This window comes from Herbidospora cretacea, from assembly GCF_001570605.1.
In the GTDB taxonomy this organism is placed as follows: Bacteria; Actinomycetota; Actinomycetes; order Streptosporangiales; family Streptosporangiaceae; genus Herbidospora; species Herbidospora cretacea.
In genome coordinates, this window is sequence record NZ_BBXG01000022.1 from 57672 (window position 1) to 112372 (window position 54701).

The 54701-nt window shown below is 71.1% G+C and carries 60 protein-coding genes (2 of these 60 cut by a window edge); 31 read left to right on the plus strand and 29 right to left on the minus strand.

Going from position 1 to position 54701, the window contains the following annotated elements; genetic code table 11:
- Position 1: a 1-nt sliver of a DUF6758 family protein gene (locus tag AW270_RS31660; protein ID WP_082801974.1), read on the minus strand. Its footprint begins 629 nt before the window's first position; a 1-nt sliver of its 630-nt coding sequence is all that appears in the window; the start codon is cut by the window's left edge — 1 of its three bases falls inside, at position 1; its stop codon lies beyond the left edge, outside the window.
- A gap of 72 nt (positions 2-73) precedes the next feature.
- Here AW270_RS31660 and AW270_RS31665 point away from each other — a divergent pair, with 72 nt between their 5' ends.
- Positions 74-436, plus strand: coding sequence for an NUDIX hydrolase (locus AW270_RS31665; RefSeq protein WP_061299797.1), 363 nt, complete (start codon positions 74-76; stop codon positions 434-436).
- A gap of 6 nt (positions 437-442) precedes the next feature.
- Here the strand turns inward: AW270_RS31665 and AW270_RS31670 are convergent, their stop codons facing one another.
- Positions 443-3694 (minus strand): hypothetical protein, encoded by a 3252-nt coding sequence (locus AW270_RS31670; protein ID WP_157522903.1) that lies wholly within the window; start codon positions 3692-3694, stop codon positions 443-445.
- A 105-nt stretch (positions 3695-3799) separates the two neighbouring features.
- Entirely contained in the window at positions 3800-4726 is a 927-nt protein-coding gene (locus AW270_RS31675) for a CPBP family intramembrane glutamic endopeptidase (protein WP_061299799.1), read from the minus strand.
- A 146-nt stretch (positions 4727-4872) separates the two neighbouring features.
- Between AW270_RS31675 and AW270_RS31680 the strand changes: the two genes are divergently transcribed.
- The gene (locus tag AW270_RS31680) at positions 4873-5541 is read left to right on the plus strand and encodes a hypothetical protein (RefSeq protein WP_157522906.1); all 669 of its coding nucleotides are present in this window, start codon (positions 4873-4875) and stop codon (positions 5539-5541) included.
- Positions 5542-5605: 64 nt separating this feature from the next.
- Positions 5606-6163, plus strand: coding sequence for a DUF6529 family protein (locus tag AW270_RS31685; protein WP_061299801.1), 558 nt, complete (start codon positions 5606-5608; stop codon positions 6161-6163).
- 64 nt (positions 6164-6227) lie between these two features.
- On the opposite strand, the gene AW270_RS31690 is transcribed toward AW270_RS31685, so the two are convergent.
- Positions 6228-7163, minus strand: coding sequence for an HpcH/HpaI aldolase/citrate lyase family protein (locus AW270_RS31690; protein WP_061299802.1), 936 nt, complete (start codon positions 7161-7163; stop codon positions 6228-6230).
- Positions 7164-7276: 113 nt separating this feature from the next.
- Here AW270_RS31690 and AW270_RS31695 point away from each other — a divergent pair, with 113 nt between their 5' ends.
- Both AW270_RS31695 and AW270_RS31700 read left to right on the plus strand, forming a co-directional pair.
- Positions 7277-7837, plus strand: coding sequence for a biotin transporter BioY (locus tag AW270_RS31695; RefSeq protein WP_061299803.1), 561 nt, complete (start codon positions 7277-7279; stop codon positions 7835-7837).
- A gap of 32 nt (positions 7838-7869) precedes the next feature.
- Entirely contained in the window at positions 7870-8235 is a 366-nt protein-coding gene (locus tag AW270_RS31700) for a hypothetical protein (RefSeq protein ID WP_061299804.1), read from the plus strand.
- Here AW270_RS31700 and AW270_RS31705 read toward each other — a convergent pair.
- Entirely contained in the window at positions 8219-9169 is a 951-nt protein-coding gene (locus AW270_RS31705; protein WP_061299805.1) for an EamA family transporter, read from the minus strand. The genes AW270_RS31700 and AW270_RS31705 overlap by 17 nt on opposite strands.
- Positions 9170-9250: 81 nt before the next feature.
- Here AW270_RS31705 and AW270_RS31710 point away from each other — a divergent pair, with 81 nt between their 5' ends.
- Positions 9251-10459: a magnesium transporter MgtE N-terminal domain-containing protein gene (locus AW270_RS31710; RefSeq protein ID WP_061299806.1), complete on the plus strand. Its 1209-nt coding sequence runs from the start codon at positions 9251-9253 to the stop codon at positions 10457-10459.
- Positions 10452-10925 (plus strand): DUF1003 domain-containing protein, encoded by a 474-nt coding sequence (locus tag AW270_RS31715; RefSeq protein ID WP_061299807.1) that lies wholly within the window; start codon positions 10452-10454, stop codon positions 10923-10925. Before AW270_RS31710 ends, AW270_RS31715 begins: the two co-directional genes overlap by 8 nt.
- Here the strand turns inward: AW270_RS31715 and AW270_RS31720 are convergent.
- The gene (locus AW270_RS31720; RefSeq protein ID WP_245674954.1) at positions 10884-11261 is read right to left on the minus strand and encodes a MarR family winged helix-turn-helix transcriptional regulator; all 378 of its coding nucleotides are present in this window, start codon (positions 11259-11261) and stop codon (positions 10884-10886) included. The two genes, AW270_RS31715 and AW270_RS31720, sit on opposite strands and share 42 nt — an antisense overlap.
- A gap of 136 nt (positions 11262-11397) precedes the next feature.
- On the opposite strand from AW270_RS31720, the gene AW270_RS31725 reads away from it, so the two are divergent.
- A complete protein-coding gene (locus AW270_RS31725; RefSeq protein WP_061299809.1) occupies positions 11398-12534 on the plus strand; it encodes an Mrp/NBP35 family ATP-binding protein in 1137 nt (378 codons plus the stop codon).
- Positions 12535-12758: 224 nt separating this feature from the next.
- On the opposite strand, the gene AW270_RS31730 is transcribed toward AW270_RS31725, so the two are convergent.
- The 4 genes from AW270_RS31730 to sigE all read right to left on the minus strand — a co-directional run bounded on the left by AW270_RS31730 (position 12759) and on the right by sigE (position 15842).
- Entirely contained in the window at positions 12759-13115 is a 357-nt protein-coding gene (locus AW270_RS31730) for a sec-independent translocase (protein ID WP_061299810.1), read from the minus strand.
- Positions 13116-13189: 74 nt separating this feature from the next.
- Positions 13190-14566 (minus strand): S1C family serine protease, encoded by a 1377-nt coding sequence (locus AW270_RS31735; RefSeq protein WP_061299811.1) that lies wholly within the window; start codon positions 14564-14566, stop codon positions 13190-13192.
- A gap of 116 nt (positions 14567-14682) precedes the next feature.
- Complete coding sequence (locus tag AW270_RS31740) at positions 14683-15216, minus strand: anti-sigma factor family protein (RefSeq protein WP_061299812.1); 534 nt, start codon at positions 15214-15216, stop codon at positions 14683-14685.
- Entirely contained in the window at positions 15213-15842 is a 630-nt protein-coding gene (gene sigE / locus AW270_RS31745) for an RNA polymerase sigma factor SigE (RefSeq protein WP_061299813.1), read from the minus strand. The genes AW270_RS31740 and sigE overlap by 4 nt, the downstream gene beginning before the upstream one ends.
- 127 nt (positions 15843-15969) lie before the next feature.
- On the opposite strand from sigE, the gene AW270_RS31750 reads away from it, so the two are divergent.
- Positions 15970-16599, plus strand: coding sequence for an O-methyltransferase (locus AW270_RS31750; RefSeq protein WP_061299814.1), 630 nt, complete (start codon positions 15970-15972; stop codon positions 16597-16599).
- On the opposite strand, the gene AW270_RS31755 is transcribed toward AW270_RS31750, so the two are convergent.
- Positions 16583-17962: a leucyl aminopeptidase family protein gene (locus AW270_RS31755; protein ID WP_061299815.1), complete on the minus strand. Its 1380-nt coding sequence runs from the start codon at positions 17960-17962 to the stop codon at positions 16583-16585. The two genes, AW270_RS31750 and AW270_RS31755, sit on opposite strands and share 17 nt — an antisense overlap.
- Positions 17963-18083: 121 nt before the next feature.
- Positions 18084-18251 carry a DUF3117 domain-containing protein gene (locus AW270_RS38135; RefSeq protein WP_081898355.1) on the minus strand — a complete coding sequence of 56 codons (168 nt, stop codon included), beginning with the start codon at positions 18249-18251 and terminating at the stop codon, positions 18084-18086.
- 183 nt (positions 18252-18434) lie between these two features.
- On the opposite strand from AW270_RS38135, the gene AW270_RS31760 reads away from it, so the two are divergent.
- Positions 18435-19205, plus strand: a complete 771-nt coding sequence (locus AW270_RS31760) for a PaaX family transcriptional regulator (RefSeq protein ID WP_061299816.1) — start codon at positions 18435-18437, stop codon at positions 19203-19205.
- On the opposite strand, the gene AW270_RS31765 is transcribed toward AW270_RS31760, so the two are convergent.
- Positions 19192-19734, minus strand: a complete 543-nt coding sequence (locus tag AW270_RS31765) for a DNA-3-methyladenine glycosylase I (protein ID WP_061299817.1) — start codon at positions 19732-19734, stop codon at positions 19192-19194. The two genes, AW270_RS31760 and AW270_RS31765, sit on opposite strands and share 14 nt — an antisense overlap.
- On the minus strand, positions 19728-20099 hold the full coding sequence (locus AW270_RS31770; protein WP_061299818.1) for a hypothetical protein: 372 nt from the start codon (positions 20097-20099) through the stop codon (positions 19728-19730). Before AW270_RS31770 ends, AW270_RS31765 begins: the two co-directional genes overlap by 7 nt.
- Positions 20100-20143: 44 nt before the next feature.
- On the opposite strand from AW270_RS31770, the gene AW270_RS31775 reads away from it, so the two are divergent.
- Positions 20144-20374, plus strand: coding sequence for a hypothetical protein (locus AW270_RS31775; RefSeq protein ID WP_061299819.1), 231 nt, complete (start codon positions 20144-20146; stop codon positions 20372-20374).
- Here the strand turns inward: AW270_RS31775 and AW270_RS31780 are convergent.
- The 3 genes from AW270_RS31780 to dapE form a co-directional block, all read right to left on the minus strand.
- A complete protein-coding gene (locus tag AW270_RS31780) occupies positions 20371-20940 on the minus strand; it encodes an LOG family protein (RefSeq protein WP_061299820.1) in 570 nt (189 codons plus the stop codon). The two genes, AW270_RS31775 and AW270_RS31780, sit on opposite strands and share 4 nt — an antisense overlap.
- A complete protein-coding gene (locus tag AW270_RS31785; RefSeq protein ID WP_061299821.1) occupies positions 20940-21710 on the minus strand; it encodes an LOG family protein in 771 nt (256 codons plus the stop codon). The genes AW270_RS31780 and AW270_RS31785 overlap by 1 nt, the downstream gene beginning before the upstream one ends.
- Positions 21711-21950: 240 nt before the next feature.
- On the minus strand, positions 21951-23000 hold the full coding sequence (dapE, locus tag AW270_RS31790; RefSeq protein ID WP_061299822.1) for a succinyl-diaminopimelate desuccinylase: 1050 nt from the start codon (positions 22998-23000) through the stop codon (positions 21951-21953).
- Between the two features lie 47 nt (positions 23001-23047).
- On the opposite strand from dapE, the gene AW270_RS31795 reads away from it, so the two are divergent.
- Positions 23048-23818 (plus strand): hypothetical protein, encoded by a 771-nt coding sequence (locus tag AW270_RS31795; RefSeq protein WP_245674955.1) that lies wholly within the window; start codon positions 23048-23050, stop codon positions 23816-23818.
- Between the two features lie 4 nt (positions 23819-23822).
- On the opposite strand, the gene AW270_RS31800 is transcribed toward AW270_RS31795, so the two are convergent.
- From AW270_RS31800 to fdxA, 3 genes are read right to left on the minus strand one after another with little or no spacing between them, the layout of a single operon-like run.
- Positions 23823-24434, minus strand: a complete 612-nt coding sequence (locus tag AW270_RS31800; protein WP_061299823.1) for a DUF4178 domain-containing protein — start codon at positions 24432-24434, stop codon at positions 23823-23825.
- Positions 24435-24491: 57 nt separating this feature from the next.
- A complete protein-coding gene (dapC, locus tag AW270_RS31805; RefSeq protein ID WP_061299824.1) occupies positions 24492-25577 on the minus strand; it encodes a succinyldiaminopimelate transaminase in 1086 nt (361 codons plus the stop codon).
- 24 nt (positions 25578-25601) lie between these two features.
- Positions 25602-25928 (minus strand): ferredoxin, encoded by a 327-nt coding sequence (gene fdxA, locus AW270_RS31810; RefSeq protein WP_061299825.1) that lies wholly within the window; start codon positions 25926-25928, stop codon positions 25602-25604.
- 97 nt (positions 25929-26025) lie between these two features.
- On the opposite strand from fdxA, the gene AW270_RS31815 reads away from it, so the two are divergent.
- The 10 genes from AW270_RS31815 (at position 26026) to AW270_RS31860 (ending at position 36453) form a co-directional block, all read left to right on the plus strand.
- Positions 26026-26232, plus strand: a complete 207-nt coding sequence (locus tag AW270_RS31815; RefSeq protein ID WP_061299826.1) for a putative acetyltransferase — start codon at positions 26026-26028, stop codon at positions 26230-26232.
- 47 nt (positions 26233-26279) lie between these two features.
- Positions 26280-27359, plus strand: a complete 1080-nt coding sequence (locus AW270_RS31820) for an ABC transporter substrate-binding protein (RefSeq protein ID WP_245674956.1) — start codon at positions 26280-26282, stop codon at positions 27357-27359.
- Positions 27360-27444: 85 nt separating this feature from the next.
- On the plus strand, positions 27445-28197 hold the full coding sequence (locus AW270_RS31825; protein WP_061299827.1) for a class I SAM-dependent methyltransferase: 753 nt from the start codon (positions 27445-27447) through the stop codon (positions 28195-28197).
- Between the two features lie 105 nt (positions 28198-28302).
- A complete protein-coding gene (locus AW270_RS31830) occupies positions 28303-30117 on the plus strand; it encodes a hypothetical protein (protein WP_061299828.1) in 1815 nt (604 codons plus the stop codon).
- A 7-nt stretch (positions 30118-30124) separates the two neighbouring features.
- Positions 30125-32179: a UvrD-helicase domain-containing protein gene (locus tag AW270_RS31835; RefSeq protein WP_061299829.1), complete on the plus strand. Its 2055-nt coding sequence runs from the start codon at positions 30125-30127 to the stop codon at positions 32177-32179.
- Positions 32180-32227: 48 nt separating this feature from the next.
- On the plus strand, positions 32228-34057 hold the full coding sequence (locus tag AW270_RS31840) for a sigma factor-like helix-turn-helix DNA-binding protein (RefSeq protein ID WP_061299830.1): 1830 nt from the start codon (positions 32228-32230) through the stop codon (positions 34055-34057).
- A 47-nt stretch (positions 34058-34104) separates the two neighbouring features.
- The gene (locus AW270_RS31845; RefSeq protein ID WP_082801975.1) at positions 34105-35067 is read left to right on the plus strand and encodes a GH25 family lysozyme; all 963 of its coding nucleotides are present in this window, start codon (positions 34105-34107) and stop codon (positions 35065-35067) included.
- 10 nt (positions 35068-35077) lie between these two features.
- Entirely contained in the window at positions 35078-35776 is a 699-nt protein-coding gene (locus tag AW270_RS31850) for a hypothetical protein (protein ID WP_061299832.1), read from the plus strand.
- Between the two features lie 27 nt (positions 35777-35803).
- Entirely contained in the window at positions 35804-36070 is a 267-nt protein-coding gene (locus tag AW270_RS31855) for a FitA-like ribbon-helix-helix domain-containing protein (protein WP_061299833.1), read from the plus strand.
- Positions 36067-36453, plus strand: a complete 387-nt coding sequence (locus AW270_RS31860) for a type II toxin-antitoxin system VapC family toxin (protein WP_061299834.1) — start codon at positions 36067-36069, stop codon at positions 36451-36453. Before AW270_RS31855 ends, AW270_RS31860 begins: the two co-directional genes overlap by 4 nt.
- On the opposite strand, the gene AW270_RS31865 is transcribed toward AW270_RS31860, so the two are convergent.
- The 4 genes from AW270_RS31865 to mshB are packed head-to-tail and all read right to left on the minus strand — an operon-like array spanning position 36446 to position 38643.
- A complete protein-coding gene (locus tag AW270_RS31865) occupies positions 36446-36874 on the minus strand; it encodes a hypothetical protein (protein WP_061299835.1) in 429 nt (142 codons plus the stop codon). The two genes, AW270_RS31860 and AW270_RS31865, sit on opposite strands and share 8 nt — an antisense overlap.
- Positions 36875-36889: 15 nt before the next feature.
- On the minus strand, positions 36890-37378 hold the full coding sequence (locus AW270_RS31870; RefSeq protein ID WP_157522912.1) for a flavin reductase family protein: 489 nt from the start codon (positions 37376-37378) through the stop codon (positions 36890-36892).
- A 35-nt stretch (positions 37379-37413) separates the two neighbouring features.
- Entirely contained in the window at positions 37414-37845 is a 432-nt protein-coding gene (locus AW270_RS39215) for a DUF6113 family protein (RefSeq protein ID WP_157522915.1), read from the minus strand.
- Positions 37846-37854: 9 nt separating this feature from the next.
- Positions 37855-38643, minus strand: a complete 789-nt coding sequence (gene mshB / locus AW270_RS31875) for an N-acetyl-1-D-myo-inositol-2-amino-2-deoxy-alpha-D-glucopyranoside deacetylase (RefSeq protein WP_061299836.1) — start codon at positions 38641-38643, stop codon at positions 37855-37857.
- Between the two features lie 19 nt (positions 38644-38662).
- Here mshB and AW270_RS31880 point away from each other — a divergent pair, with 19 nt between their 5' ends.
- Positions 38663-40693: a S9 family peptidase gene (locus AW270_RS31880; RefSeq protein WP_061299837.1), complete on the plus strand. Its 2031-nt coding sequence runs from the start codon at positions 38663-38665 to the stop codon at positions 40691-40693.
- Positions 40694-40748: 55 nt separating this feature from the next.
- On the opposite strand, the gene AW270_RS31885 is transcribed toward AW270_RS31880, so the two are convergent.
- Positions 40749-42485, minus strand: coding sequence for an ABC transporter ATP-binding protein (locus tag AW270_RS31885; protein WP_061299838.1), 1737 nt, complete (start codon positions 42483-42485; stop codon positions 40749-40751).
- Positions 42482-44095, minus strand: coding sequence for an ABC transporter transmembrane domain-containing protein (locus AW270_RS31890; protein ID WP_245674957.1), 1614 nt, complete (start codon positions 44093-44095; stop codon positions 42482-42484). Before AW270_RS31890 ends, AW270_RS31885 begins: the two co-directional genes overlap by 4 nt.
- 161 nt (positions 44096-44256) lie before the next feature.
- Here AW270_RS31890 and AW270_RS31895 point away from each other — a divergent pair, with 161 nt between their 5' ends.
- Together AW270_RS31895 and AW270_RS42195 are read left to right on the plus strand one after the other, a co-directional pair.
- Entirely contained in the window at positions 44257-44490 is a 234-nt protein-coding gene (locus AW270_RS31895; RefSeq protein WP_030451855.1) for a hypothetical protein, read from the plus strand.
- A gap of 2 nt (positions 44491-44492) precedes the next feature.
- Complete coding sequence (locus AW270_RS42195) at positions 44493-45077, plus strand: Clp protease N-terminal domain-containing protein (RefSeq protein WP_061299840.1); 585 nt, start codon at positions 44493-44495, stop codon at positions 45075-45077.
- 122 nt (positions 45078-45199) lie between these two features.
- Here AW270_RS42195 and AW270_RS31905 read toward each other — a convergent pair whose 3' ends face one another.
- The 3 genes from AW270_RS31905 to AW270_RS31915 are packed head-to-tail and all read right to left on the minus strand — an operon-like array spanning position 45200 to position 48602.
- A complete protein-coding gene (locus tag AW270_RS31905; RefSeq protein ID WP_061299841.1) occupies positions 45200-45946 on the minus strand; it encodes a succinate dehydrogenase/fumarate reductase iron-sulfur subunit in 747 nt (248 codons plus the stop codon).
- Positions 45943-47868, minus strand: a complete 1926-nt coding sequence (locus tag AW270_RS31910) for a fumarate reductase/succinate dehydrogenase flavoprotein subunit (protein WP_061299842.1) — start codon at positions 47866-47868, stop codon at positions 45943-45945. The genes AW270_RS31905 and AW270_RS31910 overlap by 4 nt, the downstream gene beginning before the upstream one ends.
- Positions 47865-48602: a succinate dehydrogenase cytochrome b subunit gene (locus AW270_RS31915; protein ID WP_369409013.1), complete on the minus strand. Its 738-nt coding sequence runs from the start codon at positions 48600-48602 to the stop codon at positions 47865-47867. The genes AW270_RS31910 and AW270_RS31915 overlap by 4 nt, the downstream gene beginning before the upstream one ends.
- A gap of 153 nt (positions 48603-48755) precedes the next feature.
- Here AW270_RS31915 and AW270_RS31920 point away from each other — a divergent pair, with 153 nt between their 5' ends.
- The 6 genes from AW270_RS31920 to AW270_RS31945 form a co-directional block, all read left to right on the plus strand.
- Positions 48756-49700 (plus strand): LysR family transcriptional regulator, encoded by a 945-nt coding sequence (locus AW270_RS31920; RefSeq protein WP_061299843.1) that lies wholly within the window; start codon positions 48756-48758, stop codon positions 49698-49700.
- 48 nt (positions 49701-49748) lie between these two features.
- A complete protein-coding gene (locus AW270_RS31925) occupies positions 49749-50903 on the plus strand; it encodes a PP2C family protein-serine/threonine phosphatase (protein WP_061299844.1) in 1155 nt (384 codons plus the stop codon).
- Between the two features lies 1 nt (position 50904).
- A complete protein-coding gene (locus tag AW270_RS31930; protein ID WP_061299845.1) occupies positions 50905-52467 on the plus strand; it encodes a sensor histidine kinase in 1563 nt (520 codons plus the stop codon).
- The gene (locus AW270_RS31935) at positions 52460-52912 is read left to right on the plus strand and encodes a response regulator (protein WP_061299846.1); all 453 of its coding nucleotides are present in this window, start codon (positions 52460-52462) and stop codon (positions 52910-52912) included. Before AW270_RS31930 ends, AW270_RS31935 begins: the two co-directional genes overlap by 8 nt.
- Before the next feature lie 222 nt (positions 52913-53134).
- Positions 53135-53920 (plus strand): succinate dehydrogenase subunit SdhC, encoded by a 786-nt coding sequence (gene sdhC / locus AW270_RS31940; RefSeq protein WP_061299847.1) that lies wholly within the window; start codon positions 53135-53137, stop codon positions 53918-53920.
- A gap of 3 nt (positions 53921-53923) precedes the next feature.
- A protein-coding gene (locus tag AW270_RS31945) for a fumarate reductase/succinate dehydrogenase flavoprotein subunit (RefSeq protein WP_061299848.1) crosses the window boundary here: on the plus strand, positions 53924-54701 show its start. 1124 nt of this gene lie beyond the right edge of the window; the window shows 778 of its 1902 coding nt (coding positions 1-778); the start codon lies at positions 53924-53926; the stop codon falls past the right edge of the window.

The window sequence follows — 54701 nt, forward strand, 5'->3', positions numbered from 1 at the left end:
CAGTTACTCACCGTGCTCCGCCGACCGGGACCCGTCAAGGCCCCCCGAGCCTTTTAGCCGTAATCTTGGCGTTATGCGATGTGTGGGGGCCGTCATCCGCGACACCGAGGGTCGCCTCCTGCTCATCCAGCGTGGCCACCCGCCGTCGGAGGGCCTGTGGTCCCTGCCGGGCGGCCGCGTCGAGGAGGACGAGACCGACCACGAGGCCCTGCGCCGCGAGATCCGCGAGGAGACAGGCCTGGAGATCGAGGTCGGCGCCCTGGCCGGCACGGTGATGATCGGCTTCTACGAGATCTTCGACTACCACGCCCACGTGACCGGCGGCGAGCTCACCCCGGGCGACGACGCGTCGGCGGCGACCTGGGCCACCGCCGACGATCTCGTCCGCCTCCCGCTGACGAAGGGCCTCCTCGACTTCCTGGACGGCCTGATCTGACCCCGGCTACGCGTCTCCCGACGACAGCGTGCTGCGCCAGATGGTGATGTTGTCGGTCGTGCTCGTCGTCGAGCGGCCGACCGCGATCACCCGCTGGCCGGAGATCGTCACCGCCTCCAGCCACTGGGCGCCCGGCCCGCCGAGCCCGTCTTCGACCAGCCCGTGGCGGACCCAGACCAGCCCGTCCTCCGACGCCCACACCGAGCTGTCGACCTCGTTCCCGGTCCCGTGGGCCCCCACGGCGACGATCCCGCGCTCGCTGGCCGTCAGGTCGAGGACCACGGCCGGGGCCTCGGCGGGCAGCCAGGCGAACTCCCAGCTGTCGCCGCCGTCTCCGCTCACCGCCGAAAAGGGACGGGCCCCGTCGTCGGTCAGCGCGGTCCCGGTCGCGATCAGCCTGCCGTCGCGGGCGATCACGTGGCGCAGCCCGGCCGACTGGGCGTCGTCGGGCAGCACCCGGTTCTTGGCCTCCCAGGTCAGCCCGTCATTGGAGACCCAGACGACCCCGCTTTCCCGCTCGGACCGGCCGGACCCGCCGATGGCCACGAACCCGTCGTCGGTGGCGGCGACGTCGTGGATGCGGACCTCGGACGCCCCGGCGGGCAGCCGGGGCACGCGGGTGAACTTCTTCAGGTCGCCGGTGAACCAGAGCGCCGGGCCGACGCCCGCGCCGGACTGGTCCTCCCCGGCCAGCACGTATCCCTTCGGCCCGGCCGCGACCGTCTGCGGCGCGAGCGAGACGTGGCCCTCGGGCGTGGCCATCTCCGGACCCTGCCGCCATCCCTTGCCGTCGGAGGACACCACGAGAAGCGGCTTGGTGACGAGCAGATCGGCCATCGTGCTGCCCACCGCGAGCCAGCCCTTGGGGCCGTAGGCGACGTCGGAGAGGGCCTGCCGCCCTGATCCGCCGAGCCACTGGGAGTTGATCGCCCGCCAGTTGGCGCCGTTGTTGCCGCTGGTCCAGATGCCCGCGTCGCCGTTGGCCGAGCCGACCGCGACGAACGCGCCGCCCGCCGCCAGCACGCCGGAGGTGTTGCGGGCCAGCCGGTTCAGGCCGGGCACGCTCTCCAGAGGCACCGCCTCGGCGGACTTGCCCTTCTCCGCCGTCATCAGGACAGGCAGGTTCTCCACGTCACCGGCGCCGCGCTTGTCGCCGCCGGCGACAAGGCGTCCGCTGTCGGTGATGGTCAGCCCGCGCAGCGTGCCCGGGATCGCGCCGAGGTCGGCCCGCTTGCGCCAGTCGCGGCCGTCGTCGCTGGTGAAGAGGGCGTACTCCTCCCACGCCGACTCCACCACGGCGGCCAGCCCCGCGCCGGAGGCGGCCAGCCCGCGCACCCCGCTTCCAGCCGGGCTGAGCGGCCCGATCGTCCCGCAGGCGGTCCAGTTCTGCCCTTCCGGCGAGCAGTGCACCCGCACGCCGGGCCCGGGGAACCGCTGCCCGGTCGGCACCAGCACGAAGCCGTCACCCGACGCCGCCAGCGCGCCCGTCTCGGGCCTGATGTCCTTCAGAGCCGTGGCGGTACGCAGCCACGTCCGCCCGCCGTCGTCCGAACGGAGGATCACCGTGGCGGTCCCCGCGCCGGGTTCGGCCAGGGCGACGACCTTGTCCCCCTTGGCCACGACCGCTTTGACGGTGCGGATCATGTCCGGCGTGCCGATCCGGGGGGTCTCGACCCGGGTCCACGCCTGGCCGTCGGCCGAGGTCCAGGCGACCGCGCCCGCGGTGCCGTCGGGCTGGGCGGTGCTGCCGACCGCGACGAACCCGGTGGCGGTCCGGGCCAGATCGGTCACCCGGTCGGACTCCAGGAACATCCCCAGGCGAGCCGGGTCGACCGCCGCCCACGAACGCCCGTCGGCCGAGGTCCACATGCCGCGTCCGGACGGCCCGGCGGGGTCGGTGCTGACCGCCAGCCACTTCCCGCCGCTTCCGACGACCCGGCCGGGCGAGCCGGGCGCGTCCTCGTACCCGGGGGGACCGTTGACCTCGCCGAGCGTCCAGTCCTTGCCGTCGTTGGCCGAGACGACGAACAGGGGACGCGCGACCGCGCTGGTGGTGTCGGTGCCGACGGCCACGATCGTCGAGCCCGACGACGCGACCGAGGTGAGCACCTGCCGGGACCCGTTGCCCGGCAGCCCGGGGGCCTGGAACGCCGAGTCGCCCGACTGCCCGTCGCCGAGCGCGAGCCGGATGCCCGACGTGGCCGGGGCCGTGGCCCATCTGACCACGAACAGCCCGAACACCGCGGCCGTGATGACCGCGACGATGACCAGCAGCGGCAGCCCGATCCGGGGCCTGCGCCGCTGCGTCCGCACCCCGCGCCGGCCGTGCTTGCCGCCGCGCGGCGGCCCGAGGGTGGCCAGCACGTCAGGCCGCAACGGCCGCCCGCCCGGCGGCTTCCCGATCCGCTCCGGCGGCTTCCGCACGGCGGGAACCGCCGCCGCCACGTCACCGTCCCGCCGCCCCGGCCCGAACTCCGGCTCCGGCACGAACTCGGGTTCGGCCGGGATGGCCGGCTGGACCCGGATGCCGTGCTCACGCGGCGGCCCTGAGGCGACCAGCTTGTCGGGGTAGGGCCGCCGAGCCTGCCGTTCGTCGTCGTCGGGCGGCTGCGGGCTGGAGTAGGGCCGGTGGTGGCGGGGCGGGAAGTCGGAGGGCCGGTTCTGGCGGAGGCCGGGGTCGGGCGGGTAGATGCCTTCGGGGGTCGCGTCCTCGCCCCGGATGCCCGGATCGAGCGGATAGACCGGCTCGACCCCGGGCGGCAGGTCGCCGTCCCGCGCGGCCCCGCCCAGTCCGGCGAGCCCGGTCAGCCGCCCGGTGTCCCTCAGGCCGGCCGGCGCGTCCTCCCGAGGTCCGGCCTCTGTGTCCTGGCCGGGCGGGGCCACCGGGGGCGACGGCAACGGCGAGCCCGCGAGCGGCCAGACGACCTGGTCTTCGGGTTCGCCGGGCCGGGGCCCGATCGGGCCGTGGCGGCGCTCGCCCAGCGCCTCGAAGGGTAACGACCCGATCGCCCGCCGGGGCTGGGTCATGCCGAGGCTGTCGTCGTGTTCCGGCTCTGGGTCGTCGTCAGGCCGGGCCGGGCCGCCGTAGGGGCGTCGGCCGCGTACCGGAGGCTCTTCGGGGGTCGGCGCGGCGAAGGGGGGCAGTGCCCAAGGGGAGGTGCGGCGGCGGGGAGACTCCTCGGGGGTCGTGGCAGGGCCCGGTGGCGAGTGGTGGAGCTTGGGCGGGAGTTCCGGCTGCTCCTCGTCTTCGGGGGGCACGGCCACTTACCTCCTCTATCAGGACCGTTCCACACATGTCTGGGAGGGACGCAATCCCTCTGATACCCCTCCCCCAACCCACGATCACCTCCTCTCTAGTGAGATTTATCCGCCCTCCACTGAAATTCCCGACTTACGCGTCAAAACCACGACACCAACCCCAAAAACGCCAAATTGCACGATCGTTCCCACAAGTGTCTGCCAGGGCAGGGAACCCTGCTCCAGCGCCGATCCCAGGCCCCCCGCGACCGCCGCGATCCCGAACGCCCCGACGTTGTTCACGGCGTGCAGCGCGATGGCCGCCTCCAGACCGCCGGTCCGCACCGACACCCATCCCATGAGAACGCCGAACCCGAAGGTATAGGCGATCCCGAAATCGGTGTAACCGTGAAACGCTGCGAACACGGCCGACGAGACGACGATCCCCCACCAGGGATTGCGCAGATATGCGCCGAAAGCCTGAACCACCCAGCCCCGGAACGCGTACTCCTCTGCAGCCGCTTGTATGGGCACGAGGAGAAGGATCACCAGCAACGGCACGAGCAGATTCGACCAGCCCGCCCAGCCGTAACCAGGAGATTCCCCCGTAGCCAGCAGGGTCAGGCTCTGGGCGGCCTCCCCCAGCACCACCGCGAGGACCGCCAATGGAACGCATCGGAAGAGCCACCGCCACCGCAGCCGTCCCGCGACCGACGACAGGGTTCCGGGCGGGCGCCGCTGCACCAGCCACGCCGCCCCCAGCACGACGGGGATCAGGATCGCGATGGCCACGAGCTGGAACGCGAGGTCGAGAACCGGATCCTCGAACAGCACCCGGCCGGGCGAGAGCGTCGTCGGCTCGCCCAGGCCCACGGCCAGGATCACCCCGAGCAGGCCCAGCGCCGCCGACAGCGCCACGTAGACGACCACGATCAGCACCGTGCCGAGCAGGGGCCGCCACCACCGGTTCGCCGGGGTGCGGGCGAGCTGGTCGTACCGCGAACCGGGTGGTGGCGGGACGATCCACGGCGAAACTGATGGCTGCTGGATCACGCCCCCATTCTCATCCCTGACGAGTGCGCATTAGTCCACAGACAGACGCGGCTCGCCGCGTTTCACTCTGGGGCAGGAACCAATCCCAGGAGATACGGAAAATGAGCCGGCTAGGACCCATATACACATTGGCCGTCGGAGCCGTGATGACCGCCGGACTGACGGTGGCCAGCGCGACGGCCTCGCCCGCCATCCAGGAGACCGCCGCGATCCCGGCGGCCGCCCCCCAGGCCAACACCGAGGCCACACCCGAGGCCACCCCCGAGCCCACCGCCGACACCGCCGACGCCACCCAGGAGCCCGAGGAGGTGGCCGCCCCCGAGCAGCAGGAGGACCCCACCCCGAAGAAGGCCGACTACGCGGGCGTCGTCGACCAGAACGGCGGCCTGATCGCCATCTCGATCCGCAACGGCAAGGTGGTCGGCTACTTCTGCGACGGCCAGATCGAGGCGTGGCTGCGCGGCACCGCCGCCGACAACACCGTCACCCTCGAAGGCAAGGACACCCTGGTCACCGCCGCCCTCCGCGGCGGCAAGGCGCAGGGCCGCATCGAGTTCAAGAACAAGTCGTGGCGCTTCTCGGCCGCGACCGTCAAGAAGCCCTCAGGCCTCTACCGGGCCACCGCCCAGGTCCGCGGCGCGCGCGTCGTCGGCGGCTGGATCAAGCTCCCCAACGGCCAGTCGGTCGGCCGCCTGATGATCGGCGAGAACGCCGGCGAGGCCGCCCCGGCCTTCGACGGCGGCGTCCAGGAGTGGTACGGCATCCCGCTGACCCCCCAGGACCCCGACCAGTTCATCGACGCCTTCCTGTCCTAGATCCGCCGGGCCTGCCTGGGCCCCGACTCCTTGACGACCTCCTTGAGAAGCCTGAGAGCCTGAGATGTCCCACACTCAAGTCGCCCCCCAGCACCGTGGCGCCGTCGCCCTCCTCGTCATCCCCGTGCTCGCCGGCGGCCTGGTCGCCGCCGCGCTCGGGGTGTACGGCGAGCTTCACCCCCCGACCGGTTTCGCCGTCGGCATCGCCGGGTTCTCCGGCCCGCTGGCGATGAAGGTCTGGCTGACCACGATCGCGGCCGTGCTCGCGCTCGTGCAGGTGTTCACTGCCTTCGCCATCTGGGGCCGGATCCCCGTCCAGGGTTCGTGGCCCGGTCCGGTGCACCGCTGGTCGGGGCGGCTGGCCTTCCTGGCCACCGTGCCGGTCGCCTTCCACTGCCTCTACTCGGTGGGCGCGCGCTACGACGACCCGCGCGTCATGTTCCACTCGATCCTCGGCTGCCTCTTCTACGGCGTGTTCGTCACGAAGATGCTGTCGCTGCCCAAGCGCGGCCTGCCCGGCTGGAGCCTGCCGGTCCTCGGCGGCCTGCTGTTCACCCTGCTCATCGGCCTCTGGCTGACCTCGTCGTTCTGGTTCTTCACCACGATCGGCATCCAATTCTGAGCCTGTCTCCTGGGCAGGTTCACCGCGCGTGCCACGCCCGGCCTTCGGCCGTCCGCGTCCCGCTTCAGGGCCGCTCGAACCCCTTCGTCCGGGCGAGCCCTGCGGCGCGGCCCTTGGCCGCCACCACCAGCGCCATCTTCCGGGACGCCTCATCGATCATCTCGTCGCCGAGCATGACCGCGCCGCGCTTCTCGACCGTCGTGTAGTAGTCGTAGGCGTCGAGGATGAGCTCGGCGTGGTCGTAGTCGTCCTGCTCGGGCGAGAACACCGCGTTGCCCGCGTCGATCTGGCCGGGGTGCAGGACCCACTTCCCGTCGAACCCGAGCGCCGCCGCCCGCGCCGCGACCCGCCGGAACCCCTCGACGTCCTTGATCTGCAGGTAGGGCCCGTCGATCGCCTGCAGCCCGTGGGCCCTGGCGGCCATGAGGATGCGCATCAGGATGTAGTGGTAGGCGTCGCCCTCGCCGTAGCCCGGCGGCTGCTCCCCCACCACGAGCGTGCGCATCCCGATCGAGGCCATGAAGTCGGCCGGCCCGAACACCAGCGTCTCGACCCGGGGGGAGGACGCCGCGATCTCGTCGACGTTCACCAGCCCCCGGGCGCTCTCGATCTGCGCCTCGATCCCGATCGCGCCGACGGGCAGCCCTGCGGCCTTCTCGACCTGCGTCAGCAGCAGGTCGAGCCAGCGCACGTGGGACGCGTCCTCGACCTTGGGCAGCATCAGGCAGTGGAGCCGGTCCCCGGCCCCCTCGACCACCTCGATGACGTCGCGGTAGGTCCACTGGGTCGACAGGTCGTTGACCCGCACGACCACGGTCTTGCCGCCCCAGTCGCCCGTCTTCAGCGCCGAGACGATGTTCCCCCGGGCCTGCTCCTTGGCCAGCGGGGCCACCGAGTCCTCCAGGTCGAGGAAGACCTCGTCGGCGGGCAACCCCTGGGCCTTCTCCAGAAACCTCGGGTTGCTCCCCGGAACCGCCAGACACGTACGACGCGCGCGCATGGGCCAACCCTACAAACCCAGGCGGTGGACGTTGTGCCCGGCGTCATAGGGGGTGCATAGGTGATCTATGTGATTAATAGTGAGGTAAGTCCGCCTCCCATAGGAGCCAGCAGATGTCCCGAGCCGTCGCCGCGAGCCGTCCCGCGGTCCTGTCCGACCTCATCCCCGGCACGATCGTTCGTGACGTCGTCCTCGTCGTCGCGGCCGCCGCGCTGACCGGCGCGGCCGCCCAGGTGGCGTTCCCGGTCCCCGGCAGCCCCGTGCCGGTCACCCTCCAGACCTTCGCCGTGCTGCTGTCGGGCGCCACGCTCGGCCTGTGGCGGGCCGCCGCCGGCATGGCCCTCTACCTGCTCGCGGGCCTGGCGGGGGTGCCGTGGTTCACCGCCGCGGGCGACGCCACGCTCGGCTACGTCGTCGGCTTCTTCCTGGCCGCCGCCGTCGTCGGCGCCCTGGCCGGACGCGGCGGCGACCGCACCGTCGGCAGGGCCGTGGTCACGATGGTCCTCGGCACCGTCCTGATCTACCTGGTGGGCGTGCCGTGGCTGGCCCTCGCCGCCGACATGAGCCTGGCGACCGCGATCGAGAAGGGCGTCGTGCCGTTCCTGATCGGCGACGGGATCAAGGTCCTGCTCGCGGCCGGACTCCTCCCCGCGGCCTGGAAAATCGCCTCCTGACAGTCGTCTTGACCTGTGGAAAACTGACCGTCATGAGCCCCGCGTTGATCGAAGACGCCGCGAAGCGGTCGAGCGTGCTCTGGGTGGTGCTGCCCGAAGGCACCCGCCTGGCCTGGCACGTCTGGCATGACGACGCCATCTACCTGGTGGTCGGGGGCGGGGAGCAGAACCTCCCCGGCCTCACCGCCCAACACGAGATCGAGGTCGTGCTCCGCAGCAAGGACAACGGCGCCCAGCTCGTCCGCTTCCCCGCGGCGGTCGAGGTCGTCGACCAGAAATCGAGCCCCGACGTGGTGGCCGCCCTCGCCAAGGAGCGACTGAACGCCCCCGACGCCACCGGCCTGCAGGCGCGCTGGGCCAAGCGCTCGGCGGTGGTCCGCCTCAGGCCGACGGGTTGAGAACCGGCTCACGCACGGCGGGCGCCACCTCTTCGGGGGCCCGCCGCGCGGTGGCCGTCTGGGCCAGCAGCGCCCCGAGCAGCACGACCGCGCCACCGACGATCTGGTAGGCGCCCAGCGCCTCACCCAGCAGGACCCACGCGATCAGCGCGCCGGTGATGACCTCCAGCGAGGCCACCGTCGCCCCCACCGCCGCCGACAGCCGCCGCACCGCCGTCACCCCCGCGATGTACGCCACCACGGTCGCCACCAGGATCAGCCACCCGGCCGCCCCGGCCACCGGAAGCGTGTTGCCCGCCACGGTCACGACGTCGCCGAACACCGACCAGTCGATCCCCCACGGCTGCGCGAACGGCACCAGAACCACCGCCGCGCCGATCATGCCCCAGGCCACCAGCCCGAGCGGATCGACGTGGAGGTTGTCGCTCATCAGGAAATATCCGGCGCAGCACGCCGCCGCCAGCAGGGCCAGCACCAGCCCCAGGGCGTCGAGCCGCAGCCCGTCCCAGACCTCGACGACGACCGCCAGCCCGGCCACCGCGATCACCGCGCCGACATAGGCCGCGCGAGGCAGCCTGATCCGCCGGACGAACCGCACCCAGAGCACGACCAGGACCGGCGAGGTGTACTCGATCAGCAGCGTCACGCCGACGGGCAGCCGCTGGATGGCCAGGAAGTACAGAGCCTGCACCCCGGCGACGGCGACCAGGGCGTACACCCCGAAGAAGAGCCACTGGGAACGGGGGATGCGCAGCGCGGCGGGGCGCAGCAGCGCGAGCGCGACCAGGAGCAGCAGCCCGGCGCCGGCCATCCGCACCCACACCGACTCAAGCGGGGCGAGCCCTGCGGCGTTCAGATATTTCGCCATCGGCCCGGAGAATCCGAAGCAAACAGCGGACACGGCCGCGATTCCAAGGCTGACTGACCGGATCATGACTCTTCCCTGTAACTACCGTTGACCTACTTTGATCCTGTCATATCCGAGCGGACCGGGGCATCCCCATAACCTGCCAGCGTGGAGCGGATCTTCGTGGCCCGGCTGGCCGGGCTCGCGGTGTTCGATCCCGCCGGTGACAAGATCGGCCGGATCCGGGACGTGGTCGTCGGGCTGCGCGGCCCGCTGCCCCCGCGCGTCCACGGCTACGTGGTGGAGGTCCAGCCGCGCCGCCGGGTGTTCCTGCCGATCACCCGGGTGATCTCGGTGGAGGCGGGCGCGGTGATCTTCACCGGCCGCCTCAACCTGCGCCGCTTCGAGCAGCGCGAGTCGGAGACCCTCGCGATCGGCGAGCTGCTCGACCTGAAGATCACCGCGGACGGCGAACCCGGCACCGTCCTCGACCTGGCCATGGAGCAGCCCAGCCCGCCCGACTGGCTGATCACCAAGGTCGCCGTCCGGCGCGGCACCCGCCGCAGGGGCGAGACGACCGTCGTCGACTGGGGCCACGTCACCGGCTTCGAGGCCGCCCAGAAGGACCAGGGCGCGCTGAGCCTGCTGGCCGCCTTCGACGCCATGCGCCCCGCCGACCTGGCCGGGGTGCTCCAGGAACTCCCCGGCAAGCGGATGGCCGAGGTCGCCGCCGCGCTCAACGACGACCGGCTGGCCGACGTGCTGGAGGAGCTGCCCGAACGCGACCAGGTCGCCGTGCTGGGCAACCTCGACGCGGAGCGGGCCGCCGACGTGCTGGAGCACATGGGCCCCGACGACGCCGCCGACCTCCTTCAGGAGCTCCCCGCCGAGCAGGCCGAGGCGCTGCTGGCCCTGATGATCCCCGAAGAGGCCGATCCGGTCCGCCGCCTGCTCGGCTACGCCGAGGACACCGCCGGCGGCATGATGACCACCGAGCCCGTCATCCTGCCCCCCAACGCCACCGTCGCCGAGGCGCTGGCCCGCCTCCGCACCCGCGAACAGCCGCCCTCGATCGCCGCCCAGGTCTTCGTGGCCCGCCCGCCCACCGAGACCCCCACCGGCCGCTATCTCGGCATCGCGCACATCCAGCGGCTGCTCCGCGAGCCCAGCTTCGCCCTGATCGGCTCCCTGGTCGACGACAGCGTCGACCCGATCAGGCCCGAGTTCTCCCTCCCCGAGGTGGCCTCCTACCTGGCCATCTACAACCTGGTGGCGGCCCCGGTGATCGACGAGGACGGCCGCCTGATCGGCGCGGTGACCGTCGACGACGTGCTCGACCACCTGCTGCCCGAAGACTGGCGGGAGCGTCATGACTGAAGGCCGGCTCGACCAGCCCCGCGAACTGCGCAGGCGGCTGCCCATCCGCTACGACGCCGAGGCGTTCGGCAAGTGGTCGGAGAAGTTCGCCCGCTTCCTGGGCACCGCGCGCTTCCTCGTCTACATGACCGCCTTCGTGATCATCTGGATCGCCTGGAACGCGCTGACCCCGGACAGGTTCGACCCCTATCCGTTCATCTTCCTGACCCTGATGCTGTCGCTCCAGGCGTCGTACGCCGCCCCGCTGATCCTGCTCGCGCAGAACCGCCAGGACGACCGCGACCGGGTTCAGGGCGAGCAGGACCGCCGCGCGGCGGAGCAGAACCGGGCCGAGCTCGAATATCTGACCCGGGAGATCGCCGCGCTCCGCATCGCCCTGGGAGAGGTCGCCACCCGCGACTTCATCAAGGCCGAGGCCGACTGGCTAGTCGACCAGCTTGACGGCAAGCGCCGCACACTGCCGTAGCTCGGCCTCCTCCAGCCGGTCGACGAACTGGGCCCGCACACCGCGCAGGTAGGTGGGGGTGGCCTCGTCGAGCAAGGCGGTGCCCTTGTCGGTGAGCACGGCGTAGAGACCGCGCGCGTCGCTCGGGCAGGCCTGCCGTTCGACCAGGCCGTCGCGTTGCAGCCGGTCGATGAGCCGGGTCAGCCCGCTGCGCGACAGCAGCACCCGGTCGGCGAGGTCGTTCATCCGCAGCCGCTTGTAGGGCGACTCGGACAGTTGGAGCAGCACGTCGTACGAGGCCATCGCCAGATCGTGGGACTCCAGGAGGTCGGATTCGATGCTCCGGGTGATCCGCATCTGGGCACGCTGCATGGTGCGCCAGACCTCGATTTGTTCCGCCGACAGGACAGGCGGACTTGTCGGACTCACCCGCGTCATCCTAGAGGCGCGACCTCGATTCGTATGACAGGTCGCCAGTTCGTAGCATGACTACATGGCACCGACCCCAGAAGTGGTGACGGCGGCCCTGGCGACGGTCAACGACCCTGAGATCCGCCGGCCGATCACCGAGCTCGACATGGTCAAGAGCATCGACATCGCCCCTGACGGGCTGGTGCGCGTAGGCGTCTACCTCACGGTCTCCGGGTGTCCGATGAAAGACACCATCACCCGCGACATCACCGCAGCGGTCTCCAAGATCGACGGCGTCACGCGCGTCTCCGTCGAGATGGACGTGATGAGCGCCGAGCAACGTAAAACTCTGCAAACGAAACTGCGCGGCAACCGGGGCCCCGAGAAGGAGATCCCGTTCGCCCAGCCCGGCTCGCTGACCCGCGTCTTCGCGGTCGCCAGCGGCAAGGGCGGCGTCGGCAAGTCGTCGGTGACGGTCAACCTGGCCGCCGCGATGGCCTCCTCGGGCCTCAAGGTGGGCGTCGTCGACGCCGACATCTACGGCCACAGCATCCCGCGCATGCTGGGCGTCGGCGAGAAGCCGACCAAGGTCGAAGACATGATCATGCCGCCGGTGGCCCACGACATCAAGGTCATCTCCGTCGGCATGTTCAAGCCCGAGGGCAACCACGCGGTGGTGTGGCGCGGCCCGATGCTCGACCGGGCGCTCCACCAGTTCCTCGCCGACGTGTTCTGGGGCGACCTCGACGTCCTGCTGATGGACCTGCCGCCTGGCACCGGCGACATCGCGATCTCGGTCGCCCAGCGCATGCCGTCGGCCGAGATCCTCGTGGTCACCACGCCCCAGCAGGCCGCCGCCGAGGTGGCCGAGCGGGCCGGCTCGATCGCCGCCCAGACCCACCAGCAGATCGCCGGCGTCATCGAGAACATGTCCTGGCTGCCCTGCCCCCACTGCGACGAGCGCATTTCGGTCTTCGGCGAGGGCGGCGGCCAGACCGTCGCCGACGCCCTGACCCGCACGCTCGGCTCCCGGGTGCCGCTGCTGGGCCAGATCCCGATCGACACCCGCCTCCGCGAGGGCGGCGACGAGGGCAAGCCGCTGGTCCTCACCGACCCTGACGCCCCCGCCGCGGCCGAACTCCGCCGCATCGCCGCGGGCCTCAGCAAGAAGAAGGGCGGCCTCAAGGGCATGAAGCTCGACATCAGCCCCGCCCGCTAGAAAACCCTCTTTCTCCGTTACGGCTCCGCCCACCCTGGCGCCGCCCCGCGCCCCGGTTCGCGCCGTTTCCGGCGCCAACCGGCCGTAGTGGTTCCGCACCAGACGGACCAGGCACGACGTGGAAAACGAAAGGCCCGCTCCGAGGAGCGGGCCTTTCGCGTGTCATTCAGGCGGATCCCCAGCGCGAGCCACGGCCGGCCCGGGGCCGTCCGCGTCTCGCTTGCTCAGGTGGCCTCGTTGTCATAAGGCGGGATCTCGCCCGCCGTCAGCTCGACCGCCACCGCGGCGGGCGGCGGGTCGGCGACGGCGGTCTCGCCCGGCGTGGCGTTCCAGTCCTTCTCGACGTCGTCGAGCAGGTGCTTGCGCACGAAGTTCTTGGGGTTGAGGTCGGCCGGGTCGAAGTTCTTGAACTCCGGCCCCAGATTGGCCTCGAGGTCGGTGCGCGCGTTGTTGGCCATCTCCCGCAGCTGGCGCAGCGTCCGGCCCGCCTGAGAGGCGACACCGGGCAGCTTCTCCGGCCCGAAGACGAGCAGCGCGATGACTATCAGCGCCAGGATCTCCGCCCAGCCGAGTCCGAACACCGTAGATCTCCCTTGCCCTGCCCGAACCGTCGTGAATCAGACGTCGCCATCACACTACTGCCCGGGCAGGCGTGCTACGAGGGCTGGGCCGAGGGAGCGGGGGCCGCCCCGATCACCACGTCGACCGTGCGCTCGGCGCCCGCCCGCGTGTAGGTGAACGGAACCCGATCGCCAGGTGTCTTGCTGCGGATCGTCACGATCAGCTCGCGGCTGTCGCTGATCGGCTGCCCGTCGACCTCCAGGATCACGTCACCGGCCCGCAGCCCGGCCTTGTCGGCGGGCCCCTGGGGCGTGATCGGCGGAACCCCACGGTCAGGCGTGTCGGCGATCCGGACGCCCTCGCCCTGGTAGTTCTGGTCGATCGTGATCCCGATCCGGGAGGTGCGCGCCGAGCCGGTCGAGATGAGCTCCTCGGCGATCCGGCGGACCTGGTTGACCGGGATGGCGAAGCCGAGGCCGATGCTGCCCGACTGCTGGCCGCCGAGCTGCTGGCCCGCCCCTATGGTGGCGATGGCGGAGTTGACCCCGATCACCTCGCCCCGGCCGTTGACCAGCGGGCCGCCCGAGTTGCCGGGGTTGATCGCGGCGTCGGTCTGGATGGCGTTGATGAGCGCCGAGTCGCGACCGCTCTCGCCGCCCGCCTCGACGGGCCGGTTGAGCGAGCTGACGATGCCGGTGGTGACCGTGCCGGACAGGCCCAGCGGCGAGCCGATCGCGATGACCGGGTCGCCGACCACCATCGAGTCGGAGTTGCCCAGCGTCGCCTCGGGCGCGCCGAACGTCTCGTCGGGCTTCACCACGGCGATGTCGGAGTTGGGGTCGCGCCCCACGATCTGGGCGGTGGTCGACTCGCGGTTGGCGAACCGGATGCGGATCGCCCCGCCCGACCGCGCGGCGGCGGCCACGACGTGGTTGTTGGTGACGATGTAGCCGCCCCGGATCAGGAACCCGGAACCGGTGCCGGCCTGCCCGCTGCCCTGCACCTCAAGTGAGACCACGCTCGGCAGCACCTTGGCGGCCACCCCGGCGATCGACTCGGGCGCCCGCCCGGTCGGCGCGGCGGCCGGCGTCGGGATGGCGTAACCGGGGTCGAGACCCGCGCTCGGCCGCGTCAGCAGATAGGTGCCGCACGACGCGGCCCCACCGGCCACCAGCGCCACGACCAGCCCGAGAGCGGCCAGAGTGCTCGTGCGGGGACCGGAGCGGCGCTCCCGCCGGGGCAGCTCGGACGTCACGCCGGGCGGTGGCGCCCACCCCTCACCCATGCCGTAGGCGGCGGGTGGCGGTGGCGGGAAATAGCTCTGGGTCGGCTCCCCGCCGGGGAGTGGGGGCGGCGGGTGGGCCGCGCCCGGCTGCTGAGGCTGGCGGGGGGCGTATTCCTCGTCCCACTCGCCCGCCGGATAGAACACAGGCCGCCCGTACGCGTCGTCGTCACGCGTGTCGTCGGTCATCGGTGCAGTCACTCCCAGCGATTGTGGCGGGGCCGCCACCCAGTCTCGGCATACGACCCGTGTCAAGCCAGATCGTATGCCGTCTCACTGCCCAGACGTGGTGACGGTTAGTCGCGTCAAGGAACAAGCTTGGGCGAGGGACCGGGAGTCGGCGAGCCCGGCAGCCTGCCGTGAGGCGACGCGGTGACCTGCGGGGGGAACATCATCTCGGGCGCGGGGGCAGGGCGAGGCTCGCCGTTGACCAGGAACAGCGACCCGAGGGCGACCGCCGCCGAGGCGACTCCGACCGCGACGTAACCGGCCGCGCGGCGCCGGGGGCTACGGCCGGGGCCGGTCGCACCAAAAGGACGGCGCGCCGGACGGGTGTCGGCGGGGGCGATGCTGTAGGGGCCGGGCAGCTGACGGGGCGACTGGCTCGGTAGGGAGCGGGCCGGGGGGCCCATGTCCCCCATCCGCAGCAGCGTCATCGTCAGGTCGACCGGCATGGCGGGCGGGTCGAGCGAACGCAGGCGGCTCTTCAGCGCCCGCATCCCGTCGACCTCGGCACGGCAGTCGGCGCAGAACGTCAGATGGGCGAGGGCTCGCTCGCGCTCGTTGTGCGCGAGCTCGCCGTCGATCAGCGCGGAAACGCGCTCACCAAGATGCGTCATGCTCCCTCCCGGGTGAAAGATGAAGGGGGAAGCTGGTCACCGCGCGGCGCACGGTGATCGAGCGCGTCACGCAGTTGCGCGCGCGCCCGGTGGATGCGGCTGCGGACGGTGCCGAGCTTGACGCCCAGCGTCGCCGCGATCTCCTCGTAGGAGAGGCCCTCGATGTCGCAGAGCACCACGGCGGCCCGGAACTCAGGAGCCAGCGCGTCGAGCGCGGCCTGGATGTCGGCGTCGAGGTGGTTGTCGTCGTAGGCCCGCTCGGGGGACGGCTCCCGGCCGTGCATGCGCTCGGCGGCGTCGTCGGCCAGACCCTCGAACCTGATGCGCTGCTTGCGGCGCGCGCCGTCGAGGAACAGGTTGGTCGTGATGCGGTGCAGCCAGCCCTCGAACGTGCCCGGCTGGTAGCTGGACAGCGACCGGAACACCCGGACGAAGACCTCTTGGGTCAGGTCTTCGGCGTCGTGGATGTTGCCCGTCAGCCGGTAGGCGAGCCGATAGACCCGTGCCGAGTGGTTTCTGACGACCTCCTCCCAGGTGGGAGGTGTCCAGGTGGACGCCTCTGCACCCGCCTGGTGGTCGTGATCGTCCACCGGCAATCCCTTCTCCAGGACCGTTGCTACAGCCATAGTGCCTGGTTTCGCCCCTTCCTGCGTACCAGCGGCGAACGGACAGAACAAAGACCGTTCAAAGCTGCAACGTCCCCGTTGCGGCGTGAGTTCCCGATCGGGGCGTACTCCCCTACGCTTGCCAACCATGAACACGGCGAGCCTGGCCCATGCGGAGGACTTCGTCCCGGAGGACGACGTCCTGCGCAACGCGCGACAGCGCGGCGAGGAGGTGGGCGCCACGCCCATCCTCCCCGGCGGGGGCGCCGCGCTCTGCTTCCTGGCGACCGCTGTCAACGCGCGGTCGGTGGTCGAGATCGGAACCGGCTGTGGCGTCTCGGGTCTGTGGCTGCTCCGGGGAATGCGCTCTGACGGCACGCTGACCAGCGTCGACGTCGAGCCGGAACACCAGCGGCTGGCCCGCCAGGCGTTCGCCGAGGCGGGGTTCGCCAGCGGGCGCACCCGCCTCATCGTGGGGCGCGCGCTCGACGTGCTGCCGCGCCTGGCCGACGGCGGCTACGACCTGGTCTTCTGCGACGCCGCCAAGCAGGAATACGGCGACTACCTCGCCGAGTCGCTGCGGCTGCTGCGTCCCGGCGGGATCGTGGCCTTCGACAACGCCCTGTGGCAGGACCGGGTGGCCGACCCCACGCAGCGCGACCCCGAATCGGTCGCCGTCCGCGAGGTCGGCCGTCTGGTCAAGGGCGACGAGCGGCTGCGCCCGCTGATGCTGCCGCTGGGCGACGGCCTGCTCGCCGCCGTCAAGCTGACGAACTGAGCCAGTCGAGCAGCAACCTCACGCCGAAGCCGGTGGAGCCCTTCTCGTTGCGGGCCGGGCCGGCGATGTCGAGATGGGCCCAGCGGCGCTCGCCCGCGAACTCCTTGAGGAACAGGGCCGCCTGCACCGAACCCGCCCCGCCGCCGCCCTTCTTGTCGACGTTGGCCAGGTCGGCGACGTCGGAGTCGAGGGCCTCCCGCGAGTCGGCCAGCAGCGGCATCCGCCACAGCCGGTCGCCGCTGCGCGCCGAGGCCTTCAGCAGGCTGTCGGCCAGGGCGTCGTCGGTGGCGTAGAGAGCGCCGAAGCCGGTGCCGAGGGCGACCTTGGCGGCGCCGGTCAGCGTCGCGATGTCGATCAGGACGTCGGGGTCGAGGTGGCGGTCGGCGTAGGCCATCGCGTCGGCCATCACCAGGCGGCCCTCGGCGTCGGTGTTCAGCACCTCGACGGTCCGGCCGCCGTATTGGGTGATGACGTCGCTGGGGCGCTGGGCGTTGCCGCCGAAGGAGTTCTCGGCGCAGGCGATCAGGCCGGTGACCCGGACGGGCACCTCGAAGGCCTTCAGCGCCGAGATGACGGCGATCACGGCGGCGCCGCCGGCCATGTCGGTCTTCATGTCCTTCATCGAGGCCGAGGGCTTGAGCGACAGGCCGCCGGTGTCGAAGGTGATGCCCTTGCCGACCAGCACGACGTGGCGGGTGGCCCCGGCGGGGGCGTACTCCATCGTGATGAGGCAGGGCGGGTTGACCGAGCCCTGGCCGACCGCGCGGATGCCGCCGAAGCCGGTCAGCTCGGTGTCGACGGTGACCTTGACGCCCTCGCCGGCCAGCGCGGCCGCCTGTTCGGCCAGCCACGCCGGTGACTTGATCGAGCTGGGCGTGTTGGTCAGGTCGCGGGCGTCGCTGGTCGCCTTCGCCAGCGCCTCGCCCCGGGCGACCGCCGCGGCGTCGGCGCCGGAGACGACGATCTCGTGGACCGGGGTGGTTTTCGGTTCGCCCAGTTTGTAGCTGTAGGTGCCCAGGAGTGCTCCTGCGACGAGCTCGGCCACGTCGCCCTCGGGCGGGGCGACGATGGTCAGGCGGTCGCGGCCGTGGACGCGGCCGGCCAGCGCGGCCCCCGCCTTGCGGAGGTCGGCCGGGGCGGGGCCGGTGCCGTACAGAAGGACTCTGCGCACGCCCTCGGTGGCGGCGACGGGGATCTCGACGACCTCGCCGGGCTCTCCCTTGGCCTCGTAGTGGGCCAGCAGGGCCGGGGCGGGCACCGGCAGCTCCACGTCGGGGGCCAGGTCAGGGCCGAACGGGACGGCGAGGAATTCGGCGTCGCCGTCCACATCGGCCACGGTGGTCACGGTGGTCACTATGGGCACGGTCTCTCCACGTCGGGAAATAGGCGCGAGCCGTGGCTCGCGTTGGGTCTCTGCCCCAAATGATGCGGCCCCGGCGCGGAAGTCCGCGGCGGGGCCGACGTCGCTCGATATCCGGCTGTAGTCAGCCGACCACGTTCTTCAGCGCGTCGCCGAGGGCGCCGGCCTCATCCGCCGATAGCTCGACGACAAGCCGCCCGCCACCTTCGAGCGGGACCCGCATGACGATGCCCCGGCCTTCCTTGGTGACTTCCAGCGGACCGTCACCAGTCCGCGGCTTCATCGCCGCCATGCGTGTATCCCTTCCCGCGTTGTCGGCCGTCCAATGAAGGGTGGCCGGCGCATTCACGTCTTCTGTGATGTCCTATTATCCCGCCTCCGGGTTCAAAAAGGTAACGGGAGAGGACTCGGTTGAGGATCAAAGCGGTTCGCCTATGGATTGTCGGAGACAGTTCCTGACTCCACACTGGGTGGGGTGAACGCCCGAGCAGCGCTTTTCGACCTCTACGGGGACCATCTGCGCAGCCGGGGAGGGCAGGCCTCGGTGGCCGCCCTGGTCCGGCTTCTGGCGCCCCTGGAGATCGCCGCGCCCGCCGTCCGGACCGCGATCTCCCGGATGGTCCGGCAGGGCTGGCTCGACCCGGTCCGGCTGCCGCAGGGCGCCGGTTACGCGGCCACACCGAAATGTGTCCGACGCCTCGACGAGGCCGCCGCCCGGGTCTACCGGGGCGGCACGATCACCTGGCCGGGCCGCTGGCACCTGCTGGTGATCGAACCCGTCCGCGACCGGAGCCGGCGGGAGCGCGTGCGGGCCCATCTGTCCTTCCTCGGGTACGCACCGCTGTCGGAGACCACCTGGATCGGGCCCCGGGCCTCGGCCGAACTCGACCAGCTCGACCTGCGCGCCGACCGGTTCGAAGCCGTTCTGGACGGCGATCCGGTGGACCTGCTGGCCCGCGCCTGGGACCTCGACGCGATCGGCCGCGCCTACGAGGAGTGGCTGGCGGGGGCCCGGCCGCTGATCGACGGGCTGCCCGGCGATGCCCCCGACGACCGGGTCTTCGCGGTCAGGTCGCGGCTGGTGCACACCTGGCGCAACTTCCTGTTCCGCGATCCGGGGTTACCCTCGGCGCTGCTGCCGTCGGGCTGGCCCGGCGACAAGGCGCGGGCCTATTTCGAGCAGGAGGCGTCGCGGCTGATGCCGAGGGCGGCGGCGTTCGTGGAGCGGACGCTCACGACGACCTAGCCACGCAGCCTTCGATGTGGTCGTCGACCAGGCCGATCGCCTGCATCAGCGCGTAGGCCGTGGTGGGGCCGACGAACCGGAAGCCATTCTTCTTGAGATCCTTGGCCAGCGCCTTCGACGCCTCGGTGGAGGCGGGGATCTCGGCCATCGACGCGCGGACGGGGGCGTCGGGCTGTGCGTACTTCCAGACCAGGGCGTCGAGCCCCTCGGGGAGCTCCAGGGCTGCGCGGGCGTTGGCGATCGCGGCGTCGATCTTGGCCCGGTTGCGGACGATCCCGGCGTCGGCCATCAGGCGCTCGACGTCCTTCTCGGTGTAGGCCGCCACCTTCTCGATCACGAAGCCGTCGAAGGCCTGGCGGAAGTTCTCCCGTTTGCGCAGGATCGTGATCCAGGCCAGGCCCGACTGGAAGGCCTCCAGGGTCACGCGTTCGTAGATCTTGTCGTCGCCGTGGACCGGGCGGCCCCACTCGTGGTCGTGGTAGTCGAGGTAGAGCGGGTCGCTGGTGGCCCAGGCGCAGCGGATCACCATGACTCTTCCGCCTCGACCGCCTCGGCCGGTCCGGCCGGCGGGGCGTAGATCTCGTGACGGGCCTGGAGGCGGCCCGCCATCAGCTCGGCCACCTTCTGTTCGAGCACGGCGATGCGGGTGTCGCGGTCGCGGATGGCGGTCGCGGCCCGCTGGAGGGTCTCGTCGACCGAACCGGTGTGGTAGCCGACCAGGCCGACCGGGAACTGCACGGTCACCAGGTCGACGGCGGTCACCTGAGCGGCCTCGGGCAGCTCCAGGGGCGGCACGTCGGGGGGGAACTCCGCCATCGCCCCGCCCTGGCCCATGGACACCCAGACCACGCAGGCCACGACCGCGAGCGCGGCGAGAACGAGTACGACCAGCACATACGAATCGTGCCACATGTGGTGAGCGTGAGAGCATCGACGACGTGCCACTTGACATCCTCCGGCCGGGCGAGGCCGCCTCCGGGCCCGTCGTGGAGCTGCCCGCCGACCTCGACGAGGCCGTCGCCGTGGCCGCCGTCATGGCCTGGCGCGGCTCGACCGCGTTCCGGGTCGCCGATCCGGCCCACGCCGACTCGATCGCCCAGGCGCTGGCGATGACCGAGGCGATCGCCGGGCGCAGGCCACCGGCCCTGGCCCGGCGAGGGCTCGCCTAAGCCTCGTCGACTCCGGGGGTGATCCGGGGAACGGGCTGCTCCAGCAGGTCGAAGGCCTCGTCGACGCTCGTGGCCCACGAGATGCCGTCGAAGACGTCGGGGCGGGTGAAGCCCTGGTCGTACATGTCGCTGACCAGGTCTTTCAGGGGGGCGTAGAGGCCCCAGGGGTCGAGCAGGACCAGGGGCCGGCGGTGGATGCCGAGGACCCGGGCGGTCCAGATCTCGAAGAGCTCCTCCATCGTGCCGATGCCGCCCGGCAGGACCAGGAAGGCGTCGGAGCGGGCGTCCATGACGCTCTTGCGCTCGCGCATGCCGGTCGTGACGATCAGCTCGGTCGACTCGGTGTCGGCGATCTCGATGTCCACCAGGACCTGCGGGATCACGCCGATCGTCTGGGCGCCGCCGGCCCGCGCGGCGCGCGCGACCTCGCCCATGCACGACACGATCGCGCCGCCGCTGACCAGGTGGTGGCCCCGCCGCGCGAGCTCGGCCCCCGCGTCGGCGGCCAGCTGGAAGTACTTCGGGTCGATCTTCTGGGAGGAGGCGCAGAAAACGCAGACGTACATTATTGGGCGTCTCCCACGAGGCTCGCCTCCTCCTCGCGGCGGCGGTCGGCCTCCACGATGATCCGCACGGCCTCGTCGACGTCGTCGGTGACCCTGATCAGGTCGACGTCCTGCGGGGAGATCTTGCCCTCGCCCAGCAGCGACGACTTGATCCAGTCGATCATCGGGCTCCAGAACGAGGTGCCCATGAGGATCACCGGGAACGAGGTGACCTTCCGGGTCTGCACGAGGGTCAGCGCCTCGAACAGCTCGTCGAGGGTGCCGAAGCCGCCCGGCAGGGTGACGAAGCCGCAGGAGTACTTGACGAACATCGTCTTGCGGACGAAGAAGTAGCGGAACTCGACGCCCAGGTTGACGTATTCGTTCATCGATTGTTCGTGCGGCAGCTCGATGCCCAGGCCCACGGAGATGCCCCCGGCCTCCACCGCGCCCTTGTTGGCGGCCTCCATGCAGCCGGGGCCGCCGCCGGTGATGACGCCGTAGCCGGCGTCGGCGAGCGCGCCGCCGAGGCGGACGCCGAGCGCGTAGTCGGGCGAGTCGGGCTTGGTGCGGGCCGACCCGAAGACCGTGACGGACGGCGGGAGCTCGGCGAGGGAGCCGAAGCCCTCGACGAACTCGGCCTGGATGCGCAGCACCCGCCACGGATCCATGTGGAGCCAGTCGGCCGGTCCGCGCCGGTCGAGCAGGCGCTGGTCGTGGGTGGAGTCGGGCACCATCTCGCCCCGGAGGAGCTGCGGGCCCTGGCGGCGTTCGCGGCGAATCGTGTTCATGGGACGCCACGCTAGCCCCTCCGGATGGCCGTCGAAAAAATCTTGAGAATCCATCCGGAACCGTGGAACCGGATTTCGCTCAGGCCGCGTCTAACAGTCGAGGGTGCTGCTCGGGACGGAAAGTGGCTTTCCCCGCCAAATGGCCGGCGAGGAAAGCCACTTTCTTCTTTCTCCAGCCAGAAGCCCTGTCTACGGGGCAGATTCAGAGCGCGAGCCACGGTCGGCCTTCGGCCGCCCGCGTCACGCTTTCAACCAGCCCGTCATGACCCGCTCGGCCTCGACGATCTTGTCGAGTTCGACGTATTCGTCGACTTTGTGGGCCATCGCGGGATCGCCCGGTCCATAGTTCACCGCCGGAACTCCGAGCGCGGAGAAACGGGCCACATCGGTCCATGCCACCTTCGCCCGGGGTTCGCCTCCCACCGCGCGCGCGAACGCCGCCGCCACCGGGTTTTCCAGACCGGGGCGGGCGCCGGGGGCCGAGTCGGTGATCGTCACCTGGAAGCCGTCGAAGACCTCGCGGATGTGGTTCTGGGCCTGCTCCTCGGTGAGGTCGGGGGCGAAGCGGTAGTTCACCGTCACCACGCACTCGTCGGGGATCACGTTGCCCGCGTGGCCGCCGCGGATCAGCACCGCGTTGAGGCCCTCGTGGTATTTCAGGCCGTCGACGACCGGCTCACGCGGTGTGTAATCGGCCAGCCGGTTCATGATCTGCCCGGCGCCGTGGATGGCGTTGACGCCGAGCCAGCCGCGGGCGCTGTGGGCGCGTACACCGGTGGAGAGGATCTCGGCCCGGACGGTGCCCTGGCAGCCGCCCTCGATCACGCCGTCGGTGGGCTCCATCAGCACCGCGAAGTCGCCGCGCACCCAGTCGGGGTGTTCGCGCACCAGCAGGCCGAGGCCGTTGCGGGCCGCCTCGACCTCCTCCTGGTCGTAGAAGACGAGGGTCAGGTCGCGGTTGGGGTCGCCGAGGAGGGCCAGTTTGAGCTGGACGGCCACGCCGGCCTTCATGTCGGTGCCGCCGCAGCCGATCAGGCGGCCGCCCTCGACCCGGCTCGGCACGTTGCCCGCGATGGGCACGGTGTCGAGGTGGCCCGCCACGACGACCCGCTCGGCCCGGCCGAGGAAGGTGCGCGCCACGACGTTGTTGCCGTGGCGGTCGACGGTCAGGTGGGGCAGCCGCCGCAGCGCCTCCTCGATCTCGTCGGCCAGGGCCTTCTCTTCCCCGCTTTCCGATGCGATGTCCACCAGATCGGCGGTCAGCGCCTTCACGTCCTGATCAAGTCGCATGTCAGCCGAGCCTACGGCAGGCCTGCGAGAAGGTAGGTTCTTGGGCTGTGACCCGGCGCCCCTCCAGAACAGCCCTGACCATCGTGGCCATCGTGGTCGTCCTGGCGGGAGCGATCTTCTTCGCGGGATACCAGCTCCTGAAGAAGACCGAGCCGTTCGCGTTCGGCGAGGGCTGCACGATCGACGTCCCGGGCGGGACGCTCGACCTCGACCTGGAGCAGTCGCAGATCGCCTCGACGATCGCCGCCGTGGCCGCCCGCCGCAAGCTGCCCAAGCGGGCGCTGGAGATCGCCTACATCACGGCGATCCAGGAGTCGAAGCTGACCAACATCTCCTTCGGCGACCGCGACTCGGTCGGCATCTTCCAGCAGCGGCCCTCGCAGGGCTGGGGCACGGTCAAGCAGATCATGGACCCGGTCTACTCCACCCGCCGTTTCTTCGCCGCCCTGGAGAAGGTCGACGGCTACCTCGACATGAGCCTCCACGACGCCGCCCAGGCGGTGCAGCGCTCGGCCGACGGCGGGGCCTACGCCGACCACCGGCGCGACGCCGAGATCCTGGCCACCGCCTTCCGCGGCGACCAGCCCCGGGCGGTGCACTGCTGGTATCCGCCGAAGGAGACGCCGCCCCCGCCGCAGCAGGCCGCCGCGGCCAAGGAGTTCACCCGGGCCAGGGGCGCGTCCAGGGAGGACTGGCTGAAGGCGACCTGGTTCGTCACCCACGCGCCGGTCTACGGGCTGCGCGAGGTCGTCCTCGACGGCTACGTGTGGGCCGCCGCCACCGGGCACGACGGGTGGAAGACGGTCGAGCAGGGCTGAGCCCTCAGGCCCTGCGGTCGACCTGGATCGAGCCGGGGGTGAGCGGCGAGGCGTAGGAGGCGACCCACTGGCCGCCCTGCACCCGCTGGAACGACAGCAGCCGCCCGTCGTGGGCGCGGTAGTCGGCGAAGTCGAGCAGGCCGCGCTCGGGCAGGCCGGTCATGCCCTCGGCCCGGTAGGCGACCGTGCCGCGCTCGCCGGGGAAGAACTCGACGCCTTCCATGATCAGCATGCTCTTGGCCGGGACCATGCCCTGGGCCTGGACCGGCGTCCACAGCATGACCTCGAGACCTTCGGGGCGCTCCTGGACCGAGAGCCAGTGGACCCGGCGGCTGCCGTCGTCGAGCAGGTGCTCGGTCCACTCGTCGCCCTGCCGCATCAGGTGGAGGGCGCCGATGGCCTTGAAGCGGGTGCCCTCCACGGTGGCGGTGTCGCCGACCTGGAGGGTGCGGGGGTCGAAGTAGTCGGGGTCGGCGAAGTCGTCGAAGAAATCGGCATCGGTCCCGACGTCGGCGCCGGCCCGGTCACGCCCGTCGCGGCGGGCGGACGCGACGTAGACGACCACCGCGACGACCACCGCCGCGAGGCACAGACCGAGCACCACCGCTGTCGTCATGGCGCGCGATCCTATCAACACAATCGCGCCATATCAGCCCATATGAGGGCGGCTCACCTATGCGGTAGTGAGGCGTGCGACGGCTGCGCCGATTCTTTCGTCTGTGGCGGTGATCGCTACACGGATGTGGCCTTCACCGGCAGTGCCGTAGAAGCTGCCGGGGGCCACGAGGACGCCCAGTTTGGCCAGCCGGGCGACCTGGTCCCAGCAGCCGGTCCCGTCGGTGGCCCACAGGTAGAGGCCGGCCTCGGAGTGGTCGACCCGCCAGCCGGCGGCCTCCAGGGCGGCCCGCAGGGCGGTGCGCCGGGCGGAGTAGCGGGCGCGCTGCTCGTCGGCGTGGGCGTCGTCGCCGAGGGCGGCCGTCATGGCGGCCTGGACCGGCTCGGGCACGATCATCCCGGCGTGCTTGCGGATCTCCAGCAGCCGCTTCACCAGCGCCGGGTCGCCCGCGACGAAGGCGGCGCGGTAACCGGCCAGGTTGGAGCGCTTGGAGAGCGAGTGGACGGCCAGCAGGCCCTCGTGGGAGCCGCCGGACACGTCGGGGTGGAGGATCGAGACCGGGCGCTTCTCCCAGCCCAGTTCGATGTAGCACTCGTCGGAGGCGACGACCGCGCCGCGCTCGCGGGCCCAGGCGACCACCTTGGCGAGGTGTTCGGCCGGGAGCACCCGGCCGGTGGGGTTGCTCGGCGAGTTGACCCAGACGAGGGGCACCCGCTCCGGGCCGAGCGAGAGCAGGCCGTCGGTCGGGAAGGGCTCGGCCCCGGCCAGCCGGGCGCCCACGTCGTAGGTCGGGTAGGCGAGCTCGGGGAAGATCACCTTGTCGCCGGGGCCGACGCCGAGCAGGGTCGGCAGCCAGGCGACGAGTTCCTTGGAGCCGATCGTCGGCAGCACGCCCGCCGGGTCGGCCGTCACGCCGTGGCGGCGGGACAGCCAGCCCGCTGCCGCCTCGCGCAACCGGGCCGTGCCGTAGGTCAGCGGATAGCCGGGACTGTCGGCGGCCTCGATGAGCGCCCTGCGCACGACCTCGGGGACAGGGTCGACGGGGGTGCCGACCGACAGGTCGGCGATCCCGCCGGGATGGGCCTCGGCGATGGTCTTGTACGAGGCCAGGCTGTCCCACGGGAAGTCGGGCAGGGCGATCACGAAGGGCTCCCGTCGAACGTCAGGTCAGTGGTCTTCGGCCTGCGGCGGCAGGGCGGCCACGACCGGGTGGTCAGCGTTGATCTTCCCCACCTTGGACGCGCCGCCGGGCGAGCCAAGGTCCTGGAAGAAGTCAACATTGGCCTTGTAGAAGTCCTTCCACTGCTCGGGCAGGTCGTCTTCGTAGAAGATGGCCTCCACCGGGCAGACCGGCTCGCACGCCCCACAGTCGACGCACTCGTCGGGGTGGATGTAGAGCATGCGCTCGCCCTCGTAGATGCAGTCGACAGGGCACTCTTCGATGCACGCCTTGTCCAGGACATCCACGCAAGGCTGCGCGATGACGTAGGTCACCTCTAGCTCCTTCTTTCCGGCACGACATGGGCCGCAGGTTGCTCCGTCCTAGTATTGCGGTGACTGTCAGGTGGCCGGAACAGGGAGGGGGCATGTCGTGGCCTTCCATCTCAAGGTGACCATCTCTCCGGCCGACGTCGGGCGCCGCGTCACGGTGCGGCGGGCGCTGCCCGAGGGGTTCCGCGACGTCGTCGGCGTGCTCGAGACGTGGGAGAACGGCATGCTGTCGGTACGCAGGAGGGACGGCACGCTGGTCGAGTTCCCGGAAAAGGTCATGGCCGCGGCAAAGGTCGTCCCCGGCTGAGGCGTGCCGCCTCGACGCGGCGCGACATGGCCCCAAGCATTCGAATCGTGACCAGACTCGTGACCACTCCCGCGCTGGCGGCCCTCCTGGCCCTCGCGGCATGTTCGTCCCAGGGCGGCGAGACCAAGGCCCTGCCGCCGGTCAACGTCAAGGGCGCCAGCCTCCAGGCGGGCTTCGGCACCATGGACCGGCTGGTCGAGGCCGCCCAGAAGGAGGGCAGGCTGACGGTCGTCGGCATGCCCCGCGAATGGGTCAACCACGGCGAGCTGATGGACGTCTTCACCGACAAGTACGGCGTCCAGATCGAGTCGCTCAATCCGGCGGCCAACAGCCAGCAGCAGATCGACGCCGCCGCCTCGGCCGCCAAGCCCGACGTCTTCGACCTCAGCGTCGACGTGGCCCTCGCCAACGCCGCCAAGTTCGCCCCCTACCAGGTGACCGGCTGGACCGACATCCCCGACGAGGTCAAGGCCGCCAACGGCGCCTGGTACGCCGGGTACGGCGGCTACATGTCGATCGGCTACGACCCGCGCAGGATGAAGGCGCCGGTGTCGTACACGGAACTCCTCGCGCCGACGGCCCGCCCGGCGGGCACGACGGTCGCGCTCGCGGGCGACCCGCTGAAGAACGCGAGCGGCTTCAACGGCGTGATGGCGGCCTCCATGCAGGGCGACCGGTTCGACGCCAAGAGGGGCGTGAAGACCTTCGCGGCCCTGAAGAAGGCCGGGGCCCTGGCCGCCGCGCCCGAGCAGGCCGCCGCGGTGATCGACTGGGACTACCTGAACGCGGCCCGGTCGGCCGCCAACGCGGCCAACTGGCAGGTGACGATCCCGGCGGGCTCGGTCCTGGCCTCGCCCTACGTCCACGCCATCAGCGCGAGCGCGCCCCACCCGGCCGCCGCCCGCCTGTGGACCGAGTTCGTGTTCTCGGACGAGGGCCAGAACATCCTGCTCAGGGGCTACGCGCGGCCCTCGCGGATGGAGGCCATGCAGATGCGCGCCACCCTCGACAACGAGGCGGCCGGGAAGCTGCCCAAGGTCAACGGGAGCCCGGTCTTCCTGACCATCCCGCAGCAGGACGCCGCCAAGACGTATCTCCAGCAACACTGGTCTCAGCAAATGAGCTGAAAAACACTGATTCCACGGCTGGCGTACAGTGATGCCGGACAACCGTGGAAGTGAGCCCATCTTGCGATATGACACACCTCCGCTCATGAGGTGGAACGCTCGCGCCTACGACAGCTCGTTCGGCTACGTCTCGGCGCAGGGCGCTCCCCTCGTGGAGCTGCTCGACCCGCAGCCGGGTGAGCGCGTGCTCGACCTCGGCTGCGGCACCGGCGTGCTGAGCGGTGAGATCGCCCTGCGCGGGGCGTACGTCCTGGGGATCGACGGGTCCCACGCGATGATCGAGACGGCCATCGCCCAGTTCCCCGGGCTCGACTTCACGGTGGGCGACGGCCACGACTTCGGCGTCGCCCAGCCGTTCGACGCGGTGTTCTCCAACGCCGCCCTCCACTGGATGCACCGCGACCCCGACGCGGTCATCGACAACGTCCGCAACGCGCTGCGGCCGGGCGGCCGGTTCGTGGCCGAGCTCGGCGGGGCCGGCAACTGCGCCGCCCTGACCTCCGCCATGCTGACCGCCTGGCGTGAACACGGTCTTCGCGAGCCCGAACTGCCCTGGTATTTCCCCAGCCCGGCGGAGTACGCCGTCCGGTTGGAACGCGCCGGTTTCACGCTGCGCATCCTGGAGCACTTCGACCGGCCGACCCCCCTCGACGAGTGCCCCAACGGCGCCGCCGACTGGGTGAGGATGTTCGCCGCCTCGCTGCTCGACGGGCTCTCCCCCGCGACGGTCGACTCGCTGCTCCGGCGGGTCAACGAACTCGCCGCCCCCGCCCTGCGCCACGACTCCGGCTGGATGGCCGACTACGTGAGACTCCGTTTCGCAGCGGTGCGCCACTGAAGGGTGACACCATCGTTTGTGGCTGTTCGTCACGGATGAAACTCCCGCCACGGCAGGGGATTTGCCAGACTATGGTCTGGTCTTACGGAAGTGATGGGGATAGCGATGAACTTCTGCCTGAGTGACCTCGTGCCACCGCTGCGCTGGAGTGACGCTGCCGCCATCCTGGCCGGTCGGGCCGGACTGCCCGACGCCTGGTGGCGGTCCCTGCCGATGAGCCGGGTGCTGGCGGCCTTGGGTCCCGACGCGCTCGCCGAACTCCTCACCGACCTGACGCTCGACCACTGGCCCGCGGCGTCCGTGGGCGACGTGCTGCCCGCCCTTCACGTGCTCGACGCCGACGACGCCGACGACCCCCAGGTGGGGATCGCGCTCGACCGGGCCGGATCGTGGGCGGGGCTGCTGGCGCTGACCGGGCGGGAGCTGACCGAGCAGCCGTTCGTGAAGGCCCGGCCGCTGATCACCGCGCTCTACGCGGCCGTGCTGACCAAGCTCGCCGGGGGCGAGACGCCGGCGAAGCCGTCCTTCCCCGCCGAGGTCGCCGCCAAGATCCCCGTCGCGGTCCCCGCCGAAGAGCCCTATGAGACCAAGGCCGCGCTGAAGACGCCCTTCGTGCCCAAGGTCGAGACGAAGGCGCGGCTGAACGGCAGCGCGCGGGCGCCTTTCGAACCCAAGGCGGCGCCCGAGAGGCCCGTGGCCGAGGACGCCGCCGCCGACGGGCCGGCCACCTCCCCGCCCGCCGTGTCATCCGCCGTGTCATCCGCCGTGTCATCCGCTGTGTCATCCGCCGTGCCGCAGCCGCGTGAGGACGACGACCTCGACCTGCCCGACGTGATCGACCGGGTGTTCGCCTCGCTCGACGACCAGAGCTGGATGGTCGCGCAGAACCGGGTCTTCACCGACTCGCCGACCTCTCCCGAGTCCCTCTCCAAGCTGCTCGGCGTGCCCGCCGCCCAGGTCGAGGCGACCGAGCACGCCCTGCGCTCGCGCCTGCGGGAATGGGTCGCCTCGCCGGTGGCCGCCCGCTACCGCGCCTACCTGCTCAACCTGACCGACCTGCTGGGCGTGGCCGCGCCCAAGTCGCGCCTGGTGAACGCCGCCGAGTGGCACACCCGGGAGCTGCCCTCCCTCGACGTGCTGGCGTGGCAGTTCGTGCTGGCCACGCTGCCCGGCTATCAGGTCTCGGGCGACTGGATCGTCCAGGGCGACCTGGCCGAGCTGCACGAACGGACCCGCGCCCTGATCGTGAACGCCGACCGCCCGCCGACCGTGTCGCGGGCCCTCGAACTCGTCTCCACGCTCGGCATCCACCCCGAGGTCGCCAAGGAGTGGCTGGAGAACGTGCCGCAGCTGCGGATACAGAGTCCGAACGGCGCGGCCCCACCACCTGCTCCGGCCCCCCCGTCCTTCGGGCCCGCCGACGTCTCCCAGACGCAGCGCTGCTTCCGCCAGCCCGACGGGCGCTGGTGGCTGCGGGTCGACGTCGACGGGGGCCACCTGGCCGGGACCGCCGTCGCGCTGCCCGAGGGCTTCGCCCTTTATCTGGGGTTGTCGCCAGGTGGCGAAAGAACGGTGCGCAGCGCCGCCGGAGACGTCACGATGACCTGGCGGGAGTCTCCCGCCATAGACTCACTCGGCCGCATCCTCACCGAGGTCGCGGCCAAGGAGGGCAGCCACATCTTTCTCACCCTCTCCGACGAGGGCATGCTCAGGGTCCGCCATCTCCCCGCCGCCACCACCGGCGACACGATCGCGCGGGCGCTGCGCCTGGTCGGTTACACGGCCCCCGGCGGAACCTCTGACCAGGCCGACCGGGTGATCGCGACCCGGATCGGCCTCACCGGGCCGACCACGCCCGACGAGCTGCGCGCCCACCTCCGAGAACGTGGGGACAGAGACCTGCTGTCCCTGCTGGGATAGGCCCCCCATGCCCCGCCTCGCCGTCTCCCTGGACTTCACGCAGGACCTCGCCGCACTGGCCCGGCCGGTGCGACGGGACGCCGTGGTCTCCGTCAGGCGGTTCCTGCACAACTCGCCCGCCGGGCCGGTGCCCGAGCGCGTGCGCAACGCGCGCGACCCCCGGGTGACGACGTTACGCCTGGCCGACCGGCACCGCGCGGTGGCCGTGCGCCAGCGGGACGTCTACTGGCTGGTCACCGTCCTGCCCGACGCCGAGGCGTACACCTACGCCCAGCGGCACCGCTTCACCGTGAACTCCGCCATCGGCGTGATCGAGGTCTGGGACGCCGAGGCGCTGGCCCGCGTCGAGCCCGCGCTCCGCCGGTCGGCCGCCGGGTCGGCTAAGCGCCTCTACGGCCACATCTGCGAGACCGACCTCATCGACATCGGCATCGACCAGGAACTCCTGCTCCCGATGGTCCGGATGATGGCCACCGACGCCCACCTGGCCGCCGTGGAACCGCTGCTGCCGGAGAGCCAGTACGCCCCCCTCGCCGTCCTGGCCCGCGGCGGGTCGCTGACCGACGCCTGGCGCGAGCTCGACGGCTGCCGGGTGACCTCGGTCGAGAACGTCGACGTCGACGACCTGGAAGGGGCGCTCCAGCGCTCCCCCGGCAAGGCCGCCTTCGCCGCCGACCGGGTCGAGCTCGACCGGGTGCTGACCAAGCCCCACTGGTGCACGTTCCTCTATCCGCCGCAGCACACCTACGCCAACTGGCCGGTCTACGACCGCCCGGTCCTGGTCACCGGCGGCGCGGGCACCGGCAAGACGGTGATCTCCCTCCACCGGGCCGCCTTCCTGGCCAAGGAGAACACCGGGCCGATCCTGCTGACCACCTTCTCCCAGGTGCTGGCCAACGAGCTGTCGGCCAAGCTCGACCTGATCATCGACGACGAGATCGTGCGCAAGCGGGTCGAGGTCACCAACGTCGACCGGCTGGCCCACCGCATCGTCTCGGCCCACGAGGGCAAGGCCCCCACGCTGGTCGGCGACGTGACGAACCTGTGGGCCGAGGCGGCCGGCAGCCGCTTCGGCGCGGCGTTCCTGCTGCGCGAGTGGGAGCAGGTGATCCTCTCCCAGAACCTGCGGACGCTGGAGGAGTACCTGTCGGCCGAACGCCCCGGCCGGGGCGCGGAGCTGTCCCGGGAGATCCGCACCAACGTGTGGCGGGCGGTGGAACACGTCGAGGGCCGCCTGCGGGAGCAGGGCCGCCGGACCCTCCTCCAGCTCGCCTCGGAAGGCGCGGAGTTACTGGGACGCACGACCGACGTGCTCGAGAGCGACGCGCCGGGGCGGGAGCCGTACAAACACGTGGTGATCGACGAGGCGCAGGACCTGCACCCGGCGCAGTGGCGGCTGCTGAGGGCGGCGGTGCCGCCCGGCCCCAACGACATGTTCATCGTGGGCGACCCCCACCAGCGCATGTTCGACACCCGCGCGGCCCTGGCGGGCATGGGCATCCCGGTCCGCCGGTTCCACCTCAAGATCTCCTACCGGCTGCCGCACGAGATCCTCTCCTTCGGCGTCCGGCTGCGCGGCGGCGGCCCGGTCGACGGCCTGGTCGAGGGCGCGGCGGAGATGTACGGCTACCGCTCCACCGTCCACGGCCCGCGCCCGCTGGTGCGCGAGTACGTCTCCCAGGACGCCGAGATCAGCGGCCTGGTCGCCCACGTGAGCGACTGGCTGGCCGACGGCGTGGCCCCCGAGGAGATCGCGGTCTCGGCCCGCACGGTGGAGATCGTGCGGATGGCCAGAGCCGCCCTGCGTGACGCGGGCATCGAGGTGAAAGTCACGATGCTGCACGGCATGAAGGGGCTGGAGTTCCGGCGGGTGGCCGTGATAGGTGTCGCAGAGGGGATCATCCCGGCGCCCGACGCGCTCACTCCCGCCACCGAGGATCCGACGGCCCGAGCGCACGACCTGCAGCGAGAACGGGGGTTGCTCTATGTCGCGTGCACACGGGCGAACGAGCTGCTCTACGTGTCCTACTCGGGTCGGGCCAGTCCCTTCCTTCCCGCCTGATCCCCTAATCTGAACTGCGGATAAATTCCCCTTGCCGGTTGGACCTGCATGAATTTGAGCCTGAGCGACATCGTGCCCCCCCTGCGCTGGACCGCGCCCAGCCAGGTGGAGCCGATCGCCAGCGATCCCGGCCTCCCGAACTCGTGGTGGCAGGCGCTCCCGATCGACCGCGCCTGCGCCACGGTCGGGCCGGCCCAGATCGCGGCCAAACTGGCCGATCTCACGTCCGCCTGCTGGGGTCACCTGATCCTCGGCGACATCATGCCGCTGCTGCGGTTCACCGCTCCGGCCGAGAGCCAGCGCACGCCGGGGAGCCGCGACAGCGTCCGCCTGCTGTTCGCCGGGGTGCTCGACCGGCTCATGGACACCGAGCCGCTCAACCCGCTGGCCAGCGTTCCCCCGGCCGTCCCCGAACGGCCCCTCCCGGAGATCATCGACGAGCTGTTCCAGCGGCTCGACGACCGCCAGCGCGCCATCGCCCGCGACCGGCTCTACGCCGAGCACCGCGCCACCCTCGACGAACTGGCGCAGCGGTTCTCCGTCACCCGCGAGCGCATCCGGCAGATCGAGCGCGACCTGCGCGACCACGTCGACAACTGGCTGCGCGGCCAGGAGGCCACCCCGCTCACCGCCCACCTGACCTGGCTGCGCACCCGGCTGGGCTCGGCCGTCCCGGCCGACGACCTGGCCGCCGCGGTGCCCTGGCACCGCACCGAACTGGGCACGCTCGGCATCCCGGCCTGGCGTTTCGTCCGCACGTTACTGACCGGCTACGACCAGGTCGACGGATGGCTCGTGGCCGGGGGCGCCGACGAGCTGCGGGAGAAGACGCGGCAGCTGTTCACCGACGGGCCCGTGCCGCTGGCCGAGGCGGTCGGCATGGTGGCGCAACTGGGCGTCCGTGAGGACGTCGGGGAGCGCTGGCTCGGGGCGGTGCCCCAGCTGCGGCTGCTCGAAGGCCATGTCGTGCCGTGGCCGAGGAGCGTCAACGACAAGGCCGAGGCGGTGCTGGCGGTGGCGGGCACGCCGCTGACGCCCGAGGAGATCCAGACCCGGATCGGCGAGGACTACAGCCTCGTCGGCATCCGCAACCAGCTCACCGCCGACGAGCGGTTCCTCCGGCTCGACCGGAACAAATACGGCCTGGCCCGCTGGGGCGGCGAGGAGTACCTGGGCATCCGCGAGATGATCGCCCGCGAGATCGTGAAGGCCGGGGGCGAGGCGTCGGTCAACACGATCGTGGCCTCCCTCACCTCCCGCTACGAGGTGAGCGAGAGTTCCGTTCGCGCCTACGCGGGCGGCCCGGGTTTCGAGCGCACCCAGCGCGGCTGGATCCGCGTCGCGGGTGCCGAACCGGCCGACTACCAGCCGCGCCGCGACGTGTCGATGACCCGCCGCTGCTTCCGCAGCCGCGACGGCCGCTGGTGGCACCGGGTCGACGTGAACCCCGAGCACCTGCGCGGCTCGGGCTCCCCGCTGCCGACCGGGTTCGCGGCCCATCTCGGCATGGCGCCCGGCGGCCAGCTCACCGCGTCGACCCCGCAGGGGGAGGTGGTGATCTCGTGGCACAACCAGCCGACGATGGGCTCGATCCGCCCGATCCTGGCCGAGTACAACGCAGGGGAGGGCGACCACGTCTTCCTGACCGTCTCCGACGGCGGCGAGCTGCTCACCCGGTTCCTGCCGCAGGGCGCGGCCGGGCTGCCGCCGCTCAACAAGGCGCTCCACCTGATCGGCTACACCGCGCCGGTCGCCTCCGAGGCCGAGGGCCTGCGGCTGATCGGGGCCCGCATCGGGCTGCCCGACGGCGCGGGCAAGGACGATGTGCTCGGAAGGCTGAGAGAACGTGGAGATCGCGACATTCTTCTCTATCTGTAAAGAAGGTTTGTGGGACGATCGTTCCTCCGCACGGGGAAGGATCATGAATGTACGCCGCTTTGTTACTGGTCGCGACGACGACCGTGATGGGGGCCGACGTCAGCAACTGGACCGGTGACGTCGACTGGACCGACGTGAAGGGCAAGGGCGCGGAATTCGTGTTCGTGCACGCCACGGAGGGTCCCAACTACAAGAGCCCGAGATTCGGCACGCAGTTCGCGGGGGCCCAGACCGAGGGCCTCTACCGGGGGGCCTACCACTTCGCCCAGCCACACGAGTCGGGCGGCCGGGAGCAGGCCGACTTCTTCGTCCGCAACGGGGGCAACTGGACCGCCGACGGACGGACGCTGCCCGGGGTGCTGGACGTCGAGGACAACCCCTACAACAACCGCAACGGCCTCAACAGCTGCTACGGCCTCGACCAGGCCGAGATGGTCACCTGGATCGGCGACTGGCTGTCCCGCTACAAGGCGTGGACCAAGCGCGACGCGATCATCTACACCACCACCTCCTGGTGGAAGACCTGCACCGGCGACACGAAGAAGTTCGCCAAGAACCCGCTCTGGATCGCCCGCTGGGGCAGCGACCCGGGCGAGCTGCCGGCCGCGTGGAAGAACTGGACGTTCTGGCAGAAGGACGAGAAGGCCGGCCACGCCGGCGGTTCCGACGCGTTCAACGGCTCGCTGTCGCAGCTCCACGCGTTGGCCGACCCGCCGGTCCGCATCCTGATCTCGGGGGGCGCCAAGAGCCGGTCGCAGTACGTCCTGAAGATCTCCAACACCGGCGCGAAGCTCGCCACGAAGATCGACATCTCGGGCAAGACCTTCGGCAACAACCGCCTCACCTACGCGCCGAGGGCCTGCAAGCGGACCGCCACCACGGTCAAGTGCACGATCAACAGCCTGGCCCCCGGCAAGAGCGCCACCTTCAAGTTCTCCACCAGGCCCAGGGGCACCAAGCCGGTCGGGATCAACTTCCTGGTCGGCCGGACCAAGGTCACCCTCAAGTAACCTCGGAAGCATGCTGCGGCTCTATGACACCCGTCACCGGCTCGTAGAGCCGCTCCTTCCGTCCGGCTCGCGCTCGCTGCGCCTGTACGTCAACCAGCCCGACCTGCGCGCCTCCCTGCTGGCCGACCTGGTCCGCCGGGTGCTGGAACGGTCGAGCGTCCGGGTCGCCGCCCAGCAGAGCCCCGTCGACGACGAGGCGTCGCTGCGCGCCGACACCCTGGCCCTCGGCATCCGGCCGGTCGACCACCAGCCGCTCCCGTCCCGCCCGATCGACCTGCTGATCGGCCCGGCCGCCGAGGTCACCGCGGCCCGCTGGGCCGTGGGCGAGCCGCTCCTGTTCGACCGCCCGCTCGGCGACGTGGCCGCGGCGGGCCTGGACCCCCTGTCGGTACGGCTCGCGCTGATGGAGCGCCACTACCGCGACCCGCTGACCCTCACCTGGGACACCCTCCGCGAGGCCGACCAGACCATCCGCGGCTGGCGCGGCGAGGTGGCGGCCTGGGCCGAGTCCCTCAGCGCCCCCATCGCCACGCCCTACTCCGCCGCCCTGACCGAGGCCTTCGAAGACGACCTCGACACCCCGAAGGCCCTGAAGGTCCTCCGCGACCTGGCCGAAGACCCCGACGTGCCCCCGGGCGCCAAGTTCGAGACCGCCATGCACGCCGACCACATCCTGGCCCTCGACCTGGCCATCGAGATCGGCAGATAGCTGCTAGCGGATTGCTAGCATGATTCCATGTCGGGAGTCATCTACATCCGGGACGTCGACGACGACGTCATCGAGAAACTGAAGCAACTGGCGGCCGAGGCGCACATGTCGTTGTCCGCCTACGCGGCCCAGCAACTCGCGATCGTGGCCCGGCGGCCCAGCAACACCGATGTGATGCGGAAGGCCGGGGAACTCGCCGCCGCCCGGCGCGCGCGGGGAGAGGTCTCCCCCACGACCGAAGAGATCGTGGCGGCCGTCCGCGCCGACCGTGACCGGCACGAGGGGCCCGCGTGATCGTCGACTCATCGGCGCTGGTCGAGGCGTTCGTCTCGACCGACCCGGACGGTGATCTGCTCAAGGCGCTGTCGGGAGAGCTGTACGCGCCCCATCTGCTCGAACTCGAGTTCTGCTCGGTCCTGCGGGGGCTCGTGCTCGGCGGCAAGCTCGACGAGACGCGGGCCGAGGCGGCTCGGCGGCTCTACGCCGAGACGTGGATCCAGCTCCAGCCGGTGACCGGCCTGATGGACCGGATATGGGAGCTCCGGCACAACTTCACCCCCTATGACGCCGCCTACATCGTGCTGGCCGAGGCGCTGGATCTGCCTCTGGTCACCTGCGACGCCAAGCTCGCCCAGAAGGGCGGCAACCACGGCGCCCAGGTGCTGCTGTTCAGTTGAGATTCCGGCGGCGGCGCCACCATGGGGGGATTCTGGCGTAGCCGCCGTCGTCGAGGTTGGCGAGGCGTTCGAAGAGGTTGTAGGTGCCCGGGTTGCCGCAGACCAGGACCGAGACCAGGACCGACAGGACGTAGAACGGCAGCATCGGGAGGCCGATGAGGGCGGCGTACTGGCTGGCGTGGCGGGATTCGTGCAGGAGGAGGGGGCCCTGCAGGAGGCCCTCCTGGTGTTTGGTCAGCACGACGTTGCCGACGGTGAAGGCGCGGGCGATCGGGAAGTTGTAGCGGTAGCCGTGGGCGTAGATCAGGCCCAGTTCCCCCGGGCTCGTGGTCGCGCCGCCGACGCGGGCGATCAGCAGGCCCAGCGGGGTCGACAGGTTGATCCAGTTGACGACGCGCCTGAAGCGGAAATACGGCCGCATCAGATCATCATGCGCTCATTGGGCCAGGAACGAGTAGTGGCCCTGGTGGTAGATCAGCGGCGCGGCGTCGCGGGGGGTCGCGACGGTCTCCACGCCGCCCACCACGATCGAGTGGTCGCCCGCGTCGTGGACGGCCACCGTGCGGCACTCCAGGGTCGCGATGGCGCGGTCGAGCAGGGCGACGCCCAGGGCGCCCCGGTGGTGCGGGAAGCCGGTGAGCTGGCCCTCCAGCGGGCGGCCACGTTTGGCCAGGTAGCGGGAGACCTCCTCGTCGTCCTCTCCCAGGACGGAGACGCCCCAGACGCCCGCGCTCAGGACCGTGTCGTGGAAGCGGGCGATCTTCTCGGCGCAGAACAGGGCCAGCAGCGGGTCGAGGGACACCGACGCGAACGAGTTGACCGTCATCGCGTGGTCGGCTCCCGTCGGGTCGACGGTCGTGACGATGACGATCCCGGTCGCGAAGCGCCCGGCCACCTTCCGGTAGAGATCCCTGTCAGCCAGCACGCTCGCTACCTTATGCGGCGGTCTGTCCGTGGGATTCAGGTGCCCCGCAACAGCCAGGAGGGCCCGCGCGACGGCACCAGGGCGACGGCCAGCGCGGCGGCCAGCAGGCCGCCGTAGAGGTAGATGTAGCCGCCGAGGGTCGCGGCGATGGCCAGATCGCCCTCGGGACGGGGCCCGGCCAGGATCATCGACGGGATCACCCAGGCCACGGCGACCACGCCGGCGGCCAGGCGCGCGCCCATCAGGCGGCCCATGGCGTAGGGGACGCCGAAGACGACCAGGACCGCCAGGACGCCCCCGACGGGGATCGTGCCGAGCAGGTACCACCCGTGTTCGAAGGCGCCGACCACGCCCAGGACCAGGCCCAGCATGAACAGCGCGCCGTAGGCGGCGCCCGTGACGGCCGGTTCGGCGCCGCCGGGACCCTGGTCGGGTTCGGCGGTCTCCGGAGCGGCGTTCACCATCATGGGCCGAGGCTAGCCGATGCCGGCGAACAGGTCGTCCTCGTGGCCGGCCACGGAGGGTCCCGCTTTGCGTACGAAGTGTTCCACTCCCCTGGCCTCCTGGCCGACGCCGTTGGACAGGGCGAAGCGGGGGGCGTCGACGGTGATCTGGGTGGCGTGGGCGCGCAGGGCGGTCAGTTTCGCGTCGAGATAGGGGCGGGCGTCGATCGAGGTGGTGACCGTCTCGCGGCCGTAGCCGAGGGCGTCGACGTCCTCGGGCTGGAAGATCTCCATACGGGCGGCGGCCTCCAGCATCTCGGAGCGCAGCTGGGCGGTCTGGTAGAACTTCCGCACCCCGTCGGCCTGGGAGAAGGCCCGCCAGGCCACCCGGTGGGCCTGGATGTGGTCGGGATGGCCGTAGAGGCCGTTGTCGTCGTAGGTGACGATCACCTGGGGGCGTACGGACTCGATGATCTTCAGCAGCCGCTCGGCGGCCTCGTCGACGGACGCCTGCCAGAAGCTGCGCGGATCCTCGTTGGACGGCGCGCCCATCATGCCGCTGTCGCGGTAGCCCAGGAAGCGGTGGTCGTCGACGCCGAGCGCGCGGCAGGCGGCGGCCAGCTCACGGGTCCGGTAGGCGCCCAGCTCGTCGGGGCCGAGATGGGCCAGGGTCGAGGGGATGATCTCGCCCTCCTCGCCGCGGGTGCACGTCACCAGCGTCACGTGGACGCCCTCGGCGGCGTAGCGGGCCATCGTGGCGCCGGTGCCGATGGACTCGTCGTCGGGATGGGCGTGGACGAGGAGGAGGCGGCGGTCGGGCATGCTGGCACTATAAGGGGCTATGACTGAGAGCTTTCCTCGCCTGCATGCCCGGACCCGCCGGTTCACGCTCGGGGTGCCGCGCGGCTTCACCCTCACCCCCTCGGGCGACCGCGTGATCTTCCAGCGCACCAAATCGGGCACCGACCCCGTGACCTGCCTGTGGGAACTCGACGTCGCCTCGGGCGAGGAGCGCCTGCTCGTCGACCCGCTGATCCTGGGCGCGGCCGAGGAGGAGCTGCCCCCGGAGGAGCGGGCCCGGCGTGAGCGCGCCCGCGAGTCGGCCGGTGGCGTGGTCGCCTACTCCTACGCCGGCGGCCGGATCGTCTTCAACCTCTCCGGCGCCCTGTACGTGTGGGAGTCCGGCGAGATCCGCTGGCTGAAGACCCCCGGCGGGGTGATCGACCCGCGCCTGTCCCCCGACGGCGGCAAGGTCGCCTACGTCAGCGGCGGGCGGCTGCGGGTGCAGGACCTGGAGACCGGCTCCGACTTCGAGGTGGCCGGGGAGGACGGCGCGACCTGGGGCCTGGCCGAGTTCATCGCCTCCGAGGAGCTCGACCGGATGCGCGGCTACTGGTGGTCGCCCGACGCGTCGGCGCTGCTGGTCGCGCGGGTCGACGAGTCGCCGGTGCAGGTCTGGCACATCGCCGACCCGGCCAACCCCGGCAGCGACCCGGTCGCGATCTCCTACCCGGCGGCCGGCACGAACAACGCGCGGGTCAACCTCTACATCGTGGGCCTCGACGGCATCCGCACCCAGGTGCCGTTCGAGCACGAATACCTGGTCAACGCCTCCTGGGACTCCTTCGGGCCGGTCATCGTGACGCTGGCCCGCGACCAGAGGTCGCTGCGGCTGCTCTCGGTCGACCCGACCACCGGCGGCACCACCCTGATCCGCGAGGACACCGACGACAAGTGGGTCGAGGCGGCGCAGGGCGTCCCCGCCCACACCTCCGACGGCGCGGTGGTCTGGGTGGCCGACGCCGAGGGCGGGCGGCGGCTGTTCGTCGGCTCGGCCGCGGTCACCCCGCCGTCGCTGCAGGTCCGCAGCGTCGTCGACGTCGACGCGAACGTGGTGCTCTTCACGGCCAGCGGGGGCGACCCGGCGCAGGTCCAGCTCTGGTCGTACGCGCAGGGCACCCTCAGCCCCCTCTCGACCGACGCGGGCGTGTTCACCGGGCGGCGCAGCGGCGGCGTGACCGTCGTGGTGGCGCAGTCGCTCGACCACGAGGGCGTGTCGGTGCGGGTGATCCGGCTCGACGGCAGCTCGGCGCCGATCGCGAGCGTGGCCGAGCGGCCCGGCCTCGACCTGCGGGTCTCGCTGTCGCGGGCGGGCTCGCGTGAGCTCTCCACGGCGGTGCTGCTGCCGTCGTGGCACGTCGAGGGGTCGGCCAAGCTGCCCGTCCTGATGGACCCCTACGGCGGCCCGCACGCCCAGCGGGTGCTCCACTCCCACCGGATGTTCCTGGAGGCCCAGTGGTGGGCCGAGCAGGGCTTCGCGGTGGTCGTCTCCGACGGGCGCGGCACGCCCGGACGCGGCCCGGCCTTCGAGCGCGAGGTCTACCACGACTTCACGATCACCCTCGACGACCAGGTCGACGTGCTCCAGTCGATGCCCCACCCCGACCTCGACCTGAGCAGGGTCGCGATCCGGGGCTGGTCGTTCGGCGGCTACCTGGCGGCGCTGGCGGTGCTGCGGCGGCCCGACGTCTTCCACGCCGCCATCGCGGGCGCGCCGGTCACCGACTGGCGGCTCTACGACACGGCGTACACCGAGCGGTATCTGGGCCACCCCTCGGAGGGCCACTACGAGCACTCCTCGCTCCTCGCGGACGCCGAGAAGCTGACCCGCCCGCTCATGCTGATCCACGGCCTGGCCGACGACAACGTGGTGGCCGCCCACACGCTGCGGTTGTCGTCGGCGCTGCTGGCCGCGGGGAGGCCGCACACCGTGCTGCCCCTGTCGGGCGTCACCCACATGACGCCGCAGGAGGTCGTGGCCGAGAACCTCCTGCTGCTCCAGGTCGAGTTCCTCAAGAACGCCCTGTCTTGAGGCAGATTCAGGGCGCGAGCCACAGCCGGCCTTCGGCCGTCCGCGTCTCGCTTGGCTAGCGGCGCCAGCTCTCCCACAGGGCGGCGTAGGGGCCACCGGCCTCGACCAGTTCCTCGTGGGAGCCGAGTTCGCTGATCCGGCCGTCCTCGACGACGGCCACCCGGTCGGCGTCGTGGGCCGTGTAGAGGCGGTGCGCGATGGCGATCACGGTGCGCCCGTCGAGGACCGCCGCCAGCGAGCGTTCCAGGTGGCGGGCCTGGCGGGGGTCGATCAGCGAGGTCGCCTCGTCGAGCACCAGCGTGTGAGGGTCGGCCAGCACCAGGCGGGCCAGCGCGAGCTGCTGCGCCTGCGCGGGCGAGACGGTGACCCCGCCCGAGCCCACCTCGGCGTCCAGGCCGAGCCGCTCGGCCCAATCCCAGGCGTCGACCGCCTCCAGCGCCCGCCTGACCGCGTCGTCATCGGCCTCGGGACGGCCGATGAGGACGTTGTCGCGCAGCGTCCCCTTGAACACGTGGTGCTCCTGGGTGACCAGGGCGACCTGGCCGCGCAGCTCGGCCAGCGGCAGCTCGACCAGCGGCGCGCCGCCGACGGTGACCGTGCCGGTCCGCGGGCCGTGGATGCCCGCGAGCAGCCGCCCGAGGGTCGACTTCCCGGCCCCCGACGGTCCGACCATGGCCAGGCGTTCGCCCGGCTGGACGGCCAGGTCGATGCCGTGCAGGACGTCGTGTCCCTCCCGGTAGGCGTACCGGACGTCGTCGGCCCTCAGCTCGTCGCCGTCCGGCGTCACCTCGGAGGGGACCCGGTCGTCGGGCACGTTGGCGACGCCCAAGAGGCGGGCCATCGAGGCGCTGCCGACCTGGAGCTCGTCGATCCACGACAGCAGCCGGTCGAGCGGGTCGACGAGCTGCTGGATGTAGAGCGTGCCCGCCGTGACCTGGGCGATGGTCACCCAGCCCTGCGTGTAGAACAGGCCGCCGATGAACAGCGTGGCGACGACCGGGATGACGTAGCCCATCTCGACCGCCGGGAACCAGACGGTCCGCAGGCTCAGCGAGTAGCGCTCGGCGGCGTAGGAGCCCCGGATGTCCTCGTCGGTACGGTCGCGGCGGCGGTCCGCCAGTCCCAGCGCCTCGACCGTGCGGGCGCCCTCGACGGTCTGCGCGAGGCCCTCGGTGAGGGTCGCGTACGCGGCGCCCTCGCGCAGGTAGGCGGGGCCCGACCGGTTCAGGTACCACCGGGTGGAGATCCAGATCAGCGGCACCGCCACCAGCGACGGCAGCGCCATGAGCGGACCGCCGACCACGAACAGCGCGCCCACCATGAACACGCCGGTGACCAGCGCGATCAGGATCTCCGGCACGGCGTGGCGGACCGTCCGCGACAGCGCGTCGACGTCGCGGGAGGTCCGGGTGATCAGGTCGCCGGAACCGGCCCGCTCGACCGTCGACAGGGGCAGCGCGAGGACCCGGTCGACGAACTCCTCGCGCAGCTCGGCGAGCACCTTCTCGCCCAGCCGCGACGAGGCGAAGACCGCGAACCGGGTCAGCGCCGCCTGGGCGGCCACGAAACCGGCGATGGCCAGCGCGATCACGCTGACGTCGACGTCCGTGACGCCTTCGGCGACGTCCTGGACGAGGCCGCCCAGCAGCGCCGGGCCGGCCAGGCCGGAGAGCGCGGCCAGCCCGTGGAGGGCCAGCGCGATCGACAGCTGCTTCGGATACTTGACCATCAGGCGCCGGGCGTAGGCGCGTACCTGCGCCTTGTCGGCGACCGGCAGGATCTGGCGGCTCATCGGTCCTCCCCTCGGGTGACGGTGGAACGGTAGGCGGTGACGGTGGTCAGCAGTTCGCGGTGGGTGCCCTCGGCCACCGCGCGCTCGTTCTCCACGTAGAAGACGTGGTCGGCCCGGTCGAGCACGAGCGGGCTCGTGGTGACGACCAGGGTGGCCCGCCCGGCGCGGGCCTTGGCGAGGCGTTCGGCGATCCGGGCCTCGGTGTGGGCGTCGACCGCGCTGGTCGGCTCGACCAGGATGAGGATCTCCGGGTCGGCGGTCAGCGCGCGGGCCAGCCGGAGGCGCTGCTGCTGGCCGCCGGAGAACTCCCGCCCGGCCTCGGCCACGTGGGTGTCCAGGCCGTCGGGCAGCGCGTCGACGATGTCCTCGGCGCAGGCCGCGTACACGGCCGCCTCGACGTCGCCGCCGCCCCTGACGTCGAGTTCGGCGCGCAGCGTCCCGGCGAACAGCGCGGCGGCGTTGTCGGCGACCAGGATGTGCGCCCTGACCGCGTCGATGGGCAGTTCCTCCGTCGGCACGCCGCCGAGCGTCACCCGGCCGCCGGAGTAGCGGCCCAGCCGGTCGGCGATGGCGGTGGCCTCCTCCGGGGTGGCCGCGGCGAGCGCGGTGACCACGCCCTCGCGGACGACGACGCCCGACTCCTCGTCGCGCAGGTCGCCGTGGCGCAACTGGGCGCCGCCCCCGGTGATCTCGGGCTCCAGCGACAGGATGCGGACCACCCGCCTCGCCGCCACCGCGCCCTTGGTCAGCCGGTCGGCCGCCTCGGTCAGCGTGCGCAGCGGGGCGATCAGGAAGACCGCGTAGCCGTAGAAGGAGACCAGCTGGCCAGCCGACAGCTCGCCCGCCAGCGCGAACCGCGCGCCGAGCCACGTCACCGCCGCGATCAGCAGACCGGGCAGCAGCACCTGGGCGCCTTCGAGCAGCGACTCGACCGACGCGACCCGCACACCGGCGCCCCTGGTGCGCTGCGACTCACGGCGGTAGCGGTCGGCGAAGACCTGCTCGCCGCCGATGCCGCGCAGCACCCGCAGGCCCGCGACGATGTCGCCGGCCCGGGTGGCGAGGTCGCCCTGGAGGTCCCGCTGGGCGTGCTGGCGGCGGTGCAGCGGCTTGAGCAGCGGGGTGATCGCCAGCGCCATCACCGGCACCCCGACCAGCACGAGCAGGCCGAGCGGCAGCGAGGCCGACAGCATGATGACGGTGACCACGGCCACCGCGACGAGCGCGCCGGACCCGCGCAGGATGATGTCCATCGCGTTGCCGATGTGGGCGATGTCGGAGTTGCCGACGCTCACCACCTCACCGGTCGACAGGCGCTTGGGCAGGGTCGCGCCGAGGCGGGTGGCCTGGCGGCTGGTGAGCTGGACGGTCTTGTAGGCGGCGTTGAGCCAGGTGTAGACGGCGCAGCGGTGGCGCAGGATGCCGGTGACGGCCTGCACCACACCGAGCGCGAAGACCACCGCCGACCACTTCGCGAGCTCGCGGGTGTCCTGGGCGATGAGGGCGTTGACGCCGCTGCCGAGGGCGGCCGGGATGAGCGCCTGGGCGACCCACCAGGCGAGGGCATAGGTGATGCCCAGCCAGAGGGGCCGGCCCTGTTCGCGAGCCATCCACCAGAGGTATCTGCCGGGCCCGCGCGTGTCTGGTTCGCCGGGATCGCCGGCCGGAAGAGCGCGCATCCTGCAAGCGTGGCAATCTCGCTGAACAGCCGTCCAGCCATTTACGTCAACGCGGGTTGACACGCGCGACGTTGTCAACCTACATTGACGGCATGAACGAGACAGCGCAGCTCGCCTCCGACGCGAGCAGCCGTGACCCCTCGATCGGCCTGCGCGCCGTGAGGGCGCTGCGGATCCTCGTCGACCGCCTGGAGGCGCTCCAGGTGGAGAACGCCCGTGAGCAAGGCTGGTCGTGGCAGGACATCGCCGTCCACCTCGACGTCACCAGACAGGCCGTCCACAAGAAGTACGCGGGCGGGCGCGGCCTGCTCAGACGGGGAGACTGACGATGTTCGAACGATTCACCGACGACGCCCGCCGGGTCGTGACCGCCGCCCAGGTGGAGGCCCGCCGCCTCAACCACCCCCGCATCGGCACCGAGCACCTGCTGCTCGGCATGCTCCAGGACCCCGAGTCCCTGGCCGCCAGAGTGCTGACAGGTCTCGACCACCGGGGCGCCGAGACCCGCCTGCGCGACATCCTCAACCAGCCCGGCGGGCGGCGCGGGCACGAGCTCGACGCCGAACTGCTCAGCACCATCGGCATCGACCTCGACGCCATCAGGGAGAAGGTCGAGGAGGCCTTCGGGCCGGGGGCCCTCGACCGCGAACCGGTCCGCGACCACAAGGGCCACCTGCGCAGCGGCCGGCACATCCCGTTCGGGCCGCGCGCGAAGAAGACGCTGGAGCTGTCGCTCCGGGAGGCGATCGCGCTCAAGCACAAGTCCATCAGCGACGGCCACGTCCTGCTGGGAGTCATCCGCGAGGGCGGCGGACTGGCCATGCAGATCGTCGTCGAGGCGGGCATCTCCCCGGAGCGGGTCCGCGAGGCGCTCGTACGAGAACTGGGAAGCCCTGCCAGCGGCCGGCGCTGAGAACCGCCAGGACGGGCCGGCCGGTTCTGACGTGGAGGGACCGGCACCGAGCGCGCCCGAACAGAGCACGGCCCCCGCCGCAACCGGCCATTTGGTCGTGGCGGGGGCCGAGCGCCCCATTCTTACCCAGACTTGCGCGAGGCTTTCAGGTAGTCGGCGTTCATCCGGGCGATGGTGTCGAGCGGGATGCCCTTCGGGCAGACCGCGGTGCACTCGCCGGTGTTGGTGCAGCCGCCGAAGCCCTCCTCGTCCATCTGCTCGACCATCGCGCGGGCGCGGGAGCCGCGCTCGGGCTGGCCCTGCGGGAGCAGGCCTAGGTGGGTGATCTTCGCGGCCGTGAACAGGGAGGCCGAGCCGTTGGGGCAGGCCGCCACGCACGCGCCGCAGCCGATGCAGGTCGCCGCGTCGAAGGCGTCGTCGGCGTCGAGCTTGGGGACCGGGGTCGCGTGGGCGTCGGGGGCCGAGCCGGCCGGGACGGAGATGAAGCCGCCCGCCTGGATGATGCGGTCGAACGCCGAGCGGTCGACGACCAGGTCCTTCACCACCGGGAACGGGCGGGCCCGCCACGGCTCGATGACGATCGTGTCGCCGTCCTTGTAGTGGCGCATGTGGAGCTGGCAGGTCGTGGTGTTCTTCTGGGGGCCGTGGGCCACGCCGTCGATCATCATCGAGCACATGCCGCAGATGCCCTCGCGGCAGTCGTGGTCGAAGGCGACCGGGTCGTCGCCGGCCAGGATGAGCCGCTCGTTGAGCACGTCGAGCATCTCCAGGAACGACATGTCCGGGGAGACGTCCTCGATCTCGTAGCGCACCAGCCGCCCGTCGTCGTCCGGGCCGCTCTGCCGCCAGACCTTCAGGGTGAGGTTCACTTGTAGCTCCGCTGGGTCATCTTCACGTATTCGTACTGGAGGTCTTCCTTGTGCAGGACCGGGCCGTCGGGGGTGGACTCCCAGGCGGCGACGTAGGCGAAGTGCTCGTCGTCGCGGAGGGCCTCGCCGTCGGCGTCCTGCGACTCGGCCCGGAAGTGGCCGCCGCACGACTCGGTGCGGTGCAGGGCGTCCAGGCACATGAGCTCGGCCAGGTCGAAGAAGTCGGCCACCCGGCCGGCGCGTTCGAGGGCCTGGTTGAGCTCCTCGTTGACGCCGCTGACCTTGACGTCGCGCCAGAACTCGGCGCGCAGCTCGGGGATCCGCTCCAGCGCCTTGCGCAGGCCCTCTTCGGTGCGCTCCATGCCGCAGTAGTCCCACATGAGCTTGCCGAGCTCGCGGTGGAAGGAGTCGGCGGTGCGGGTGCCGTTCACCGACAGCAGCTTCTCGATCCGGTCCTTGACCGCGATCTCGGCCGCGGCGACCTGCTGGTCGTCGATGGCGTCGAATTTGTGGGCGTCGGCCAGGTAGTCGCCGAGGGTCGTCGGCAGCACAAAGTAGCCGTCGGCCAGGCCCTGCATGAGCGCCGACGCGCCGAGGCGGTTGGCGCCGTGGTCGGAGAAGTTGGCCTCGCCGATCACGAACAGGCCCGGGATGGACGACTGGAGGTCGTAGTCGACCCACAGCCCGCCCATCGTGTAGTGGACGGCCGGGTAGATGCGCATCGGCTGGGTGTACGGGTCCTCGCCGGTGATGCGCTCGTACATCTCGAAGAGGTTGCCGTACTTCTTCTCCACGGCGTCGCGGCCGAGGCGGGCGATGGCGTCGGCGAAGTCGAGGTAGACGCCGAGCCCGCCCGGACCGACGCCGCGGCCCTCGTCGCAGACGTTCTTGGCGGCGCGGGAGGCGATGTCGCGCGGCACCAGGTTGCCGAACGCCGGGTAGATGCGCTCCAGGTAGTAGTCGCGCTCGTCCTCGGGGATCTCGTTCACCGGACGGGTGTCGCCGCCCTTGACCGGCACCCAGACGCGGCCGTCGTTGCGCAGCGACTCCGACATCAGGGTCAGCTTCGACTGGTAGTCGCCGGAGACCGGGATGCAGGTCGGGTGGATCTGGGTGTAGCACGGGTTGGCGAACATGGCCCCCTTCTGGTGGGCCCGCCAGATCGCCGTGGTGTTGCAGCCCTTGGCGTTGGTCGACAGGAAGAACACGTTGCCGTAGCCGCCGGTGGCCAGCACGACCGCGTCGGCGAGGTGGGTCTCGACCTCGCCGGTGACCATGTCGCGCACGACGACGCCGCGCGCCCGGCCGTCGGAGATGATCAGTTCCAGCATCTCGTGGCGGGTGTGCATCTCGACCGTCCCGGCCGCGATCTGGCGCTCCAGCGCCGAGTAGGCGCCGAGCAGGAGCTGCTGGCCCGTCTGGCCGCGCGCGTAGAAGGTGCGCGACACCTGGGCGCCGCCGAAGGAGCGGGTGTCGAGGAGGCCGCCGTACTCGCGGGCGAAGGGCACGCCCTGGGCCACCGCCTGGTCGATGATGTTCACCGAGACCTGGGCGAGGCGGTAGACGTTCGACTCGCGGGCGCGGAAGTCGCCGCCCTTCACGGTGTCGTAGAAGAGGCGGTAGATCGAGTCGCCGTCGCCGCGGTAGTTCTTGGCCGCGTTGATGCCGCCCTGCGCGGCGATCGAGTGGGCCCGGCGGGGCGAGTCCTGGTAGCAGAACGACTTGACCTTGTAGCCCAGCTCGCCGAGGGTCGCGGCGGCCGAGCCGCCCGCGAGGCCGGTGCCGACCACGATGACGTTGATCTTGCGCTTGTTGGCCGGGTTGACCAGCCGGGCCGAGAACTTGCGCTTCTCCCAGCGGTCCTCGATGGGGCCTTCGGGCGCCTTGGTGTCCTTGATCGGCTCACCCTGCGTGTAGTTCATTTCACCACTCCGAACGCGATCGCCAGCGGGACGACCAGGAAGCCGATCGTCAGCAGGGCGCTGACACCGGCGGCCGACGCCTTCAGCACGGGGTAGCGCCGGGCCAGGCCGAGGGTCTGCAGCGCGCTCCACAGGCCGTGCCGCAGGTGCAGGCCCACCATGACCACCGAGATCACGTAGAACACCGTGATGTACCAGCGGGCCGGCTCGAACCCGGCGACCATCCGCGCGAACGGGGTGGCGTCGTGGCCCTCGGGGTTGGTGACGCCGAAGGTCATGTCGAGCAGGTGGTAGATCACGAAGAAGAAGATGATCACGCCGCCCCAGCGCATGGTGCGGGTGGCGTAGCCGTCGGCCCTGGACTTGACGCGGGCGGCGTACTTGACCGGGCGGGCGTGCGCCGCCCGGCGGGCCAGCACGATCGCCGAGTACATGTGGGCCGCGATCGCGACGACGAGGCCCACCTCAAGGAGGGTCAGCACGCCCCGGTGCGGCAGCAGCGGGTAGCCGACCTCGCGGAGCCAGGCGGCGTAGCCGTTGAACGACTCGGCGCCGGCGAAGATCTTCAGGTTCCCGGCCATGTGGGCGACCAGGAAGAACACCAGCACCGCGCCCGACACGGCCATGACGGCCTTGAGCGAGTTCGACGAGACCCGGCGCCGGGATCGCCGGGGCCGGGAGGGGACCTGGGTGACCGGTTCGGTGGCCTTGCCCCGGTCGATAGTGGCTGTCACGTACAGGAACGCTAGGTACCTGCGCAATCGCCGTCCAAGTCATCGCGGTTCTCGTTTCGATAGCCCCTGGCTATGTGCTCTGGCCTGGCGCGGGAGCCCTTCCGGCCAGGGTGATCGCATGCGACGAAAGTCACAGCCGTAAGGTGATGAACTGTGCAGTTGCAGCAGCTCGCCTACTTCGTGGCGGTGGCGGAGACGCGCCACTTCACCCACGCGGCGGAGCGGATGCGGGTGGCCCAGCCGTCGCTGAGCAAGCAGATCAAGACCCTGGAGACCGACCTCGGCGCGCCCCTGTTCAGCCGGGCGCGCGGCAACGTCACGCTCACCGCCGCCGGGGAGGCGCTGCTGCCGCTGGCGCGGCGGATGCTGGCCGACGCCGACACCGCCCGGCGCGAGGTCGCCGAGCTGGCCGGGCTGCGGCGCGGCCGGGTGCGGCTCGGCGCGACGCCGTCGCTGTGCGCGGGGCTGCTGGCCGACGCCCTGGCCAGGTTCCACCACGACTATCCGGGGGTGGAGATCCAGGTCGAGGAGGGCGGCTCACGCGATCTCGTGCGGGCGCTGGCCCGGGGGCAGCTCGACCTGTCGCTGATCATCCTGCCGCTGCAGGGCGACGACCCGTCGCTGGTCACCGAGGAGATCCTGCGCGAGCACCTGGTCGTGGCGGCCCCGGCCCATCTGACCGCCGGCCTGGCCGCCGGGCGCCGTCCCCACGTCCGCATCGACGAGCTGCGGCGCCGTCCGCTGGTGATGTTCCGGCGCGGGTACGACCTGCGCGAGGCCACCCTCAACGCGTGCAGGCAGGCCGGGTTCGAACCCAGGTTCGCCGTCGAGGGCGGCGAGATGGACGCGGTCCTGCGGTTCGTCGAGGCCGGGCTCGGGGTGGCCGTGGTGCCCTCGATGGTGCTCGACGGACGGCCCGGCCTGGTCGGCGCGCCCCTGCTGCCGGGGCTGCGCAGAACCGTTGCGCTGGCGCACCGCAAGGATGTTGAGCCGACCCGTGCGGCCCAGGCGTTCAGGGCGGTTCTGCTGGGTTTCCTCGACGAGGCGACCCGCGAGGGCACGCTCCCAGAAGGCGTCGAAGCACTCCCCCAGCACTAGGTGGCTGTCGCTACTATTTGGGGTGCCCTCCACTCGAAAGAGGCCTTCGTGCCCGCTCTCTCCCATGGTCTGCCCGACCTCGTCACGCTCCTCCTGATAGAGGACGACGCCGAGGACGCTTTCCTTGTCGAGGAGCTGCTGGCCGACGCGCAGAAGCCGCCGAAGATCATCTGGGCCCGCACCCTCGCCGAGGGACGTGACCGGTTCACCGCCGAGGTGACCTGCGTCCTGGTCGACCTGTCGCTGCCCGACGCGATGGGCCTCGACGCCGTCCGTCAGGTCACCGCGATGGCTCCCGACACGGCCGTCATCGTGCTGACCGGCCTCAACGACGTGCAGATCGCCATCGACGCGGTCGCCGCCGGCGCCGAGGACTACCTGATCAAGCAGGACGTCGACGGCAAGCTGCTGAGCCGCGCCATCCGCTACGCCATCGAGCGCAAGCGCGGCGACATGGCCGAACGCGAACTGGTCGAGCAGCGCATGCTCCGCGAGGAGGCGGCCCGGCTCGAACACGGCCTGCTGCCGACCCCGGTCCTGCACACCGACGCGCTGGTCCACCAGTCGACCTACCTGCCCGGCCGCCAGGCGGGGCTGCTGGCCGGCGACTTCTGGGACACCCTCCAGACCGCCGACGGCGCGGTCCACGTGCTGGTCGGTGACGTCTGCGGGCACGGCCCCGACGAGGCCGCGCTGGGGGCGGCGCTGCGCATCGCGTGGCGGACCCTCACCCTGGCCGGTCTCCACGGCAACAGCGTGCTGCGGACGATGGACGCGGTGCTGCGGCTGGAGCGCGGCTCACCCGAGATCTTCACCACGCTCGTCACCGCGACGATCAGTCCGGGCCTCGACTCGGCCCGGCTCTACGTGGTCGGGCACCCGCCACCTGTGGTTATCCTCGGTGGCGACGTCGACGTGGTCACCGAGATCCCGTCGGGGCCGCCCATCGGGATCTTCCCCGAGATGGACTGGACCCCGGTCGACATCACGCTCGACGGGCCCTGGACGCTCCTCTTCTTCACCGACGGGCTGATCGAGGCCACCGTGGGCGACGGCCGCGACCTGCTGGGCACCGACGGGCTGATCCGGCTGGTGCGCGAACAGGGCGGCGTCCACCTCGACCAGCTGATCGAACGGGTCAAGACCATGCACGCCGACGCGCTGACCGATGACCTCGCAGCCGTCGCGCTCTCCCGGAGGTGACATGAGCAGGACCCCCAGCCCGCTCGCCCCGCTCAAACCGGCCGGCGACCTGGGCCGGCTCCCGGCGGGCCGCTGGTTCCTGCTGGTCGGCGCCATCGTGACGCTGCTGTTCGCCGGGTCGATCGCCTTCACGCTGAAGACGATGACCGACACCCGCGAGGCCAGGGCGACCCTGATCGAGGTGATCGACCCGCTCGTCCTGCACACCCTGGAGCTGTCGACGTCGGTCTCCAACGAAGAGGCCACGATGCGCGGCTACGGCCGTACCAACGAGTCGTTCTACCTCGACGACTTCGCCAAGGCCCAGCGCGAGTCGGCGACCGCCCGGGGCAAGATCGAGGCCCTGCTGCCGCGCGTGCCGGGGCTGCGGGGCGACAGCGACGCCCTGTTCGCCGCGATCGAGAACTGGCGCAGGGTCTACGCCGACGAGATCGTCCGGCGGGTGCCGGAGCTCGGCAAGGACACCGCCTCCACCCTGGCCCCGGTCAACACCGAGGCGTTCAACCAGGTCCGCACCACGCTGGCGGCCCAGCAGTCGCGCCTGACCCAGCTCCACGGCACCGCCACCACCCGCCTGGAGCGCGGCTGGGACACGTTCTACTACGCCCTGGGCACCCTCGCCATCGTGCTGCTGCTGGCCGCGATCGCCTTCACGCTCCTGGTCCGCCACATCGTCCTGCGGCCGGTGGCGGCCCTCCAGGAGCAGGTGCGCAAGGTCGCCGCCGGCGACTTCGACACCGAGCTCAACGTGACCCGCCCGGCCGAGATGGCCGAGCTGGCGGGCCACGTCGACGCGATGCGCCGCAGGGTCCTGCGCGAGTGGCGGGAGACCCAGCGGGCCGAGCAGGCCCTGGCCGACCAGGCCGCCGAGCTGAAGCGGTCGAACAGCGAGCTGGAGCAGTTCGCGTACGTCGCCAGCCACGACCTCCAGGAGCCGCTCCGCAAGGTCTCCAGCTTCAGCCAGATGCTGGAGCAGCGCTACGGCGACCAGCTCGACGACCGGGCCAAGCAGTACATCAAGTTCGCCGTCGACGGCGCCAAGCGCATGCAGCTGCTGATCAACGACCTGCTCGACTTCAGCCGGGTCGGCCGGGTCACCGGCGACCGGGTGCCCGTCTCCACGGGCGAGGCCCTCCAGACGGCGCTCGACAACCTGGCCGTCCGCATCGAGGACACCGGCGCGACGGTCGTCCACGCCGACCTGCCGGTCGTCAGCGGCAACAAGCTGCTGCTCACCCAGCTCTTCCAGAACCTGGTCGGCAACGCGATCAAGTTCCGCTCCGACGAGCTCCCCCGGATCACCGTCACCGCCGAGCGCAGGGACGACGGCATGTGGGAGTTCGCCTGTTCCGACAACGGCATCGGCGTCGACGCGAAGTACGGCGACCGCATCTTCCTGATCTTCCAGCGCCTGCACCCCCGGGACGTCTATCCCGGCACCGGGATCGGGCTGGCGCTCTGCCGCAAGATCGTCGAATATCACGGTGGCCGGATCTGGCTGGAGGAGAACCCAGACCACAAGGGCACCACGTTCCGCTGGACTTTGGAGGCCACCGATGAATGACCTGCGCTGGATCGACGTGCTGCTGGTCGAGGACGACCCGGGTGACGTGCTGCTCACGCAGGAGGCCTTCGAGCTGAACAAGGTCCGCAACAAGCTGCACATCGTCAACGACGGCGAGCAGGCGCTGCGGTTCCTCCGCCACGAGGGTGAATACGACGGCTCCCCCCGCCCCGACCTGATCCTGCTCGACCTCAACCTGCCCCGGAAGGACGGCAGGGAGGTGCTGGAGGAGATAAAGGCCGACCCTGAGCTGCGGTCGATCCCGGTCGTCGTGCTGACCACGTCGGAGGCCGAGGAGGACATCGTCCGGAGCTACAAGCTGCACGCCAACGCGTATGTTTCGAAGCCGGTGGATTTCGACCAGTTCATCAGGGTAGTGAGGCAGATCGACGATTTCTTCGTCACCGTCGTGAAGCTGCCGGGGAACAACCATCGAGGGTCATGATCGAAGCGAGGCGCGGCCGGTCGATCGGCCGGCCGTGGCTCGTGCCGTGACCCTTTTTAGACAACGTGACAGGAATCACAGGCCAGAAGTCAGTGACCCTCCTCACACACATCTATGACATGGTCGTAACGTAGCCCCCACCAATACGGCGTGGCGTCGCGGCGGTTCGGCGCGAGCCGCCCAACACGGCGTCACGCGGTCAGTTCCGGTGGAAGGTCTCCGATGACCCAGCAGACGGCCGAGAGCGCGGCCAGAAAACAACGCGCTCAGCTCAAGGTGCGCACTCTCCGCACCGATCGATGGTGGCTCGCCCCGGCGCTCACGTTCGCCGGTTTGACGTTCTTTCTGATTTACGGCTTCTGGGCGATCTTCGACAAGAGTTACTTCGTCGAGCCCTATATCGCGCCCTTCTCCTCGCCGTGCCTGACGACGGCCTGCCCCGAGGGCGCGCGGCTGTTCGGCTGGGCCCCGATCGGCGACTGGTTCACGCTGCCGCCCGGTTTGATCATCCTCGGCCTGCCGGCCGGCTTCCGGTTCACGTGCTACTACTATCGGAAGTCGTACTACCGGTCGTTCTGGCTGAGCCCGCCCGCCTGCGCCGTCGGCGAGCCGCACAAGAAGTACACCGGCGAGACCCGCCTGCCGCTGGTCATCCAGAACGTCCACCGCTACTTCTTCTACGGTGCGATCCTGATCGGCGCCATCCTGTCCTATGACGCCGTCCTCGCGCTGATCCACAAGCCGGCGGGGCTGGGCACCTGGATCCTGCTGGTCAACGCGGCCCTGATCGTGCTGTACACGCTGTCGTGCCACTCGTGCCGGCACATCACCGCCGGGCGGCTCAACCACTTCTCCAAGCACCCGCTGCGCTACCGGGCCTGGACCTTCGTCTCCAAGCTCAACGCCAAGCACATGCAACTGGCGTGGGCGTCGCTGTTCTCGGTGATGATCGCCGACTTCTACGTCCGCATGGTGGCCAAGGGCGTCATCACCTTCCCGTTCGCGTAAGGACTGTTCACCGTGGAACGTCACGAATACGACGTCATCGTCATCGGGGCCGGCGGAGCCGGGCTCCGGGCGGCGATCGAGGCACGTCAGCAGGGCAAGCGCACCGCGATCATCTGCAAGTCGCTGTTCGGCAAGGCCCACACCGTCATGGCCGAGGGCGGCGCCGCCGCCGCGATGGGCAACGTCAACTCCGACGACAACTGGATGGTCCACTTCCGCGACACCATGCGGGGCGGCAAGTTCCTGAACAACTGGCGGATGGCCGAGCTCCACGCCAAGGAGGCCCCCGACCGGGTCTGGGAGCTGGAGGCCTGGGGCGCGCTGTTCGACCGCACCAAGGACGGGAAGATCAGCCAGCGCAACTTCGGCGGGCACGAATACCCGCGCCTGGCCCACGTCGGCGACCGCACCGGCCTGGAGATGATCCGCACCCTCCAGCAGCGCGTGGTGGCCCTCCAGCAGGAGGACTTCGAGGTCCACGGCGACTACGAGGCCTACATCAAGGTCTTCGCCGAGTGCACCGTCACCCGCCTGCTCAAGGACGGCGACGCGATCTCCGGCGCCTTCGCCTACTGGCGCGAGACCGGCAAGTTCATCACCTTCGACGCCCCGGCCGTGGTCCTGGCCACCGGCGGCATCGGAAAGTCGTTCGTGGTCACCTCGAACTCGTGGGAGTACACGGGCGACGGCCACGCGCTGGCGCTGCTCGCGGGCGCGAGCCTGATCAACATGGAGTTCATCCAGTTCCACCCGACCGGCATGGTCTGGCCGCCGTCGGTGC

What these genes read in the sequence shown, in the direction of transcription:
- AW270_RS31665 (WP_061299797.1), top strand. Translation starts at nt 74, where the DNA reads ATGCGATGTGTGGGGGCCGTCATCCGCGACACCGAGGGTCGCCTCCTG.
- AW270_RS31680 (WP_157522906.1), top strand. Translation starts at nt 4,873, where the DNA reads ATGACCGCCGGACTGACGGTGGCCAGCGCGACGGCCTCGCCCGCCATC.
- AW270_RS31685 (WP_061299801.1), top strand. Translation starts at nt 5,606, where the DNA reads ATGTCCCACACTCAAGTCGCCCCCCAGCACCGTGGCGCCGTCGCCCTC.
- AW270_RS31690 (WP_061299802.1), bottom strand. Translation starts at nt 7,163, where the DNA reads ATGCGCGCGCGTCGTACGTGTCTGGCGGTTCCGGGGAGCAACCCGAGG.
- AW270_RS31695 (WP_061299803.1), top strand. Translation starts at nt 7,277, where the DNA reads ATGTCCCGAGCCGTCGCCGCGAGCCGTCCCGCGGTCCTGTCCGACCTC.
- AW270_RS31700 (WP_061299804.1), top strand. Translation starts at nt 7,870, where the DNA reads ATGAGCCCCGCGTTGATCGAAGACGCCGCGAAGCGGTCGAGCGTGCTC.
- AW270_RS31705 (WP_061299805.1), bottom strand. Translation starts at nt 9,169, where the DNA reads ATGATCCGGTCAGTCAGCCTTGGAATCGCGGCCGTGTCCGCTGTTTGC.
- AW270_RS31715 (WP_061299807.1), top strand. Translation starts at nt 10,452, where the DNA reads ATGACTGAAGGCCGGCTCGACCAGCCCCGCGAACTGCGCAGGCGGCTG.
- AW270_RS31720 (WP_245674954.1), bottom strand. Translation starts at nt 11,261, where the DNA reads ATGCGGATCACCCGGAGCATCGAATCCGACCTCCTGGAGTCCCACGAT.
- AW270_RS31725 (WP_061299809.1), top strand. Translation starts at nt 11,398, where the DNA reads ATGGCACCGACCCCAGAAGTGGTGACGGCGGCCCTGGCGACGGTCAAC.
- AW270_RS31735 (WP_061299811.1), bottom strand. Translation starts at nt 14,566, where the DNA reads ATGACCGACGACACGCGTGACGACGACGCGTACGGGCGGCCTGTGTTC.
- AW270_RS31740 (WP_061299812.1), bottom strand. Translation starts at nt 15,216, where the DNA reads ATGACGCATCTTGGTGAGCGCGTTTCCGCGCTGATCGACGGCGAGCTC.
- sigE (WP_061299813.1), bottom strand. Translation starts at nt 15,842, where the DNA reads ATGGCTGTAGCAACGGTCCTGGAGAAGGGATTGCCGGTGGACGATCAC.
- AW270_RS31750 (WP_061299814.1), top strand. Translation starts at nt 15,970, where the DNA reads ATGAACACGGCGAGCCTGGCCCATGCGGAGGACTTCGTCCCGGAGGAC.
- AW270_RS38135 (WP_081898355.1), bottom strand. Translation starts at nt 18,251, where the DNA reads ATGGCGGCGATGAAGCCGCGGACTGGTGACGGTCCGCTGGAAGTCACC.
- AW270_RS31765 (WP_061299817.1), bottom strand. Translation starts at nt 19,734, where the DNA reads ATGGTGATCCGCTGCGCCTGGGCCACCAGCGACCCGCTCTACCTCGAC.
- AW270_RS31780 (WP_061299820.1), bottom strand. Translation starts at nt 20,940, where the DNA reads ATGTACGTCTGCGTTTTCTGCGCCTCCTCCCAGAAGATCGACCCGAAG.
- AW270_RS31785 (WP_061299821.1), bottom strand. Translation starts at nt 21,710, where the DNA reads ATGAACACGATTCGCCGCGAACGCCGCCAGGGCCCGCAGCTCCTCCGG.
- dapE (WP_061299822.1), bottom strand. Translation starts at nt 23,000, where the DNA reads ATGCGACTTGATCAGGACGTGAAGGCGCTGACCGCCGATCTGGTGGAC.
- AW270_RS31800 (WP_061299823.1), bottom strand. Translation starts at nt 24,434, where the DNA reads ATGACGACAGCGGTGGTGCTCGGTCTGTGCCTCGCGGCGGTGGTCGTC.
- AW270_RS31825 (WP_061299827.1), top strand. Translation starts at nt 27,445, where the DNA reads ATGAGGTGGAACGCTCGCGCCTACGACAGCTCGTTCGGCTACGTCTCG.
- AW270_RS31830 (WP_061299828.1), top strand. Translation starts at nt 28,303, where the DNA reads ATGAACTTCTGCCTGAGTGACCTCGTGCCACCGCTGCGCTGGAGTGAC.
- AW270_RS31835 (WP_061299829.1), top strand. Translation starts at nt 30,125, where the DNA reads ATGCCCCGCCTCGCCGTCTCCCTGGACTTCACGCAGGACCTCGCCGCA.
- AW270_RS31840 (WP_061299830.1), top strand. Translation starts at nt 32,228, where the DNA reads ATGAATTTGAGCCTGAGCGACATCGTGCCCCCCCTGCGCTGGACCGCG.
- AW270_RS31845 (WP_082801975.1), top strand. Translation starts at nt 34,105, where the DNA reads ATGTACGCCGCTTTGTTACTGGTCGCGACGACGACCGTGATGGGGGCC.
- AW270_RS31850 (WP_061299832.1), top strand. Translation starts at nt 35,078, where the DNA reads ATGCTGCGGCTCTATGACACCCGTCACCGGCTCGTAGAGCCGCTCCTT.
- AW270_RS31855 (WP_061299833.1), top strand. Translation starts at nt 35,804, where the DNA reads ATGTCGGGAGTCATCTACATCCGGGACGTCGACGACGACGTCATCGAG.
- AW270_RS31865 (WP_061299835.1), bottom strand. Translation starts at nt 36,874, where the DNA reads ATGCGGCCGTATTTCCGCTTCAGGCGCGTCGTCAACTGGATCAACCTG.
- AW270_RS39215 (WP_157522915.1), bottom strand. Translation starts at nt 37,845, where the DNA reads ATGATGGTGAACGCCGCTCCGGAGACCGCCGAACCCGACCAGGGTCCC.
- mshB (WP_061299836.1), bottom strand. Translation starts at nt 38,643, where the DNA reads ATGCCCGACCGCCGCCTCCTCCTCGTCCACGCCCATCCCGACGACGAG.
- AW270_RS31880 (WP_061299837.1), top strand. Translation starts at nt 38,663, where the DNA reads ATGACTGAGAGCTTTCCTCGCCTGCATGCCCGGACCCGCCGGTTCACG.
- AW270_RS31885 (WP_061299838.1), bottom strand. Translation starts at nt 42,485, where the DNA reads ATGAGCCGCCAGATCCTGCCGGTCGCCGACAAGGCGCAGGTACGCGCC.
- AW270_RS31890 (WP_245674957.1), bottom strand. Translation starts at nt 44,095, where the DNA reads ATGGCTCGCGAACAGGGCCGGCCCCTCTGGCTGGGCATCACCTATGCC.
- AW270_RS31895 (WP_030451855.1), top strand. Translation starts at nt 44,257, where the DNA reads ATGAACGAGACAGCGCAGCTCGCCTCCGACGCGAGCAGCCGTGACCCC.
- AW270_RS42195 (WP_061299840.1), top strand. Translation starts at nt 44,493, where the DNA reads ATGTTCGAACGATTCACCGACGACGCCCGCCGGGTCGTGACCGCCGCC.
- AW270_RS31910 (WP_061299842.1), bottom strand. Translation starts at nt 47,868, where the DNA reads ATGAACTACACGCAGGGTGAGCCGATCAAGGACACCAAGGCGCCCGAA.
- AW270_RS31930 (WP_061299845.1), top strand. Translation starts at nt 50,905, where the DNA reads ATGAGCAGGACCCCCAGCCCGCTCGCCCCGCTCAAACCGGCCGGCGAC.
- AW270_RS31935 (WP_061299846.1), top strand. Translation starts at nt 52,460, where the DNA reads ATGAATGACCTGCGCTGGATCGACGTGCTGCTGGTCGAGGACGACCCG.
- sdhC (WP_061299847.1), top strand. Translation starts at nt 53,135, where the DNA reads ATGACCCAGCAGACGGCCGAGAGCGCGGCCAGAAAACAACGCGCTCAG.